Raw genomic sequence first — 57,671 nt, forward strand, 5'->3', positions numbered from 1 at the left:
GAAGGTTTCGTGGAACTTCGGAAGCATCTCGCAGCCGTGCAGGAAGGTTTTGTAGAACTTCGGAAGCGTCTCGCAGCAATGCAGGAAGGTTTCGTGGAACTTCGGAAGCATCTCGCAGCCGTGCAGGAAGGTTTTGTAGAACTTCGGAAGCGTCTCGCAGCCGTGCAGGAAGGTTTCGTGGAACTTCGGAAGCATCTCGCAGCACTGCAGGAAGGTTTCGTAGTACTTCGGAAGCATTTCGAAACACTGCAGGAAGAAGTTTAGGAGCAGCTTTAGGCCTTTTTTATTATAAATGAAGTGAAAAGAAATAGAAATCTTCGAGTTTTATTCAATCAAAATTGAATGTTTCTTTTATTGTTTTAGATGAGAGCAAATTTTTAATAGAAGCTAATTTTTCAGGACTTTGCACAAACGGATGTTCTTGAAATATTTTTTGATATTCAGAAATTACGTCTTTACTGTACGCAGCTATTTTTTTATCAATCATTTTATTAATAGTAGTAATTGTCTTTTTTTGAAAATGAAGGTTTATTGGGTCTACAAATCCCATCTTTATAAATCCAGCAGTTTTTCTTGAACAGCGACAAGGATTATTTTTATTAATGAGCCCGCATTTATTGTTCATAAAGTTATAGAGTTGCTTTTTTGCTCTATGCAATTTGACTCTAAAATTTTCTTTTGAAATTTCCATAATTTCACTACCAATAGCATCTGTAAATTCAAATAGTTCGCCAATTATATAAATCATTCGTTGATCTCTATCAAGACAAAGCAACATTCCTTTCATACAGCTAATTTTGGCTTCCTTTACTAAAAGTTTATCTTCAACCTCATAAGAGTAGTCAGAAAGAGATTCATTTGGTAATTGGTCAAGTCCGTGCCCAAACTCTTCAAATGTTGTTGCATTGGCTTCGTATTTTCCTCTTTTCATATTTAAAAAATGGTTTTTTACAATACGATATACCCAAGTTTTAAAAGCACTCTTTTGTTTAAATGAATCTAACTTTGTCACTATTTTTATTAATACTTCTTGCGTTAAATCAGCAGCTTCATCTTTATCTCCAACAAAAGTTAAAGCGATATTATAGATCCAATCTTGGTACTTTTTAATTAGTGTTTCTAATGCTTTTTTATTTCCAGCAAGAGATTGTTCAATTAAAATTGTATCAGAAGTTTTAAGATCAAACGATTTTTTATCCATTTCATGTGTATTAAAATAAACTAGCTGTCTTAAAATAGTTAAGACAGCTAATTATTGAGTTATTTAGTCATTAAAAATTGTCCATGCGGATTGTCTAAAATCATGAGCCATTCTCCGTTTTCTTGTTTTCTTAAAACGGCTATGGATAATCCACTTTGTTTTATTTCAGTTCCATCTGGAGCCTTCGCAGTCATTTCCCAAGGAGCAATATGAGTTGCAATATTTCCTGTAATAAATACTTCGTGCCCACTATATGTAAATTTAGGATTAATCATTGCCATTTTTGTAAACATTTCTCGTAAAACATTTGCATCAGAGATTGGAGACTCAGGTTCAAATACAATTACGGCGTTGGGTTCATAGCAAGCCATTACTGTATCAATGTCTTTGTTTTCAAAAGCTTTTGTCATTTTTTCAATAGCTTCTAATACGTTTTGTTGTGCTGTTGTCATCTTCTTTTTTATTTGAGCGTTCATAATAATTGAGGTCATACAAAATAGTACGACGGTTACTAATTTGGATTGTGCTTTGTACATCATAAAGTTTAATTTTTGTTAGTAGTTCCTACTTTACGACTTAGACACAACTGAAAAATGACTGTTACAGTTAATGAAGATTATTTTCCATCACAAAACTGATATATCCATCACATTTATTTCTATGTGATTGATTTTTAGTGTATTTTAATAGTGAGCAAAACCATATAACCATGAAAAAAAAGCAACTTAAAAGCCTAAAATTAAAAAGAAAAGTTATTTCAAACTTAGCAAAAGAACAAATTACAGGAGGAACACAATATGTGTGTCCAACTTTTGCTGCAGATCGTTTTACTTGCCCAGGGTATCAAGGAAACCCAACACCATGTCAGTATCCTAAAAGTTATAGACATATAAGATGTCAAGCTCCAGTTGAGTAAAAATTAATAATGAAAGTACGTAACATGCTAGAAGTGGCATGCATTTATTTTAATAGACTTTACAATTCTATACAATCATAGTTTTTCAAGACTTTTAAGGTCCATAAAGTTTGAATGCCTGCCCATTCTAGTTTCATGCCTTCACTTAATCCGTACCAAGTGTCCCATCTGCCATCTTCTTTTTGTTTGGAAATGAGCGTTGTTATGTCTGCTTCAATGGTTTCTTTAGAAAATAAAGATGTAAAGATATGTTCAGGAGTAGTCGCATAGTTTAAACTATGTGGTTTTCCATACAATCCCCAACCTTCATCTTGCGTATCTTTGCAAAGTACGCCAATTGCCAATATCCAATTCTTTAAGTCATTGATTGCTTTTTCCGCTTTTGCAGTATTTTTAGTGTATTGTAAAAATTGTAATCTTCTTGGAGTACATAAATGACAAAAAACATGTTTTTCTTGTATGCGTTGAATTTCATCCCAAACAAATTGTTCTGCTTTTTCCATCCAAGGAATATCAATATGATACTTTTCTAGTATACCCAGTAAAGGAGCTGTTGTACTTACGGCAGCCCATTCTTTCACGGTTTTAAAATGTTCTTCACACGGATAATTATTTTTAGGGCGAAACATCCAGGGAATACCACCTTTTTCAGTAGTAATGCTTTCAAAGTAAGGCATAAAGTCGGATAAAATTAATTCCTTAGTCAGATAGCCAACTTCATCTAGTGTTTCAAGCGCCATGATGCTAAATAGTGGTTGACTTTCAGGAGAAGCAGTATCAGGTTCCATGCCGTGTCCAAAACCTCCATCAGTATTTCGATACGCGTATACCGCGTGAAAAACACCTACCATAGTTCCATTATTAAAATGAAAATCAAACAAACGGCGTTCTATCATTCTGGCATTGGTTATGATAAAATCTCTGGCTTTTAAATATTTATCCTTTGATAGTTTCATAATGTGTTGTTATTTATTCTTCCTCCTCCTCTTCATATTATTTTACTTCATTTTCTACCGATTTTATCTTTTTTAAAGCTTCTTAATTTGTTTTGAATAAAGGTAAGTTTTGGTACAGCTATACGATGTGAATTTTATGTAAATGAAAAAGTAGAATAAAAGTCTTTTAATCTTTTTATTTATTGAATTACTTCAATAAAAACTGCTCAATTTTCTGAATTACTTCTTTATTGCCTAAAATTCTACGGTGTCCTAAGTTTTTCGTAATATAAATACTTCCGTCAGTAAGTTCATTGTAAATTGCATATGCACAATTTACAGAAACATCGACATCATTTTCATCATGAATAATAAATGTTGGAATGTGTACGCTTTTAGCGGCATTGTGGGCAGAAGCATAATCAATATCACGGCCAAATAGTTTATCTAGATTGGCTTTCATTTTTTTTCCAACTTTACCTTTTAAAGTTAACGTATGTGTAAAGTGTTGGATAATATCAGTAATCACATCTGCAGCACCAATAGTAACGAGTCGTTTTACTTTAAAACCTTCACGAACCGCATTGAGTAATGCCATTCCGCCCAGACTATGTCCTATAGCAAATTCAAAAGCACCATAATTTTTTTCAATTTCATGAATAGATTCAATAAACTCAGGCATTGAAGTTGTTCTTCCTGGTGCTTTACCGTGTGCTGGCGCATCAAAACTTATGATTTCATATCCAAGATTTAGAAAATGATCTGCAATTTTTACCAATTGAGTTCCACGTCCGCTCCAACCATGTGCTAATAAAATTCGCTTATCACTTTTACCATATCTATATACAACAACTGTTTTTAAAATTTCGGTTACTTCAAGTTGTGTTTGTTCAGTTTCTTTATCCATATGAAACTCACGCTTTGGCATTTTATGTTTCAAAGGCGTAATAAACAAACGTTGTGCATATTTTGCGGCAAGCGAAGTAGATATAAATTGTAAAAAACGCCCTGTGTGTAAAATTGCTTTTGGAACTTTAATAACAGGTTCGGATTTGATATTTTGTGCAGTTTGACTCATTTTTTGGTAGCATGTCTAAGATGATTCAAAATTGAGATAAATTTTCGAGCTTCGGAAATACATTACGTAGTTTTATCGAACTTATTGAATAATTATTAATTTTGTATTACTTATCCTATTAACTAGAGGATAATTTAATTTAAGACACCTAAAAAATATAAATACATGAAAAAATTAGCATTCCTTTCGGTTTTCTTGTTTTTGTTGTCATGTGCAACAAATCCTTTTACAGGAAAAAAAACATTGGCATTTGTATCAAATGATCAATTATTTCCAACAGCTTTTGCACAATATGATCAGTTTTTGACAGAAAATAAGGTTGTTACAGGAACTTCAAAAGCAGACATGATAAAAAGAGTAGGAGAGCGAATTGCTGTTGCTGCAGAACGTTGGTTAGATGCTAATGGAAAACAAGGATATTTAAAAGATTACAAGTGGGAATATAATTTGGTAGATGATCCGGCAATAAATGCATGGTGTATGCCAGGAGGAAAAATTGTTTTCTACACAGGAATATTAGATGTAGCTCAAAACGAAACGGCAATTGCTGCCATTATGGGACATGAAGTTGCACACGCATTGGCAAACCATGGACAGCAACGTATGAGCGCAGGATATATTCAACAAGGATTAGCTGTAGCTGGAAATATTGCAATAAAAGATGATAAATCGCGTCAGCAGTTTAACCAATATTATGGAGTTGGATCAAACGTATTAGGAATGTTACCATTTAGTAGAGCGCATGAAAATGAATCTGATAAAATTGGAATCTATTTAATGGCAATTGCAGGATACAACCCTGATGAAGCTGCCGAACTATGGAAACGTATGGGCGCAAAAAGTAGTGGAAAAGCACCGCCAGAATTTTTAAGCACACATCCATCTAGTGAAACACGTGTTAAAAACCTTCAAGCTGAAGCAGCACGTGCAAAAACAGAAGCTCAAAAATTTGGCGTGAATTCATATCGCCCATTAGGAAATTTTTAAATTAACATACATTCAAAAATAAATCTGTATTTTAGGAGCTGCTCAATTTAGAGCAGCTTTTTTTATTTAGAATACTATGGGAAAAACGACTGGATTGCAAAAAGGAGATAAAAAGTTAATCAATGCATGGGCATTTTACGATTGGGCAAATTCTGTATACTCACTAGTGATAAGTACGGCAGTTTTTCCAATATACTATGCAGGTGTAACCCAAAACTTTGAAAGTTATGAGTTAGATAAAACAGTTGTGTTTTTAGGAACTGATTGGAATCCAGGAACACTATTGAGCTATACTATCGCATTCTTTATGTTGATAGTTGCAATTATATCACCTGTTTTATCCGGAATAGCTGATTATACAGGAAATAAACTAAAATTCTTAAAATTCTTTTGTCTTTTAGGTTCATTATCAATTATAGGATTGTATTTCTTTCAAGGAGAATCAACATTATGGGTTGGAATTTTACTGACCATCACTTCAGGAATCGGTTTTTGGGGAAGTATTGTTTTTTATAATGCATATTTACCTGAAGTAGCACATCCTGAACAACAAGATGCAGTAAGTGCTAAAGGATTTATTATGGGATATATAGGTTCTATATTGTTATTGATTATTTGTTTAGCAATGATAATGAAACACGATACTTTTGGATTTGATACAGCAGGTGAAGCAACACGAATTACATTTATTATTGTAGGTATTTGGTGGTTAGGTTTTGCTCAAGTAACCTATCGTAGATTGCCTAAAAATGATCAAATAAGAGAAGTGCAAAAAGGATATTTAACGAGTGGTTTTAAAGAATTAGGGAAAGTATGGACAGAACTTAAAAACTATGCGCAATTACGTACTTTTTTAATATCATTCTTCTTTTTTAGTGTGGGCGTACAAACCATTATATATATGGCTGGAATTTTTGGAAGCACAGAGTTAGGTTTACCAGATACAAATCTTATAGGAGCAATTTTATTAGTACAGTTTGTAGCTATTTTTGGGGCATATATTTTCTCTAATGTGTCAAAAAAGTATGGAAACTTAACGGCTTTAAAAATTACTATTGTCATTTGGGGAATTGTTTGTTTTGTTGCATTTTCATTAGACAAAACACAGGAAAACATTGAAATGTACTTTTACGCTTTAGGCGGATTAATAGGTTTAGTGCTTGGCGCAATTCAATCCTTATCACGTTCAACCTATTCTAAATTATTACCAGAAACCGAAGATACAGCAACCTATTTTAGCTTTTATGATGTTACTGAAAAAATAGCAATTGTATTAGGAATGATTGTTTTTGGAGCGTTAAATGCAATTACAGGATCCATGCAATGGTCTGTATTATGCTTGGCTATTTTCTTTTTACTATCATTTATAGTGTTGAGTTTCATTAAGAAAACAAAATATGTACAATAACGAATATTTATGCGTATATAATTTCTAATATATACAAAGTCAGTATTTTTATTACATTTGTAAGAATTAAAACCAAAACCACATGAAAAAAGCATCTCTATTACTACTAATATTTATTTCATTAACCGCATTTACTTGTGAGAATGAAGGTTTAGATCCAGATATAGAAATACAAACTACAAACCCTGTAGATCCTAATAATCCAGGAGATCCGAATAACCCAAATAATCCAACAACTGGAACATTTCAAGTAGATATAAATGGAGAAACATATGTAGCAGATATGGCTGGAGCAGCCTATATAAATGATGTTGTTAATATTACTGCTTTTAGAAATAATAATGAAGAAACTATAACCATTACTTTTAAGGCGAATCAAACTGGGATTTATGAATTAGGTGTAGCAAATCCAGGAGAATTTTTTGTAAATGGAGCAGGATATGTACCTGAAGCTGGTGCCAATGGATTTGTATCTGCATTAGAAGGAAATATGATTCCGCAAGGAGAAATAAATTTGTTAGAAATTGATGAAGTTAATCAAACACTTTCTGGGACGTTTTCTTTTACAGCGTATCGTGAAGAAACAGCCGGGAATGTAGAAGTATTAGAATTCACTAATGGAAATTTTGCAAATATTACATATTCAGGAGATTTTGGAGATATTGATAATCCTAGTAATTCATTTTTTGCAAAAGTAGATGGAGTAGAGTTTGTAGAAGATGCCGTTAATGGAGTTGAAGTTCTTGGTGCTTTTAATACTATAGGGATTACTGCTATTAAAAATAGTTTTGAAACGATTGGACTTACAGTTCCTAATGATATTACACCAGGAGAATATACATTTGGCGATCCTGGAGATGGCACTCCAGTAGGGCAATATAATGTGAGTCAGACAGAAACTTTTATAGCTGAAGGAACATTAATAATAACTGTTCACAATACTGAAAGTAACAGGATAGAAGGAACATTTTCTTTTACTGCAAGACCGTTTTTAGGAGATCCTAATCCAACTTACGATATCACAGAAGGTACCTTTGGAGTATCATATTAATAAAAAAAATGAAGCACAAAAAAAAGCCTGTTAGTGTAAAACTAACAGGCTTTTTTATATAAGTCAAATAAATCTTAAAAGCTTAGTTCATTGAAATACTTCCTGAACCTGATACTTTCGTATCTTCTTTTGAAGGTCTTCCTTTGTATGTAATATCTCCTGAACCTGCAACACGAGCTTTCAAGCTCTCCGCTGCATATAATCTAATATCACCTGACCCAGCTAAGGTTACAACTGCATTTTTAGCTTTCAACTTGTATGCGTGAATATCACCAGAACCAGCTAATTTAATTTCTGTATTATTAGCGTTTCCTCTTGCAGTCATATCTCCAGATCCAGAAACTCTCATGTTTAAATCATCTACATCTACATCTAAAATAACATCTCCAGAACCTGCTAATGCCATATCGAAATCATCACCTTTAATAGTTGCATTCTTAGTATATACATCTCCAGAACCTGCTAATGCTACTTTGTCAAGGTCTTCAAAAGGAACTGTGATCACTAACTTCTTCCCATTACTTACACGTAAATTGTATCCTTTTTTAGTTTTAATTTTTAGCTTTCCATTATCTACTTCAGTCATTACATATTCAAGTAAATTAGATTCTCCTTCTAATGTAATTTTACCTTCTCTTCCAGATACTAATTCTACATCAAAAGAACCTGCTACAGCTACAACATCATAGTCAGACGTTGTTCTAGTAATTGTAGTCATGTTTCCATTTCCTTTAATTTTCTTTTTTCCCCAACCATCTGCATGCGAAACTGTTGTTGCTAAGAATAATGCGATAATAAATACTGTTACTTTTTTCATAATTGTTGTTTTTGTTCGTTGATTAATTGATTTTATTATAGTTTCATGAATCGAATACTTCCGTATTCAGAGTCAATTTTTATACTATTTCCAGTAGAAGAATCACCATGATATCCTTGGTAATAACGTTCTTGTGATTCAATACGTTTTTTGTTCATGGTAAAGTCTTCGTCACCTTTTAGGCTTGTATATTCTAGATTTATTTCAAAATTGAAATGATATTGTGGCTGGTATCCTATTTTAATTCCTGCTAATTCTGAATTAATTTTTATACTTCCTGCATCATCTGTCATTTCAGTAACTTTGATAGAACCATAATCTGCCTGTAAATCTAAATCTCCAGTAATGATACCTAAACGTAAAGACAAATACTCACCGTTTCCTTTTACATTGTTAGCTTGGTCTATTTGTAATAAATTATAATCACAATTGTATTCAATAGTACTAATAGTTCCGAAACGCGATTTTGTATGTTCGGTATTTAAGCGGATATCTTCTGCTTTATTTACTGTAAACGAAGAATAGTCAGCATTGATTCGACCATTTTTCATGTAAGCAATAGTTACATTATTTGTATAATCAAAATTCAGATTATTATCGTTCCCAAGAAGTTCTCCAATTTCCATACGTCCGTAATCACAATTGATATCTACGGTGTTTTCGGCACGATTTAAGAAAATAGAACCATAATCATTGGAAATTTTTAATTCGTTTCCTTTCGGGAATTTAATCGTGTAATTCACCGTTACACTTACTTTATTACGTTTGTTCCATTTCCACCATGATTTTGTTTTGTTCGTGCTAAAGTTTGTACTAGCATTTACCATGGAAGTTGTATTATTAAAATCGACATCAATTTGATTCAGGCGCTCTGTCACTTTATCTTCTGAATTTCCGTTGGTTTTAATCACAACTTCAATTGCAATGGTATTTTTGTCCCAAGCGGTCATGTGAACCGTACCATAACTATTAGAAACTTTTAAAAGTGCATCAGGCGCCACTGAAAACTCTTTCGTAATGGTTTTTTCTTTTGTATACTTTCCTTTAAATTTCTTTCCATTATTGGCAAAAGAGACAACCGGAATTAAAAAAGTAAGTAGTAAAAATTTATATAATTGTGTCTTCATTTTTAAATAATTTAATTTCTTCAATTTGGGCTAATACATTTTGTAATAAATCAATTCGGAGTTGAAAATTAGCAACCATTGCATATAAAATACGCTTATCGTCTCCGTGTTCAATTAATTGATTCTTTAAATTAGTATAATCGTTTTCTAAGCGTTCCAATTGTAACAATGCATCTTGAATAATTTCTTTTGTGTCTTCATTTTCAGCAGCTTTTACTTTAGCTAATTCTTCTTCAATTAAAGAAGCAAAGTACAATTGTGAATTTTCAACTTCTGGCGAAAAAGTAACTTCCTGAGTTCCTTCTCCAAATTGAAAATTAGAACCGATGAAAATTCCTAAGCCTAATAAAATAACACAAGCTGCTGCCATTGGTTTCCACCATTTAAACAGACTCACAGTTTTAGAATCTTCAACAGTTGATTCTGCTAATTTAGGCGTGTTTCCCTGTTTTTCTTGTTGCTGTTTTAACTTGTTTAGAAAGCGATTCTCATGATTTGCATCAGGAGTTTCTACATCAAACGTTCCTTCTAATCGTTCAAACAGTTTTGAAATGTTATCTTCCTCTTTCATACGCATAATTCTAATTTTTTTCGCAAACTTTCCTTTGCTCTAGAAATCATAGTTCTACAATTAGCATAACTAATATCTAAAATGCTGCAAATTTCATCATAATCAAACCCTTCAATCAAATGTAAGGTCAAAGAAACTCTGTAATTTTCCTTCAGTGTTTTCAAAGTCTGCAATACTTTTTGAGCCTGTAAGCTTGTAAACTCTTCATCCGAAGCAATTCCATCATTATCTTCGACCTTATGTAATACATTGTCAAAAGGAATTTCTTCTTTTCGTTGTTGTTTTTTATACAAGTAAATACTTTTGTTCACTACAATTTTCTTTAACCATGCTCCGAATGAAACTTCTTCACTAAAAGAGTCCAATTTCAAAAATGCATTTAAAAATGATTCTTGCATGGCATCTTCCGCTTCTGCGCTATCTTTCAAAATTCGAAATGCAGTATTGTACATCGCTTTGTAATAGCGATTGTAAATCTCCATTTGCGCAGATTGATTTCCTTCTTTGCACAACGTAATGAGTTGTTCAGTATGTAACTTTTGGTGGCTCAAAAAGTTTTAGTTTATTGTAAGGATTACATAAAAATCCATTTGTTACACTTTTCTCTAAAAATATTTAATATTTCTTAAATTTTATTGTTTTCAAAGTAAAAGCTTGGCACAACAATTGACTTAAAACAGTATAGAATGCTAGATGAATAGTGAGTTGCTGTTGATTTCTAGTATTTTAAACGACTTAAAGAAAAAGAAATATAGATTTTCATTCTAGTTATTATGACAGAATGACCTAGAAATATAATATGAGCAAAACAAAGTTTTTAAATATGGACAGTTTGTCATTTCAATCCATTGATGAAGATGCGGAGTTAATTCCATTAATGACGCCAGAAGATGAAGAGGAAATAAATAGAGAAGTATTACCAGCTACCTTGCCAATACTTCCGTTACGAAATACAGTATTGTTTCCAGGAGTTGTTATTCCTATCACAGCTGGAAGAGATAAATCGATTCAGTTGATAAAAGATGCCAATAATGGAGGAAAAGTAATTGGAGTAGTTTCTCAAAAAGACGAAGCTGTTGAAAATCCTACGTTAGAAGATATTAATACATTGGGTACGGTTGCCCGAATTTTACGTGTATTGCAAATGCCTGATGGAAATACAACCATCATCATTCAAGGTAAAAAACGTTTTGCTATTGATGCAATGTTGCAAGAAGAGCCATATATGGAAGCAACTGTGAAAGAAGTTCCTGAAACACGACCAGAAGTTACCGATGAGGAATTTCAAGCAATTTTAGAGTCAATCAAAGACTTAGCATTGCAAATTATTAAGGAAAGTCCAAACATTCCTTCTGAAGCATCATTTGCAATCAAAAACATAGAAAGTTCTTCGTTCTTAATCAATTTCATATCCTCTAATATGAACTTGACAGTGAAAGATAAACAAGAATTGTTAGCCATCACAGATTTGAAACAACGTGCATTAGCGACGTTGAAGTTTATGAATCTGGAAATGCAACAACTAGAACTTAAAAATGATATTCAGTCAAAAGTTCGTCATGATTTAGATCAGCAACAGCGTGAATATTTCTTGCAACAACAAATGAAAACTATTCAGGAAGAGCTTGGTGGTGGCGTTTCATATGAGCAAGAAGTAGAAGAAATGCGCGCCCGAGGAAAAAAGAAAAACTGGGATGATAAGGTAAAGAAGCATTTTGAAAAAGAACTTGCAAAAATGAAGCGTATGAATCCGCAAGTAGCGGAATATTCAATTCAGCGTAATTATTTGGAGTTGTTTTTAGATTTGCCTTGGAATGAATTTAGTAAGGATAAATTCAACCTGAAAAAAGCGCAAGTTATATTAGATCGTGATCATTCAGGATTGGAAGATGTAAAAAAACGTATCATAGAATACTTAGCAGTGTTAAAGCTTCGTAATGATATGAAATCTCCAATATTGTGTTTATACGGACCTCCAGGAGTTGGAAAAACATCCTTAGGAAAATCAATTGCTGAAGCTTTAGGAAGAGAATATGTGCGTATTTCATTAGGTGGATTACGTGATGAAGCAGAAATTCGTGGACATCGTAAAACTTATATTGGAGCTATGCCAGGGCGAATTATTCAAAGCTTGAAAAAGGCAGGAACTTCAAATCCGGTATTTGTATTGGATGAAATTGATAAACTTTCAAGCAGTCATAATGGAGATCCATCTTCGGCAATGTTAGAAGTATTAGATCCTGAACAGAACACAGAATTCTATGATAATTTCTTAGAAATGGGCTACGATTTGTCTAAAGTGATGTTTATCGCTACAGCAAACAGCTTAAGCACCATTCAACCTGCATTGCGCGATCGTATGGAAATTATCAATGTAACAGGATATACGACAGAAGAAAAAGTTGAAATTGGAGGAAAACATCTCTTAGGGAAGCAATTGGAAGAGCATGGGCTTTCCGATAAGGATTTAAAAATAGGGAAGAAGCAACTTGAAAAAATTGTAGAAGGATACACACGTGAAAGTGGTGTGCGTGGTTTAGAAAAGCAAATAGCCAAAATGGTTCGTTACGCAGCTAAATCTATTGCGATGGAAGAAAAATATGAGAAGAAAATCACAAATGATATCATTGTTGATGTATTAGGTCCAGCTCGAATGGAACGTAGTAAGTATGAAAATAATGATGTTGCAGGAGTTGTCACAGGATTAGCTTGGACAAGTGTTGGTGGTGATATTTTATTTATAGAATCAATTCTTTCTAAAGGAAAAGGAAACCTCTCTATTACGGGGAATTTAGGAAAAGTGATGAAAGAATCGGCAACGATTGCAATGGAATACATAAAATCGAATGCTGATGCATTAGGAATTGATCCAGAAGTATTTCCAAAATATAATGTACATATTCACGTGCCAGAAGGTGCAACACCAAAAGATGGACCGAGCGCAGGAATTACAATGTTAACTTCGTTGGTTTCTTTGTTTACACAGAAAAAAGTAAAGAAAGATGTAGCTATGACAGGTGAAATTACATTGCGTGGAAAAGTATTACCAGTTGGTGGAATTAAAGAAAAAATTCTTGCTGCTAAGCGTGCAGGAATTAAAGAAATAATTATGTGTAAGCAAAACGAACGTGATATTTTAGAAATAAAACAGTCATATTTAAAAGGACTTACATTTCACTATGTTACTGAAATGAGTGATGTGATTAAACACGCAATCACAAACGAAAGCGTGAAAAACCACAAGGCACTCTAACAATTAATAAACTGATAAATTAAAAGGATTTAGGATTTTTTGATGTTTCTTGTTTTATACAGGTTGTACACTGAAAAACTCTAGGTCCTTTTTATATGTTTCTTCAATAATAGACATATCGAGCGTGTTTAAATAATCAATGATTTCGTTAGCGTCCATTTTAGAAATAGTTTCATCATACATACTCGGAATCATTTCCATCATTGTATTTTGTATGTGAGACACTAACATAATAATATCTTCACAGTATACTGACGGATTATTAAATCCGTTTTCTTTTTTATAGCGATGTACCAATCGTCCTCCTTTACAAATAGATACAATCGGGCATTCTATACATTTTGTAGCAAGTTTTGTATTACTATCTTGAAAATAAAGTTTTCCCAAAGGAAGTGCTACAAGATCTTCAAAGTTGTGTGTATTGATATTCATATTGGTTTTGGTGAAACTTTCACCACAACCCTTTAAGGAATCAATAGCTTCAATATCGCCATTAGTTTCAATAACAAGCGCATGTGCTTCATTTCTAGCTCTTTTCTTAGAACCTAAAATCGTATTTGTTAATCCATGAAAAAAAGGAATTACAGGTTTCTTTGTGTCGTTAATCCATAAATCATACAAGCCTATCAACCAATTCCCCATTGCTTTTGGCGCATAGGAAAAGCTATCATGTGTAAAATCGGGTAACAAAAAATTGATATAATCAGAAGATATTTTTTTAAGATGATTATATGTTACTTCTGGAGTTTCTTCAATATTCATTACACTAATTACAGAGACAAAACCAAGTTCTTCCTTTAATAAATTAACACCTTTAATAACATCATCATAACTTCCATTGCCTTTATGATCTACTCGATACATATCGTGTGCTTTTTTTGTTCCATCCAAACTAATACCTGGGAAAATCCTAATTTCTTTAAAAAGATCTGTCCATTCTTTTGTTAAGAGAACTCCGTTGGTTTGAACACTATATTCAAATACAGTATTTGGAAATTCTTTATAAAGCTTTGTAGCTTCTGTAGCAAAAGTTCTATAAAAACTTTGATCAATTAGCAAAGGTTCACCTCCATGAAATACAATGGTAAAAAACTCTTGTGGGTGTTTTTTTAGATATACGCTTACTTTATCTATAATAGTAGGAATCATTGATTCTTTCATAAACTTTGGTTGGTTTCGATAAGAAGAATCTCCCAAATTATACATAAAACAATACGAACAATTTAAATTACATCTACTGGCAACTTTTAAAACTAATTGATTGAAATTCATAAGACTACTGTTTTAAAAGCAGTTGCCCAACGTGTTAAACTAAACAATATTTTAAAAAAAATTGTTGATGTTGTTGAACAACTGCAATCATTATTAACTATATATTATCCTAATCTTGCAGGTTGCTTATCAGCTGGTAATTCTGGGTATGTACCATTTTTAAGACATTGGTTAACTCCACTATGCCAATAAAATCCGTCTGGACACATTGGAGCTGCAATTGTTGGGTAATAAATTTCTACAGGTACATCTCTTAATCCTCCAAATATTTGATCTAAATCTTGAACTTGCTTATCTGTTAAAGCACTAACTGTTTTGTGTAAAAAAAACTTTTTTTTCATAATAGTTTAATTGTGATTAATCCATACTCTAATGTTTTAAATGGCTTTTTTGGATCCTCCATTATAGAGTTAACTCATGTCTAATGTAAGTCCAACTTGTCCGTAAAAACAAAGAAACTAGGTGCGGTTTTATAAAATATCATCAAGTATTATTACATGAAGAGTCTATATTTATATGGGATTGTTGAAGAAAAATGTATTTTGAGACTCAAAAAAAATTAGAAAAAGAAATATCTATTAATTTTATTAAAAAGCATAAAATATTTACAATATCTAAACGTTTTGAATAAAGATTTTAGTTACTTTGCACCCATGCACAAAAAGAACCTTTTATACTTTTTTTTGTTTATAACAACGATAGCTTCCGCTCAAATAGGTGGAAGGTATACGTATCAGTTTTTAAACTTAATTTCATCGCCTAGGCAAGCAGCACTTGGAGGAAAGGTAATAACCAATTACGACCAAGATGTAACGCAAGCACTATTCAATCCAGCAAGTATTAACTACAAAATGGATAATCATCTATCATTAAATTATGTAAACTATTTAGGAGATGTAAATTACGGATCAGCTTCATATGCATATACTTGGGATAGAAGAGTACAAACATTTCATGCAGGAGTAACCTATGTAAGTTATGGACAATTTGATGGATATGATCAGCAAGGAAATGAAACAGGATCATTTACAGGTAATGAAGTTGCTTTGTCAATGGGATACGCGTATAATATTCCTTGGACTGACATTCATATCGGTGGAAATGCAAAGTTTATCAATTCAAAACTAGAACAATACAACTCATTTGGAGGTGCTGTAGATCTTGGAATCATGTATATAAATGAAGAATTAGAGTTAAATGTTGCCTTAGCAGCAAGAAACTTAGGTTTTCAATTTACAACATATGCAGGTGTACAAGAACAATTGCCTTTTGAATTAATATTAGGAATTTCTCAAAAACTTGAACACGTTCCAATTCGTTGGCATCTAACATTTGAAAACTTACAACAATGGGAAATTGCGTTTGCTAACCCAAATAGAGCAGAACAATCAATTGAAGGTGGTGTAACAGAAGAAAAAGTAACCTTTCTTAAAAACCTAATTCGTCATACAATTGTAGGAATGGAAGTATTCCCAGACAAAGGATTCAACATTCGATTAGGATATAACTTCAGAAGAGGAGAAGAACTTAAAATAGTAGATCAGCGTAATTTTTCTGGAATTACAGCAGGATTTGGACTTCGCATCAACAAACTAAAATTTGATTATACCTATGCCAGATATTCAGTAGCAGCCAATACAAGTATGTTTGGTGTTACCGTAAATCTGCAATAATCAATTGCGCTTCCAAGCGTATACAAAGTACTACGTTATGAAAAAAATTACCATAGCCATTGATGGCTTTTCATCTACAGGAAAAAGTACAATTGCCAAACAACTCGCTAATGCATTAGAATATATTTATGTAGACACGGGTGCTATGTATAGAGCTGTAACATTATTTGCACTACGTAAAGGGTTTATCAATGAAGATAGTTTTTCAATCAATGATTTAGTAGTGAATCTTGATAAGATTGAATTACAATTTGAATACAACGAAGCTGTCGGTTTTGCCGAAATGTACTTAAACGGTGAAAATGTTGAAAAAGAAATCCGAACGATGAAGGTTTCTAACTATGTGAGTAAAGTTGCTGCAGTTCCTGAAGTTCGCTATCAATTAGTGAAACAACAACAGAAAATGGGCGAAGCAAAAGGAATCGTAATGGACGGAAGAGACATTGGAACGGTTGTTTTTCCAGATGCTGAACTAAAACTATTCATGTCAGCTTCTCCAGAAAAACGAGCAATGCGTCGTTATAAAGAACTCATTGAAAAAGGAGACGATGTTAAGTATGAAGAAGTATTACGGAATGTGCAAAACAGGGATTATATAGATTCGCACCGAGAAGATTCACCTTTGCGACAAGCAGAAGATGCTGTAGCTTTTGATAATAGTGATATGGGACTCAAAGAGCAGTTTGATCGCATCTATAACTTAGCACAACGAACAATAAACGCATAAAAAAAGCTTCCAAACTTGGAAGCTTTTTTAGTATCTATACGATCTATTATAAGTTTGGAATTACCAACTCTTGCCCTGGATGAATTACATCAGGATTCTTTAAAATATCTGTATTGGCTTCAAAAATAGCAGTATATTTTCCTGCTTTTCCATAATATTGCTTAGCAATTTTTCCTAACGTATCTCCACTAGCAACTGTATGACGGTGAAAAACTGAATCATCAGCAACTTTAATATCTGCTTCAATATCAGTTGGGAACTCTCCGCCAGTTTCTTTAATCTTATCCCAAATTAAATTCTTTTCATGCGGTGTTCCTGCAACACCTGAAATTTTTAAAACTCCATTTGCCTCTTCTACATTTCCATTCTGAATCGCTAAAGCCTCACCAAGGTCAAGAACTCCTTGATATTTTAATTTTACACTCATTATTCTTTGTATTTAATTATTAATATTATAAAGATAAATTAAAAAAATAGAATTTAAGTTACGAGTGTGTTATAATCTACTTTTTCGATGAAAATCATGTTTTATAGCTAAATTGAATAAATGCATGCCTATTTATATAGTATTAGTTTGTAAATCAAAATAATAATGGTAATTTCGCACTCCTTTTTAGCATGTTGGAGAATCAAAAAGGGAAAGACAATTTTATATAAATATAACATTCTACTGTTTTTACATGCGAAGAATCTCTAAGAGAGCAGTATACAAATTTTACATCAGCAATGGCTGAAGAAAACACAAACACAGACGTTCAGGACGTTAAAAACCCTGAAGAATTTTTAGCAAACTTTAACTGGCACAATTACGAAGAAGGAATTGACCAAGTTGAGGACGAAAAGCTAGAAGAATTTGAAAAATTAGTAGCGGACAATTTCGTTGATACAGATGATGATGCTGTAGTAGATGGAACTGTAGTAAGAATGACTGACAGAGAAGCGATCATTGATATCAATGCAAAATCTGAAGGTGTAATTTCTTTAAACGAATTTCGTTACAATCCAGACTTAAAAGTAGGAGACAAAGTAGAAGTATTAATTGACGTTCGTGAAGACAGAACAGGACAATTAGTATTATCTCACAGAAAAGCGAGAACAATCAAAGCATGGGATAGAGTAAATGCTGCTCATGACAATGGTGAAATCGTTAACGGTTTTGTAAAATGTAGAACTAAAGGTGGTATGATCGTAGACGTATTCGGTATTGAAGCGTTCTTACCAGGATCTCAAATTGATGTGAAGCCAATTAGAGATTACGATCAATATGTTAACAAAACTATGGAATTCAAAGTGGTTAAAATTAACCATGAATTCAAAAACGTGGTTGTTTCTCATAAAGCGCTTATCGAAGCAGATATCGAAGAGCAGAAGAAAGAAATCATTGGTCAATTAGAAAAAGGTCAAGTACTAGAAGGAGTTGTTAAAAACATTACTTCTTACGGTGTATTTATTGATCTTGGAGGAGTTGATGGATTAATCCACATTACTGATTTATCATGGTCTCGTATCAACCATCCAAATGAGGTTGTTGAATTAGATCAAAAATTAAATGTTGTAATCCTTGACTTTGATGATAACAAGTCAAGAATCCAATTAGGATTAAAGCAATTAAGCGCTCATCCATGGGAAGCTTTAGATTCTGAATTAAAAATCGGAGATAAAGTAAAAGGAAAAGTTGTTGTTATTGCTGATTACGGTGCATTTATTGAAGTAGCTGAAGGTGTTGAAGGATTAATTCACGTATCTGAAATGTCTTGGTCTACACACTTACGTTCGGCGCAAGACTTCGTAAAAGTTGGAGATGAAGTAGAAGCAGTAATCTTAACATTAGATAGAGAAGATCGTAAAATGTCTCTTGGTATCAAGCAAATGACGCCAGATCCATGGACTGATATTACTACTAAATACCCTGTAGGTTCTAAACACACAGGAACTGTACGTAACTTCACTAACTTTGGTGTATTCGTAGAATTAGAAGAAGGAATTGATGGATTAATTTATATCTCTGATTTATCTTGGACTAAGAAAGTGAAGCACCCATCTGAATTTGTTACTGTTGGTGACAAATTAGAAGTACTTGTATTAGAATTAGACGTAGATGGACGTAAATTAAGTTTAGGTCACAAACAAACTACGCCAAATCCTTGGGATAAGTATGAAGGTGAGTTCGGTGTAGGTACATTACATACAGCAGAAATTACTGATACAAATGATAAAGGTGCAACAGTAGCTTTAAACGAAGATGTAGTAGCTTTCATTCCTTCTCGTCACTTAGAAAAAGAAGACGGAAAGAAATTGAAGAAAGGTGAAACAGCTGAGTTCAAAGTAATTGAGTTCAACAAAGAATTCAAAAGAGTTGTAGCTTCTCATACAGCAATCTTTAGAGAAGAAGAGCAAAGAAACGTTCAGGCAGCAGCTAAGAAATCAGCAGCTTCTGAAAAAACTACGCTTGGAGATTTAGATGCTTTACAAGAGTTGAAAGACAAAATGGAAGGAAAATAATTCCAAACATTTTATCATATATAAGAAAGCCGTTTCAATTTGAAACGGCTTTTTTTATGAGTATTTTTATAAATTATCTCCTTATTGAAAGATGTAACGACATTGTGTATTTTGCTTTAACCTTTTTTCCGCCTGCTTTTCCAGCTTGTAACTTTGGGAGCAATTTAATAATGCGTTTTAGTTCCATGCTAATATATTTGTTAGAAGATCTAGTGCTAATATTTGTAACAATTCCATTAGTATCAATTGTAAAAGTGAAATTTGCTTTTTCGTCTTTTGTACGATTCAATCTGTAAAAGATCTCCATCTTGAAATTCTCTTTGATAAATGATTGAATTTTTTCTTCTGTACATCTTCTTCGATCGGCTTCTAATGTGAAATTTTCACAACCAGGGTATACCGCTGAATTTTCTACTATTCTAAAAGAAGTAGATGCGTTTTCTGAGCTAATGGAATCAAAAGATGAATCTGGTATTAGAGTTAATGGAGGTTCTAATTCTATTGTTGTAATGCATGGAAACACTAATGGTGTTAGTTCTCTTTTTAATTGTATAATTTCACGATACTTTTTTACTTTAGTTTTGTTCTCTCGTTTAAATATTTGATATGAAATTTCAGTTTCTAAAGAACTACTTTCAGTATTTAACGTTGATAATTGCTTACGTAAAGCTTCGGTTGTAGTTTTACTAAGTGTCAGCTCATCAGAAGTACTTTCTATCGTTTTGTCAATGTAATATGGAACATCATTCAAATAAGCTATACAATACACGCGATAACTCAAAAGGTCATTTAGTTTATACGTAAAACGATTATTTTTAGCATCAAGTTTTATATAACTATCGAATTCATTTGGAATTAAATACACAAATAAATGATCAAATATTTCGGTATTTTCAATCGAAACTTCATAGTTTGAAAATGTAATTGTTGTCTGCTTCGTTTTATTCTTGATAGTTACGTTTGTTCTATTTTTTAAACTAGCGATTATTTGATCATTAATAATACGATCAATATTTTTCCAACCTGTTGTTCGTACAGAAGCTCTATAACGACGTTTTCTTTTTTCTTTTTTGATACTACTTGCTACAGAAGTAACTTCATTTGAAAGAGAATTGGTTTCTGCGTACGTTTGATTATTTTGTGTGCGGGTTCTTTGTATTCTATTAAAAACACGTGGTAACTTTACATCAATATTTTTCGCTACGTTCTTTGTGTTCACAGCCAATTCATTTGAATAATAATTTTGTAATTGCTGTCTTGAAAATGCTTTATATCTCTCATCAACATCCATTAAGGAATCTATTTTATATTGTGTTTTTTCTAAAGCCAAACGATACACTTTTTGTTGCTTTATATAGTAATCGTTGAGTTTAGAAACTTCTGAATTGATATTGGTAACATTCGTTAATCGTTGCGCAGCAAATGATTCAAACTGTGTACGAAATGAAGAGTTTCTTAATTTAGTAACAATCATTTCATCAATTTCATGTAAATTCCGATCAATATTTTTTACATACATATCAAAAATACTATTAGCTGATTCACAATTTTGATGAATTACACGTAAACGTTCTTCAAAGGCTTTGGTTGCGATAAATGTATTCTCATACTTTTCATTCCAAATCGTTTTTACTTTTATAGGATCTAAGCCTTTAGTTGATGTAAATAATACAGAGTCTTTTTTAGGGGTAACGACATCTCTAATAACAGTGTCAACAGCGACATCTAGAGTTCTCCTTCTTTCTTTGAAAATATATCCAAGTATTTTATCAATTTTTTTCTTTTCTTGTATATTTTCAAAAGAATAATACAAACTATCGGTAAATTTCTTATCATTACTATCATAACCTTTCTCGGTAAGTGTTTCTAAATAACTAGGAGGATAAAAATTCAAACTAAAAATATCTTGAGGAATCAATGCTTTATCTAATGGTTTCGGATTTGTCCAATTAATAATTCCATCATTTTTAATTTCACCATCAAACAATTGCATACCTTGTTTATAGTTTTGAGTTGGAATATCTACGGTAATTTCTTTTTCAGGATGAATTGCTAATTTCTTTCCATCTTTTTTAGCTTCAATAAAGAACATACCACCAGTTTCCAAAGGCTTATCATTAAAAAATGTAGACAATCCAGAAGTCATAATTGTATGAGAATCGATGGCTTCCTTAACTTCAAGTTGTACGTTTCCACTAACAATATTTTGACTTGAATCCACAAAAGTATTTGAAGGAATCAAAAACACGATGCCGTTTTTAGTTTCAACAATCGTATCTTTTTCAGTAGCAATAGAAAAAATATCTGATTGTATTTTTTCTAAAGGAGTTATAACAATATTCTCTGCGTATACTGTTGTTTTAGCGTTAGTTATAATAGAAGTTTTCTTTTTAGAAGTCGTATCGGGATTAGCTGTAATTTTTTCTAAAATGGTTTTCTTTTCCTGTGTTTTTTGTTCAACTTTCGTTGGAATCGTCTCAGATTCCATACTGGTTTCTGTAGAAGCATTCAAAATATACCAAGTTGTCAATGTCAATAAAATTGGAATTGCAATAGTTCCAATAAGCTTCCATAATTTCCAGAAACGATACGTTTGTTCTGCACTCTGAATCGTTTGTTGTAGCGAAATACGTTCCAAACTATGAACTAATTGTTCTTGTAGCTCTACTTCGGTTTTGAAATCGGGATCGGTTGCCATACGTTTTTCAAATACTTGTTGTTCGGCATTAGTAAGTACATTTAATAAGTACTTTTCTATATATGCAATAGTTTCTAATTCAGTTCTCATCGGTTTGCTTTTAAGGTTTGTAATTCTCTTTTAGCACGTTCCAAACACTTATACTTTTGTGTTTTGGCAGATGATTCTGAAGTAAATCCTAACAAGTTGGCAATCTCCTGCATCTTCTTTTTATTGATATAGAAAAATGAAAGCAGTTTTAGGCATTTATCTCCGATAGATTTTAGGGCCTTTTCAGCCAATTGATACTTTTCTTCTTCTTGCTGATGAATTTCTACAGGAATGGAGTTGTCGTTTAAGAATGTTTCTTCTAATGAATCGGTTTGTTTATTCTTTTGTTTTAATTGATCTTTCCAGAGGTATTTACAAATACTAAATACATACGTTTCAATACTTGATGTCAATGTAAAACTAGGAGTTTTTGCTTTTCGGTAAAAAATTAGCAAAGCTTCTTGAAACACATCTTGAGCTTCTTCTTTTGTTCCTCCATACTTGCATATAAAGCGCGATACCTTTGGAAAGTACCTGTAAATCTTTACAAAGGCTCTTTCCTTTTGTTCGGAAGTCAGCAATTGTAATAGTGATTGATCTTTCATAATAATACGTTTATATACTTAATGGGATAAGAGCAAAAAGGTAACCATTCTTTTCTGAAAAAGATTTTTCTTCAAAATGTAATATAATAACTTTATAAGAAAAATGAACGATTATAAAACGTTCATCTTTTAATATCATTCATATCGTTGAACTATCTTTATTCTACGATTTTAAACAACTCTTTTGAGGTATGAAAATCAAAATCAATTATCTTTTGGTTCTGATCAAAAATTATTTTTGTCGGATATGATGTAATCCGATACGTTGGAATTATGTTTGAATCATTCCCAGCGTACAAATTAATCCACTCAATTTGGTCTTTTGTACTACTTCTTTCCCAGTTAGCTCTTTCTCTATCAACATTAATTGCTACTATTTCAATTCCTTTTTCTTTTAGTTTACGATAATATGGTTTTGTTTCTACATTGAACGCTCTACATGGGCTACATCCAGACCACCAAAAATCAATAACGGTAAAATTATTTTTTGCAATAACATCAGAAAGGGTGATCTTGTTTCCATCACGATCTGTTAATATAAAATCTTTAAAAGTTAATTTTGATGAATGATTCTTTAGGTTTGAAATATAACTTTTAACAATTTCATAGTCAGGGGTTTTACTTAAAGAGGTATCGATTTTAGTGAATAAATTATGAAGTTGTTTTCTCTCCAAATCATTTAAATACATCGTATTGAAGATTGTGTTCTCCTCAAGAATCATTCTTAAATAATAAAGCTTTATTGGTGCGTATTTCTTTCTATTTAAATCATTTTTGAGGAATTTTAAAGTTTCCAATTTAATAGTTGGATACACATTCTCATGCATACTATCATTTTTTAAACTATCGCTAAAAACCCAGGCATTACTATTAATATTCCAATATTTTCTATCTATTTTTTTTGCGTAAATATTGATGACATTTTTTAAAATAGTATCAGAAGTAAATGTAAACTCATCATGTTTTTTACCAATTTCAACATCAAAATATATGGTGTCTTTTGTCAAAAAAAGATTTTTAGGCAATCGCTTGTTAGCTGTATTGTTTACAACTGATATACCAGCTCTTTCAGAAGCATTTAATTTGCCTTTAAATAGATACGTTCCATTTTTTACTTTTGAAGTTAAAATTTCATTGGGATATTTACTTGGAATCATTAATTTTAGTAGTTTTCCTTCCCCATTTTTCACATTTCCTGTTACGACAAATTCAAATTCTGAACGATTTAAAATTTCTTTATTTTTATCAGTATCACAAGAAAGTAAAATGATAACAAAAAGTATAAGTATAATTCCAACTATTTTTTTCATAATTAAGGTATATATAATAAGTTCATACACTTAATGGTAACACAGCAAAAAGGTAACCATTCTTTCTTTTGAAACTATTTTTTGGGATATATCAAATTTTAAAAATATACTTTACTATCGTGATGTCATATCGAACGCAGTCGAGATACATACAACATCTAAGATCAATCAAGAAAATCATAACTAGAAAATTTCTTAATTTAGAATAGAAGTGATATAATCAAAAAAATCTGTACTTTTGTTTTCCAAATACCATTTGGACTAAAACTATGAGTCAAAAAATCTTATTGAACTCAAAAGAGATAGGAATTATTCTGCATCGATTGGCGTGTCAGCTGATCGAAAATCACCTTGATTTTTCAAATACTGTACTTATTGGAATTCAACCAAGAGGGATTTATTTAGCAGAACGTTTAACAAGTATTTTGCGTGATGAATATGATGTAAAAGGAATAGAATTGGGCTACCTTGATATTACTTTTTATAGAGACGATTTCCGCCGCAGCGAAAAAATACTAGAGGCTAATAAAACAAATATCAACTTTGTTGTTGAAAATAAAAAAGTTGTTTTTATTGACGATGTATTGTATACTGGAAGAAGTATTCGTGCAGCATTAACAGCAATTCAGTCATTTGGAAGACCAGAAGAAATTGAATTATTAGTACTAATCGATAGACGTTTTAGTAGACATTTGCCAATTCAACCAAACTATCGTGGACGACAAGTAGATGCCATCAATAAAGAAAAAGTAAAAGTGAATTGGGCAGAAAATGATGGTGAAGACATGATATATCTTATTAATCAAGAAAAAGACAACTAGAAATGAGTGAATTAAGTGTAAACCACTTGCTTGGAATAAAATATCTCAAAGAAGAAGATATACAACTCATTTTTGAAACGGCTGATCAATTTAAAGAAGTGATCAATCGTCCTATAAAAAAAGTACCTTCTTTACGCGATATTACGATTGCAAACCTGTTTTTTGAAAATAGTACGCGTACAAAGCTTTCATTTGAGTTGGCAGAAAAGCGTCTGTCAGCAGATGTAATTAACTTTTCAGCTTCACAATCTTCCGTGAAAAAAGGGGAAACGTTGATTGATACAGTAAATAATATTTTGTCTATGAAAGTAGATATGGTAGTGATGCGACATCCAAACCCTGGAGCTGGTGTATTTTTATCAAAAAACGTAAGTGCAAGTATTGTAAATGCGGGTGATGGCGCACACGAACATCCAACTCAAGCATTGCTGGATTCGTATTCTATTCGAGAAAAACTTGGCGATGTAGCTGGGAAAAATGTAGTAATTGTAGGTGATATTTTACATAGTAGAGTAGCGTTGTCAAATATTTTTGCACTCAAACTTCAAGGAGCTAATGTAAAAGTATGTGGGCCAAAAACACTTTTGCCAAAATACATAGAAAGTTTAGGTGTTGAAGTCGAAACAAATCTGCGTAAAGCCTTAGAATGGTGTGATGTAGCAAATATGCTTCGTGTTCAGAACGAACGTATGGATATTAGTTATTTTCCATCTACACGTGAATATGCACAACAATACGGAGTTACAAAAGCATTATTAGACTCTCTTGATAAAGAAATTGTAATCATGCATCCAGGACCAATCAACAGAGGTGTTGAAATTACAAGTGATGTTGCGGATTCTAAACAATCGATCATTTTAAACCAAGTTGAAAACGGTGTGGCAGTTCGTATGGCAGTAATCTATTTATTAGCTTCTAAAATAAAACAATAACACAAAATTTAGATTTTTAAGCATTTATACTAAAATGACGTTAAACGTATTTTAAGGATAGAAATATGCTGTAAATTTTGTAAATTGTAGATAGTTCTTGAAAATATAGCCTAAAAACCCTCAAAACTATTACTTATGATTTTAGACAAGCAAGAAAATATCCTAATCATAACGCAAGAATCTGCGGATACTGTGGAACTTGTAAAAAAAATTGATGCACGTTACGACGAAATTGAAAATGACAATATCATAGTAAACTTGTTTTCATTTGGCAACTTAAAAAAAAGTGATTTGGTAGAATTTTTACAACTATCCAAAAAACATCGTCAAGCAAAACACTCTTTTGTCATTGTAACCAATAAAATAAGTACCGATGATTTGCCAGAAGCTATTATGACAGTTCCAACGCTGCAAGAAGCTTTTGATATCATTGAAATGGAAGAAATAGAACGTGATTTAGGATTCTAGCTTTCAAAGTATTAATATTACTAAATGAAATTAAGCATATTGGGCTGTTATGCAGCTACACCAACAAAACATACAAATCCAACAGCGCAAGTACTCGAAATACGTAACCATATCTTCTTAATAGATTGTGGTGAAGGAACACAAGTGCAACTTAGGCGTAGCAAAGTGAAATTTGCGCGTATCAAACATATATTCATCTCACATTTACATGGCGATCATTTCTATGGACTTATAGGGTTGATCTCTACGTTTATGTTATTAGGTAGAGATGCCGATTTACATATTTATGGTCCAAAAGGATTGAAAGAATTAACGTTACTTCAATTAAAATTGACCAAGTCATGGACGAGTTACAAGCTTTGTTTTCATGAATTAGAAAGCGATCAACCAGAAGTTTTATTTGAAGATGATAAAGTAACGGTGACGACAATTCCTCTAGAACATCGTATCTATGCGAATGGTTTTCTGTTTAAAGAAAAAGAAAAAGAACGCAAACTCAATATCAATGCAGTGCTCAACTATGAAATAGAACGCTGCTACTATCAAAACATAAAAAACGGTAGAGATATTACGCTCGATTCTGGCGAAGTAATTCCAAACGAGAAACTTACCTTTGACCCTCCAAAATCAAAAGGGTATGCATTTTGCAGTGATACGATATATTTTCCCCAAATAATTGATCAAATTAGAGATGTAGATGTCTTATATCATGAAGCTACGTTTTTAGACAAACACGATCATTTAGCCTTAAAAACTAAGCATACAACAGCAAAACAGGCAGCAATGATTGCCAAAGAAGCCAATGTAGGACAATTAATTTTAGGACATTTTTCAACACGTTATGACGGTTTTGATGAATTCAAAGAAGAAGCCAAAACCGTATTTGAAAATGTACTATTAGCTGATGACGGAAAAGTGTTTGAATTTAAATAATGTAAAATAATATGACGTATAGATTGATGATCAAATCTTCCATTTTATGTTGTGGAATACTATTGATGTGCCTTTTTTTTAGTTGTGAAAAAGGGGAAAAAGAATTACTAAAACTCGTTAAAAAATATTCAAGGACAGATCCAAATCTGGCAATAAAATATTCAGATGAGCTCATAGGTAAAAGTGTTGAAAATAATGATACGGAAATGCTTTTCAATGCATATTTATATAGAGGCGTCATACTTACAGATAAAGGAGATCACAAAGAAGCAATTGAAATTTTAAATAAATGGCACAATTTATTGATTGATTTAGGAGAGGTTGATGAAATACCACATTATACGCCAGAAGACTTAAAAGTAAAAGTAGATCTTTTTGATGAAGAAACATACATAAATCTAAAGCTGAATTATCGGTTACGTATTGGGAATGCTTATGTTTTATATGGAGACGATGACAAAGCTTTGGAATATTACTCATCAGTTCATGAAGAAGCTACCATGAAGAAACTACTAGGAAAACAGTTAATAGCTAGAATCAACATTGCGAAAGTAACTCGAAATATAGGAAAATGTAAAGAAGCTCTACAGATTTACAAAGAAACATTACAACAAAGTAAAAACATAGAGACTTCGGAAAGGAACAAATACCTCATTCTTATGGGGTTGGGAGGAACATATTTAACACTGCATCAACCAGATTCTGCTTTGTATTACAGTAAAAAAGGATTGAAGTTAAGTATTGCCAATGAAGATGATAATGTGGCAAGTAGCTATTTTTATCATGATATTGGAATTGCGCACAATCAAAAAGGAGAATATGATAAAGCACTTACTAATCTTAATAAAGCCAAAGATTTTATAGAATCTATCAATAATGATGAACGCTTAGGAGAATCTTATTTTCACATAGGGAAAAGTTATTATGGACTTAAAGAATATGATACTTCAATAGAAAAACTAACAATAGCAATTCAATTATTTAATCAATCAGAAAAAATAAATAACGAAGACTTTAGACCACAAGAATTGGTGAAAACATATGAGTTACTATCAGAAAATTTTAAAATAATCAATGATAAAGAAAAATCTATTTTATACAAAAAAATTGGTCAAGATTTAAGCTCAATTATAGATACAAAGACACGAAAAATAAACGAAAAGCTATACATTACAAGAATTCGGCAAAAGGACATACTGTTAATGCAGAATGAAGCTTCAAAAAAAATGTATTTATATGCTATAGGAATCATTTCATTACTCTGTGCTATAATTTTTGGAACTTTATTATATTATAAAAAGAAAGCTAAAAATAATAAAAGGCTGTTTGAAAAATTAATCTCTGATAGTGCTCAAAAGGAAAAAGAGACTAATGCAACTCAAAAAGAAATTATAATTAACGGTTCAAAAGTAACAGAAATACTTAAACGTCTTGAAAAAATAGAAGGGCAAGAATATTTTCTAGAATCTTCATGTTCATTAGCTAATATGGCTAAAAAAGCAAAAACAAATGCTACATATCTTACCAAAGTATTAAAGCAATATAAGGAAAAGACATTCTATCAATACCTAAATGAATTACGAATCAATTATGCGATTGAAAGATTAAAGACTGACAAATTATTCAGGCAATATACAGTAAAACATATTGCTTTGGAAGTCGGCTATAAAAGTCCAGAATCATTTACCAAACACTTCAAGAAGGAAACAGGAATCAATCCTTCTTATTATATAAAAGAATTAGAAAAACGAAATAATGTAAGTATAGAAACTGTATAAAAAATATAAAAATGAGTAAATCATAAATAACCATAAAAATTAAACAACCATGAAAAACAGAACCACAAAAAAGTTACAATTAGTAAAAAAAACAATCACAAGAATTGAGCAACTCACACAGGTGAAAATCAAAGGAGGAACACTTCCTGCATCGGCTCCAGTAGGACTTTCAGCTCATGGATCACAATGTGGAAATCAAATGTGTTATTAGTACATTTATGAACCTTAAATCATCTAATTTAAGGAATCAAGCTTTTTTAAGTTCTTATTTCTTCAATAGCTTGCGGTATCAATTTTTAAAATATTGATAAGGTATCGCCGAAAACCTTTGTCAAGCGTAGGCATTATTTAACTTATAACCATGAAAAAATCAAGAACTTTAAAACTTAACCTAAACAAAAAGAAAGTATCAACATTAGACGCAAATGAAGTAAAAGGAGGACATTACTCTTGTACGCCAACATGTACACAAACAGCTTTATATAGCAGATGTGGAAACATGCAGTGTCACTAAAATATAGACTAAATGTGTAAAAGGAGCAATTATTGCTCCTTTTTTTTATGCTCATAATTTTAAAAACATTTACATATTAAAGTTCTTGTTATTAGTGTGTTGTGGGTTTTTTTCAATTCCTTAAATTAGATAATTTAAGCTTGGTTATAATAAATTAACAAATCATAATTAATAGATTTAATCACTTAATAATTCAACTTAAACTTTATATCATGAAGAACAAAAAAAAGAAAACCCTAACACTATCTAAAGTCGCAATAGCAAAGATAAATCTTCAAGAAAAAGGATTTTTAAAAGGCGGTACTTTGCCAACTTCAGAAGGATTCAATAGTACTGGGTTTCATTCACAATGCGAACACGAAATGTGTCGTTAATTTTATTTAAAAAAATTGATAATTTGATTGGAAAAGAATTTTGAGTAAAAACCATTTAAAACTTTATACTTATGAAAACTAAACAAAAACGTAACTTAAAATTATCAAAAATAGCAATTGCAAAAATGAGCCTGCATCAAAAAGAAATCATCAAAGGCGGTACTTTACCAACATCTGATATCCATGGATATCAAATGAGCGAAGATCCGGATGAAGAAACTATTTGTTATGCCCTAAAATAATTATATGTTTTACTGACACCTTAAATCATCCAATTTACGGGAGATACTTTTTTAAAAGTATAAAATCCTTTCTAATTTGGTTATAATAATCAATATAAAAAGGTGTTGCTGAAAACCTATAAAAATAGAGGCATATTTAAAATTTTAAAATCATGAAAAAATTAAGAATTAAAAGTTTGAGCCTTAACAAAAAAGTAGTTTCAAAATTTAATGCAACTAAAGTTAAGGGTGGTTTCATTACTGGAAAAACCGGATGCATTGACCAATGTGATATCAAATAAATTAGTTGCTAATTATATCAAAACTTCAAACCATGAAAAAAAATAAAAAATTAAAATTACCTTTAAACAAGAGTAAAATTTCTAGAGTAAAAGGAAATACAATTTATGGAGGAGGCGAAACATATCCATGCCCGCATACAATTGGAGGAACATGCACATCTACATTACCAGGTTCTATTTTAGGTTGCGGAACTGCGCCAAGTGTATTTGGTGGCGGATGTACACATGAGCAAGAAAAGTAAGAATATTCTTTAACACTTATTTGCAAAGGAACAGCGTTAGTTGTTCCTTTTTTTGTGCTAAAAAACGAATCAAAATAACTTGATGAAAACTTAATATAAATCCCTTTTGTTTTACTTCACAATACAAATGAAAAGCTGTAAATTGCAGTCACTATAAAATGTTTTTAAAATGCATTAATGTAGACGAATGAAACAAGATTTAAGCAATTACAGAAAATCATACGAAAAAAGCGAATTACTAGAAGAAAACTGTGTTGAAAATCCAATAGAGATGTTCAGAAATTGGTTTTTAGAAGTAGAGAAGTCAGAATCGGTGGCGGAAGTCAATGCGATGACAATAAGTACGCTTGGAAAAGATGGTTTTCCGAAAAGTAGAGTAGTACTACTTAAAAAATACACCTATGAAGGATTTATCTTTTACACCAACTACGAAAGTGAAAAAGGCTTGGCTATAACGGAAAATCCAAATGTATGCCTTTCGTTTTTCTGGCCAGCAATGGAACGACAAATTATTATCAAAGGAAAGGCTGAAAAAATTGCAGAAAACTTATCTGACGGATACTTTGAATCGCGTCCACGTGGAAGTCAACTTGGAGCGATAATATCTAAACAAAGTGAAGTCGTTGTTTCACGAACTGTTTTAGAACAAAAATTAAAAGAAATAGAAGCTTCATACGAAGGAAAAGAAATAGAAAGACCTTCACATTGGGGTGGATATATCATAAAACCACAAGAAATAGAATTCTGGCAAGGTAGAGCTAATCGTTTACACGATCGTATACGATACCAATTGCAAGAAGATTATTCATGGAAAATTGAGCGTTTATCGCCATAAACAAAAAGGAAATTGAAAACATTACTCATTGTTCGACATGCTAAATCGTCTTGGGAACATCCTGTAGACGACAAAGATCGTCCATTAAAATTGCGCGGAATTCAAGATGCACATTTAGTGGCAACGCATATTGCAGATAAAATTGAAATGCCAGAAGTTGTATATTCAAGTGTTGCTAATAGGGCACTGCATACCTGTGCGATTTTTTGTAGAACATTGAATTATCCTTTGGAGAAAATAACAATCAAAGAAGGTATGTATGATTTTGGTGGTTCAAACTTGTTAGAAACCATCAAATCTTGTGATGATACTGTAGATAGTTTGCTGGTTTTTGGGCACAATCACGCCATTACAGCAGTTGTAAACACGTATGGAGACAAGTTCTTTGATAATGTGCCAACCAGTGGTTTTGTGATGATTCAATTTAATACAATTTCTTGGAGTACCTTAGAAGATGGAAAAACAATACTAAAAGTATTCCCTAAAGATTTAAAATAACAATGCAACAACACAAAAATAAATACATCAACAGAGAAATTAGTTGGCTGCAATTCAACGGACGAGTGTTGCAAGAAGCAGCAGATAAAACAGTTCCGTTAATAGAACGATTACGCTTCATAGGAATCTTTTCAAACAATTTAGATGAGTTTTTCAAAGTACGTTATGCAACAGTAAAACGTATTGCGCAAGCAGGAAAAGGAGGAAGAAGTGTGTTAGGTGGTGAAAAAGCGAAAGACTTATTAGAACAAATCACTAAAATTGTAATAAAGCAACAAGCAGAAAGTTTACGGATTCTAAATGAAGTACAAATAGCATTAGAAAAAGAAAATATTTTCATCATTAATGAACAAAAAGCATCTAGAAGTCAAAGTGAATACATAGAAAAGTATTTCATTGAAAAAGTAAGTCCTGCTTTAGTGACAATAATTTTAGATGATATTGACGAAATGCCTAGCTTAAAAGACAAAGCGGCATACTTAGCTGTGAAAATGGTATTAAAGACGCAAGTTAAAAATACCAGTAAAGTTACGCGTTTCTTCAAGCCAAAAGTAAAAGAAGTTCGTCACGCATTAATTGAAATTCCAAAAACAATTGATCGTTTCATTGTGTTGCCAAGTGAAGGAGATAAGCAATATATTATCATTTTGGATGATTTAATTCGTCATTGTATGGCAAGCATCTTCAGTATTTTTGAATACGAAAGTTTGTCGGCGCATATGATTAAAATTACACGAGATGCAGAATTAGACATTGATAACGATTTGTCAAAAAGTTTCATTCAGAAAATATCTTCAAGTGTAAAAGGCCGTAAAAGTGGTGAACCTGTTCGTTTTGTATATGATAAAACTATAGGGAAGGATACATTTGAGTATTTAATTGATAAAATGAACATTGATGATATTGATAGTTTAATTCCTGGAGGAAGGTATCACAATCGTAAAGACTATATGTCGTTTCCGAGTTTGGGACGAAAAGACTTATTGTATAAATCATATCCACCATTACCAATCAAAGGATTGAGTATGGAAGGAAGTATTTTTGAAAAAATTGCCGAAAAGGACTATTTGCAATATGCTCCGTATCATACATTTTCATATGTAGTGCGCTTTTTGCGTGAAGCTGCGTTAGATCCGAAAGTAAAAAACATAAAAATTACCATTTATCGTTTGGCAAAAATATCGCATGTTGCAAGTTCGTTGGTAAATGCAGTGAAAAATGGAAAAAGTGTAACGGTTCAAATTGAATTACAAGCGCGTTTTGATGAAGCTGCGAACATAAAATATGCAGAACAATTACAAAGTGAAGGAATCAATCTCATTTTTGGAGTACCAGGATTAAAAGTTCACAGTAAAACCTGTGTGGTAGAACGTATAGAAGACAGTAAAATAGTTCGTTATGGATTTGTAAGTACTGGAAATGTAAACGAATCTACAGCGAAAATTTATACAGATTATACATTATTTACGGCTGATCAAGACATTCTAAAGGAAGTTGGAAAAGTATTTGATTTCTTTGAAACCAATTATAAAGTAACAAAATATAAGCATTTAATAGTTTCACCACATTACACGCGAAATGCTTTCAATAAATTGATTAATAGTGAAATAAAAAATGCGCAAGAAGGAAATGAAGCGTACATCAAAATAAAAGTAAATAGCTTATCAGATTATAAAATTATAGATAAATTGTACAACGCAAGTAGAGCTGGTGTAAAAGTGCAGCTTATTGTTCGTGGAATTTGCTGTTTAATTCCTGGTGTAAATGGAATGAGCGAAAATATTGAAGCCATAAGTATTGTTGACAAATTTTTAGAACATCCAAGAATGTTTATCTTTGGAAATAACGGAGATCCAAAAGTGTATATTTCTTCTGCAGATTGGATGACACGAAATATTGACAAACGTGTTGAGGTTTCATGTCCAATTTATGATGAAGATATCAAACAAGAACTTTTGGATACCTTTAATATTGGTTGGCGCGATAATGTAAAAGCACGTGTGTTTTCACCAAAACAAGACAATGCTTACCGTAGTAATGAGCTTGCAAAAGTACGTTCGCAATTTGCAACGTATGACTATTATTTACAAAAAATGTCAAATTAACACATAAAAAAATAAGTCCATTTTGAAGATTAGAAAATTTGCTGCCATTGATATTGGATCAAATGCTATACGATTGTTAGTTGCAAATGTGATTGAGGAAGAAAATAAAAAACCAAAATTTAAAAAAAGTTCATTGGTACGTGTGCCAATTCGTTTAGGACAAGATGTTTTTACGGACGGAATGATTTCTCCAAAAAATATTGAACGAATGACAAATGCTATGAAATCATATCGTTTATTGATGGATATTCATGGTGTAGAAACATATATGGCTTGCGCAACTTCTGCCATGCGTGAAGCTAAAAACAGAGAAGCTATTGTAGAAAAAATAAAGAAAAAAGCAGGTATTGATATCGATATCATTGATGGAAAACGTGAAGCAGAAATCATTGCTTTTACAGATTTGCACAATGTTATAGAAAAAGAAAAAGACTATCTATATGTAGATGTTGGTGGTGGAAGTACTGAATTTACGATCTTCTCTAACGGAAAAATAAAAACATCTCGATCATTCAAAATAGGAACAGTTCGTTTGCTAAATAAAATGGTAAACGATAGTTTTTGGAAAGAAATTGAAAAATGGGTTAAGAAAAATACGAAAGACTTAAAGCGTTTATCGTTAATTGGTTCTGGTGGAAACATCAACAAGCTCTACAAAATGTCAGGAACGACCATTGGAGAACCGCTATCATATATTTTCTTAAATGCGCAATATCAATTCTTACAGAGTTTAAGCTACGAAGAGCGAATTTCTGAATTAGGATTAAATCCAGATAGAGCAGATGTTATTATTCCTGCAACCCGAATTTACCTTTCTGCATGTAAATGGAGTGGTGCTAGAAAGATATATGTGCCAAAAATTGGACTTGCAGATGGTATTATAAAGACATTATTCTTCGAAACATCGAAAAATGGCAAAAATGCATCGAATATTTTAAGTTTTTGAAGAAGCAATACTTACATTTAATTCAAATAACGAAATAATTCACATCACTGAATCTTGTTAAATTAATGGTCAGTTAATAAGTATGTGATTCGATACCAAAAAAATAAAAACCCAACGGATGAAAAAATTACTATTACTTTCATTTTTGATGTGTAGTTTCATAGCATTTTCACAAGAATCTGAAAAAGAAAAAGCTACTGAAGAAGAAGTCTCATATGTAGAAGATGAAGATACAGATACAGAAACTAGATATGGTTTTAAAGCAGGAATCAATCTTTCAAATTATAGTGGATCAAATCTTGATGACATTCAAGATGGATTAAATGATTCTAGAATTGGAGCTGTATTTGGCTTTTTAGTAGACATGCATGTTGCTGGAAAATTACGTTTTCAGCCTGAATTTCTATATTCTGCACAAGGATCAAAAGAAAAAGCATTACGTGCCGATTATTTGCAAATTCCATTAATGCTAAAATATGAATTAACAGACTTTCTAAACATTCAAGCAGGTCCGCAAGTTGGTTTTAAAATACACGAATTTGAAGATAGTTTCAAAAACTTTGACTATGCAGCTAATATAGGTTTTGGTTTAACAATTCTTGAAAATGTAGCAGTAGAAGCACGTTACAGCCTTGGCTTAGCAGATATGTTTGACGAAGATAGAGCGCCAAATTTTGAAGGAAAAAATGCTGTAATTCAAATAGGACTTACATATAGGTTGTAATATAGCGATAGCTCATAAAGTAATTATAAAATATAAAAAACGTCAAGCTAAAAATTTTAGTTTGACGTTTTTTATGCTTAAAAATCTATATTTTAATAAACTTCTTCATAGAAATCTTATTGTTTTGAGTCACTTTTAAAAAGTAAACTCCAGCTTTTAACGCATTAACATTTATGTGATTTTCTATTAATTTTTTCTCAGAAATGATACTATTTCCAGTTAGATTGTAAATTGTATAGGATGTATTAGTGCTTATAGGGAAATCAGTAATAAATAGTTCTTTTTTTACTGGATTAGGATACAATTTTAAAGAGTTTAAAGAAGATGTGTGTTTTTCTGTTGATAAAACTTGCCTTCCATATACAAGTTTTTTACCTGACAAATCAATCATTGTTAAAGATTCCTCAGGAATATCGACTGTATAATCGAAAACATTAGTAGTAGTATTTGTTAAAATTGATATATATGTTGGTTCAAAAGTATCTCCCATGCACAATGTTAACGTTGGTATTACAGAAGTTAAATTAACAGAAGTATTTGTGTTATTTACTTCATATTCAGCTATAAAATGATTGCAAGAGCTATCTCCTTGAGAAGTAGGAAGCCCAGAACTTGCATTATTGTTAAAAGTTATAAATACAGTAGGATTATGTGTAAATGGAGGAACATAGGTTCTAGTACCATTAATTTCCATATAGTGTAAATACCATTGCCCTAACAAATCAGGATCGGTTTGTCCATATGTAGAATAGCTTAGAAATAGTACTAAAATAGAAGTGTAGATTTTTTTCATAATTGCTAATAATGTAATACAAAAGTATAATAGTTAAAAACTATCCTACACTAAAACTAGTAATAATTAGTGAATTACTAGGCATAATTTATAAATCACGAGGCTTTAACTAAAGAAGAATAGGTAGTAATTCAAAAGATTTAAAAACAATAGTGTGTTCAAAAATCTAGAAGCAAACATCGTTAAATTATCCGTGCATTGTTTCTTTAGTACCTAAATTTTTCATGATTTCAGCTTCAAAATCTAATAAAGCTTGCCATTTTTCATCAACTTCAGTTCGATCTCCATATTGTCTGGCAAAACCTAAAAACATTGTATAATGATTGGCTTCACTTACCATTAAATTCTTGTAGAAAGTAGCCAACTCTTGATCGCTGATGTTTTCCGAAAGTAATTTAAAACGTTCGCAGCTTCTTGCTTCAATTAACGCAGCATATAATAGTCTGTGTACTAATTGTGTCGTTCTGCTTCCGCCTTTAGGGAAAAATTGCAATAATTTAGAAACATATTCATCCTTACGATCACGACCTAATTTCCAACCTCTGGCAAGAATTCGATCATGCACCATTTTAAAATGACTGATTTCTTCTTTCACCAACGCAATCATAGCTTCTACTAACTCAGAATATTCTGGGAAACTTACAATTAATGAAATAGCTGTACTTGTAGCTTTCTGTTCACAAAAAGCATGATCCGTTAAAATTTCTTCAATATTTTTTTCTGCAATATTTACCCAACGTGGATCAGTTGGTAGCTTTAAGCCTAACATCATGTTACTTTCAATATTAAATTTCTAAATCAAATTCTTTGCGTAAACGTTCAACCAATGGATTGATTTCCTTTAATTTTTCATACTTATCACGAGTTGTAAACGCATATTTCTTCTCTGTCAATTCGTTTACATCAATGGTAAGTGTTACATCGTAATTGTTCAATTCTTTTCGAACAAATTCTAACAATGGATATTGCGCACGTTCTATCTCAATGCGCATCGTGTCATTTGGAAGTTCAATCGTAATTGTAGTCGTATCTTTTAACTTAGGAATATCAGTTGATAATAAAGAAGACATAATTTTTTCTCCTTTTCTATCCAATTTATCCACATACGCATTCCAAACTTCTAACATACGTTCTTCCGTAAAAGCGTCACTTGGTAAATCCTTTTTATCAACAACTCTATCTTGTTGCTTTTTTAAGTGTTCTTGCTTTGCTTTGATACTTGATAGTGACAAACCAGAAACTTTATTTCGCATAGCGGAAATATTAATTTTTGGCTTTTCAGAAGGAACAACTACTGGTTTTTGCGCTATTGGCTGAGTCGTTTCGGTAGTATTTTCTGTACCTTGGGTTATTGTAGAAACTTGCGTTGATGGATTTGGCTTTGAAACTGTTGAAATAGGATCAATTTCTTTACCATTTATCAAGAAAAAGGTAGCAGGAATTATGAACCGTTTGCTATTTTTTTTTTCTCCATCATAATTGATAGAGGCAAGTTGCATTAAGCATAATTCAACTAAGAGTCGTTGATTTCTACTCGTTTTATACTTTAAATCACAATCATTTGCCAACTCAATTCCTTTCATTAAAAATTGTTGTGACGTTTTTTGTGATTGTTCTAAATATTTCTGTTTTGTTTGATCACCAACTTCTAACAATGCAATTGTGGCTTGATTTTTACAGACTAATAGATCTCTGAAATGAGAAGCAATTCCGGCAACAAAATGATGTCCATCAAAACCTTTAGATAAAGTGTTGTTGAAATCAATTAATAATTGCGGAATATTATTTTCTAACATTAAATCAGTTGCCGTAAAATACGTTTCGTAGTCTAGTACGTTCAAGTTTTCTGTAACTGCTTGTCGTGTAAGCTGTTTTCCAGAAAAACTAACGACTCTGTCAAAAATAGACAATGCATCACGCATAGCTCCATCAGCTTTTTGAGCAATAATATGTAGTGCATCATCATCAGCTTCTACTCCTTGACTTTCAGCAATATATTTTAAATATTCTTTGGCATCTTTTACACCAATTCTTTTAAAATCAAAAATTTGACATCTTGATAAAATCGTTGGAATAATTTTATGTTTTTCGGTCGTAGCCAGAATAAAAATAGCGTGTTTTGGCGGTTCTTCTAATGTTTTTAGAAATGCATTAAATGCAGCTTGTGATAACATATGAACCTCATCAATAATATACACTTTGTATTTTCCTACTTGTGGAGGAATACGAACTTGCTCAATCAAACTTCTGATATCATCTACAGAGTTGTTTGAAGCGGCATCCAATTCAAAAATATTAAAAGCAAAATCTTCATCAGGATTTTCAGTTCCATCCTGATTAATCTTCTTTGCCAAAATACGTGCACAGGTAGTTTTCCCAACACCTCTTGGTCCACAAAATAATAATGCTTGTGCTAAATGACTGCGTTCTATGGCGTTTTCCAAAGTATTGGTAATCGCTTGTTGACCAACAACATCTTTAAATGTTTGCGGTCTGTATTTACGAGCTGATACAATGAAATGTTCCATAGAATTCGGGTGATCTTATGGCAACAAATATAACAATAGAAATCTAATGAAACATAGCAAAAACGTAGATAGTTCTGCTTTTTTATTAACAGTTTATGGTGAAAAATAGAATCCATTGGGAATCTTCATTTTTTATGATTACATCATAACAATCTCAAACATTTATGTACTTTTGTCGGCAAGCAGGCTACCTTATCGCTGCTTCTTTCGAGAAGGAGAGGAAAGTCCGGACACCATAGTGCATTGTAGCGGATAACATCCGTCCGTCGTGAGACGAGGACAAGTGCAGCAGAAAGAATGTACAGGTAATGCTGTAGTGAAATCAGGTAAACTCTACGAGGTGCAATGCCATGTATATGAACGCTTAAGAGCGGCACGCTCAATGTTCAAGGGTAGGCAGATAAAAGTTACTGGTAACGGTAATTTTAGATAAATGATAAGGCTTAGACAGGATTCGGCTTATGGCCTGCTTTTTTAATGAACTTCAGTATTGATAAGGTTGAAAGGAACAAACAATACTATTAGTTGAATTAATCCCGTTGTATAGCGGATTCTTCATTTTTTATATTCTACTTTATGATTTTGTATTGAGGAGTTAAAAGATCAGTTTTCTTTAAAAAAGCGGAAGTTTTTACATTGAGCTTTTTTGTTGGCATAAAAAAGAAGAGAAATACGCTTTAATCAAAATTTGAAGAAAACTTAGTATTAACTTAATAATTCACATATGAAAAAATGATACAAATTTTTTTAGCGAATTCTCTCCTTATTCTCTATTTATGCACTAACACTCAAATTCATTTTTGAAATAACTTTAAAATAAACTAATTCTATTTGATGTAAATGTACTTTAGGTTTTTGAGTACGCTGTGTAAGAAACGTATATTATTTGTAAGGTAAAACCGTATTTAATAATTTAAAAAAAGCCTTCTTCGGAAGACTTTTTTTGTTATTGATTATTTTAATCGCAATTGAATGAGCATAAATCTGTAGGGCATGCTATTGACCAACAAGCAAAGTTAAAAGTACATCCAAATGTTTGCAGCATGTCATCATCTTGTCTGGTTAAATTTCCTCCATGGAAATGATTTGCTTGTAATTTAGAAACTGATTTTTTGTTTAGTTGAAGTGATTTTAATTGTCTTTTTTTCATGATGAAATAAGTTGAGTTAATATGTTTAAAGTTAGTGAATTACTGAGGTTTTTAAGTACGGTAAAACCATCGTTATTGTTTAATTGCAAGGCATAAAAAAAGTCGCTCCCTTTTGGTAAACGACTTGGTATTTTTATGTGAATAAATATTGCTATTCAGCCATTGTGTGATATACATTTTGTACATCATCATCTTCTTCAAGCTTTTCTAAAAGCTTTTCAATATCGGCAGTTTGTTCTTCGTTTAGTGGTTTTGTAACCTGTGGAATACGTTCGAAACCAGAAGATAAGATTTCAATTTCTCTGTTTTCCAGTTCTTTTTGAATGTTTCCAAAACTTTCAAATGGTCCGTAAAGTAAGATTCCATCTTCGTCAGCAAATACTTCTTCTACACCAAAATCAATAAACTCTAATTCCAATTCTTCAGGATCTTGCCCTTCAGACGGAATTCTAAAATTACAGGTATGATCAAACATAAACTCTACAGAGCCTTGCGTTCCTAAATTCCCGTTACATTTATTAAAGTAACTACGAACATTTGCCACTGTTCTGTTATTATTATCCGTTGCAGTTTCAACCAAAACGGCAATTCCATGCGGTCCGTACCCTTCAAAAAGTACTTCTTTATAGTTATCCGTATCTTTATCAGAAGCTTTCTTTATAGCGCGTTCAACATTGTCTTTTGGCATGTTGGCAGCTTTCGCATTCTGAATTACAGCACGTAATCTTGAGTTTGTTTCCGGATTAGGACCTCCTTCTTTTACAGCCATTACAATGTCTTTACCAATACGCGTAAAGGTTTTTGCCATTGCAGACCAACGTTTCATTTTTCGTGCCTTTCTAAATTCAAATGCTCTTCCCATGTGCTAGTTCTTTTTTAATTTTTACAAATATAGATTTTGTATTATTCTTTTGGAATATGTCGGCTTAAAAATTTTGCAGAAGCTTCATTCCATTGATTAATTACTTTTGTGCGTTCTTTATTTAATTTTGCATTGGTTTTGTTGAAATCTTCCACTGCTTTGTTGATTTCATTCACCATATTGTTATATGTGTCAATTTCTTTTTTTGTTCTGTCTTTGGATGCTTTTTTGTCAATTGCAGTTTTGATAGTTTCAAATTTTTCATTCAATAAGAAAAATTCTAAAAGTTTTGGAACTGTATTTTCTGTTTCATCTATGTAAAATTGTAAAGCAGTTTTCGTAGCTTTTATCAATGCAGTATCTTCTTTATACAAGTCAATTGTATCTACTGCCATCATTCCTTCTTTGGCTATTGTTAGCAACGCGTTTGCATTTTGCTGAATAGCACTGATATCTTGGGAAGATAATGCGTTTATCATAAATCGTTCTTGAATATTACTTTTAAAGAACACTAAATACACATCATTTTTATGATCAAAGACTTCATTGGAAATTTTCATTTTCTTCCCTAATTCCGTTTCCTTATCAATTAATCGAATGTTATTTCGTTCAGCATATTCTTTTTGCGCATTTGCATACGTTTGTTGCGCTTCCTGCATGCGTTTGTCTGCCAATTCTTGCGCTAAAATATATGCTTCCATGAAGTCGTACGATTGCTCAGCAACTTCTTTCATGTCTACAATTTTTGCATAATCATTTTTTAATAAGCTCGAATACAAATCCATATATTCTAACACTTTCTTCTTGTAATCATCTTCCCCTTCATATGGTTTAGCTCTATTTATTTTAATCATTGCACGTTCCAACGATTTTAGCAAACGTTTACGATCTCCTTCAACCTTACGTGCGCTTTTACTATGTGCTAATGACTTTGTGTATTTCCACATGCTCTTACTAATTTTACCATTTTCTTTTCCGATAAAGCTTAGATAGTCATTGGCATTTTTGAATTTTTGTGCTGATGAAGTTTGAAATGCAAGCACACAAAGTAAAAGAATAATAACGCGAAGGTAGTTTGATTTCATATGAATTGTTAATTGGCAAGTTGTTTTATATAGTCCGAAATAATTTGATAAGTCTCTTCTATTTCATGATCTGTTTGAATGTTTTTGATCATGTATGAATTAAGCGATGCTTTATTTTTATTATAGGCTAAAATTTCTTTATAATCTTCTAAATTCAACACTTCAAATGTGCTGTGTTTCATTTTTAAATCATCACTTTTTTCGAAAATAGCGTCAAAAATATCACTATCTTTTTTAATTCCTTCTACAGATAATACAAGTTTACGTTCCTTACTTAGATATGAAAGTAATCTCGAATTGATTTCTTTAATGCTTTTTATAGATGAATTTTGCTGCATGCGTACCATACTTTTTGCACGAATGTTTTCATAATCAATAGCTCTTGGCATCTTGAAATAAACATCTTTTAAAATCGTGTCATTTTTGATAAAGTTTGAATTTCCACTTTCACCATCTTCAATGCCTACATATAAACTTGGGAATTCAATATCTGGCGAAATTCCAGAGGCTTGATGTGTGTTTCCTCTGAAACCATACATTTTATCAATAGTTATTTTAATAAAACCAATTTCATTCTTTAACGGAAGTATACTTTGTATTGTTCCTTTTCCGTAAGTTTTACTACCAACAATAATAGCTCTATAATGATCGCGCAAAGCGGCTGCAATGAATTCAGATGCCGATGCACTTCCTTGATTTACCAAAATCACCATTGGTTTTGTGAATAAAGTCCCACGATTAAAATCCTTGATAATTTCTCTATTGTTGTTTGCGTCACGATAAATTCCTAACGGACCTTTGTCAATAAACATACCTGCTAAATCAATGGCTTGTTTCATAGAACCACCGCCATTATCACGTAAATCCAAAATTAAACCATCAATATTTACAGCATTTAACTTAAATAATTGCTTTGCAATATCATTGGCACTTCCAAAACCAAAATCCATATTAGTATAAAAACTTGGCAGAGCGATGTATCCAATAGTATATTCTCCTTTTAAGATGAATGTATTGATTGCATTTTGTTCAATTTTTAGATTTTCTTTTTTTAGTGTAACGGTTTTATGAGTATTATTTTTAGTTAATATATTAATCGCAATTGTTGTATTTTCCTCATCATTAATGAAATCATACAAACTTAAAAGTGAAAGACAAGTTGTCTTTAAAACGGTATTTTTAGCGCTTAATGAAAGTACTAAATCGCCTGCATTGATTTCTTTTTCTTTCCAGGCAGTGCTTCCTGTTTGTAAACCTGCTACTACAATTTTTCCATCACTGTTTTTAGAAAACCAAACACCAATAGAATTGGTTTCAGTTCCAATAGAGTTTAAAAAATTATCATTGTCAGTTGGATCAAAATAATTACTATGTGGATCAAAATATGAACAAATTATATCTAAAAAAGTGGTTTCAATATACGATTGAATTCCGTTAACAGTATTCAGTTTATCTTGAATATAACATGCATTCTCATCAATAATTTTCGATTTGATTTGATCTTTTACTTTTTTGAAATTTGAAGGATTGGAAAGTGATAAGAAGTCACGGATAATTTCAATTCGAATCTTCTTGGTCCAACGATTTTGAAGTGTTTTTCTATTTTTAGAAAATTGTGATTCATCTTTAATGCTTCCGTAAGTAATATGATCTTTTCCAGAAAAATCTAGTTTACTACCTTGAACGATAGCAATACTTTTTTGAGCTGCTAATAACTGCTTTTCATAGGATTTACTTAACTCTTGTATAAAACCACATTCTTTCCCTAACAAGAAATCATCAAGTTTCGTTTCAAGATTTCCAAAAGCATCAATATCACTTTTAGCAAATAGCATGCGTTTAGGATCTATACGTTTAAAAAATGTTTTAAATATATAGGTTGAAAAATCATCATCAATCGTTTTTGGTTGGTAATGATTGCTTTCTAATGTTTCCAATACTAAAGTCGCTTTTTTACAAAATGTAGTATCTGTCTGTGCAACCACATTTGCAGCTACGAATAGCAATATGAAACCTATGATTTTGTGCATGAATGCGAATAAGAGTATTTGTAGTGTACGAAAGTTACGAATTTAACAAAACTTTTGATTTTTACGTAGGAAAGAGAGTTGAAATATTTGAAATCTTAAATTAGGAGACTTTAACTGATTCCTATCATAAAACCATGTGTTCCTTTCCAATGGTTATCTTCTTTTTTATAAATCATGAGAATACTGAATACGGGAATACCCATGAAATAAGCATTGTTTATTATTCGAGTTACTCTACCTTTTTCCTCTTTAGGTTTTGGTTGTAGTTCATGAGAAATTACATAGTTCTCGATAGCTTTTAAGTTTTGATTACCAGTAAGTTGTTTTTTGTAATTTTCTATTTCTTTTTCATTAAATAATAGATCAAGAATAATAGAATCTTTGACTACATGTTTTATTTTTTCATTGTTATTAAGAAAGTATTTAAAATTTTTATTTTGAAATATTTTAACATATATATACTTGTCTTTTCTATTTCTTATATGATCTAAATTGCATTTCAAAATTGAGTTTTGCAAGTTGTTTGATATCATCAAGTGTTTTTTGTTCCTGGGCAGAAGCAATTGAAGTGATATATAAAATAAATAAAAGTATATAATATTTCATGTTAGCTAAATCCAATTAAAAAATAATGTTCTATATCCCATTTTTTTTTATGTTTTTTATATACAATTATACTTACATAATTGGCTTGAACTCCAGCAAGAAATATAGCGCGAGTCTTATCAATATTGAATACAGGAGTATTCATGAAGTAAATTTTTTTTAAAATTGTTTCTCTAATTTCCTCGGTTATAGGTTTGGGTTTTAACTTGTCAGAAGTCACATATTCTCTTATACTTTCAAGATCGTATTTCTCTGCTTGATTTCTATAATTTATTAATTCTTTTTCATTGAATAACTTTTTATAAACACCAGAATCTTTAATGTACTGTTTGATTTTGTCTTCTTCAAAAAAAGTTTTAAAATTATCCTCTTGATTAATTGAAAAATAAATGAATGTATCATTTTTTCCTCTCTTTGAGTTTTTATTTATTTGGAACTGATTTTCAAAATGAATCTTTGCAATTTGCTTTATATCATCAAGCGTTTTTTGTTCTTGCGATTTTAATAAACTACATGAAACAAAAAGGAATATAATATTGACTACTACTATTTTTTTTAAATATTCAATTACAGGGTTCATTGGTATTGGGTTTGGTTCCTGAAGTTTGTATGGTAACTTCATCGTATTGGTTAATTAAATAAGTTTGTGTTGTTGCAGTACTTTCTGCCTTTCCTATGGCAATGACTTCTTGTTGTTCAAAATACGAAAATTCTGTTTGAAAGTTTGGTGTATTAATCATAGAACCAGAACCCCAGATCATTTTTTTATAATAACTAAAGGGTAAATTATATCCTTTGCTTACTCCATAGTCTTTTAGCGCTAATGCCATGTCATCAATCAATTCAGTCATAAATTCATGTTGTAAGTCATTTAAATTATTTCCTAAATTATTTATTTCGTTTGCTGTAGTTGCCGCTTGAAGCGTAGTAAAAGCAACCAAAAGCTCTGAAAAGTCAGGATCAGTACTTAGCGTTTGTAAAGCTCCAATTTTATACATATAACCTAAAACCGCATGAATACTTTCATGAATTGCAGTCTTTGCTATAGATAAATCACTGGCTGAATCTAAGTAGGTAGTATTGAAAGTCGTTTCCATTACACAATCTCCTTGATCACAGGACACCAAAGGATTTGTTCCTGCATTTATATGAGCAAGATTTGCTAAGAATGTTTCTGCTCTCAAGTTATAACTAAACTTAGTATTCTCATTGAAAGCTGCTTTTACTAATTGTATTACGGGTGCAGTGCTTTCAAATGTAGCTTTAATTACTTTGGCATGGCAAGGTTTTAGTTTTAAAGTAGCGTCAATAATTATTTTGTGTTTAAAGTCAACTTCGCTATCATTTTGTAATGCTTCTACAGCTTTTTTCACAAAGTCTTTAGTATTTTCATCACAACCATTTTCAGCTAAAAAATCAAAAATGGCAGTTGCATGTACAGCGCCAGTTTTACTTTGTAGCCAAGTTATATCATTATTAGAAAGTGGTAATTCTGAAATGTTGCTAGGTGAGGCAATAACACCATTATTTACACAAGATACAACTCGTTGCCAATATGGAATAAATGGTACTACAGGAACTTCTCCTGTAGTTGGATTATTGGGGTTTGGTTGATTATTAGTACTGCCACCACCATTTAATGTACCGTCATCTGCGGGTGTGGTGCTTCCTCCATAGACAACACAACCTGTTACAACCCAACCTGAAAGACATATTTTTTGAGGTTGCTGACTTTCCGAGCCTCTACAACTTTGACCATAGCTATGATTTCCGCCTGCAGTACAGTCAAAATAATAACAAGTAGCTTCCTCGCTCCAACTCATAATTTCTTCTGTCGGACTTGTACAAGGAGAAGAATCCGCACCAGTAAGTAACATTGCATCATTGATATATGTTACAGTAGCATTAGTAATGTCAGGTGTTAACGTTCCTGCACTCTCAAAAAGCGGATAATTGATCAGTAATTGCATATAACTGCCATCTTCAAAAACTGTCAATACATAATTTTCGGTGTTGTCAATAGTTGGTATTCCTCTATGGGTAGTAAAAATATAATTTGTATAAGTGTCTGCCGAAAGTTGAAGAATTTTTTCCGTATCAATAGCAAATCCGTAACTGTTGAAGGAACTATTTTCGTCTGTGAATTTATCTTCCTGCGGAAAACGTGTTCGTAAAAACAGATCTAATTCTTTGTTTGTATTTCTAATGGAGTCGCCTTTTACAAAATGACTGTTGATTAATTTTTGTATGGATTCCTCATAGGGTTCAGGAACAATTTGTTCTTTTTCACAATTAGCTAATAAGAGTATTATGAAAGTAATAGAGGAAAATACACTAAAAATTCGTTTCATTTATATGTTTATTATTGATCAACAATATGTTTTAGGAAAATTCCTCTGTAATATTATTGTATTTTCTTTTAAAATCAATCTTATTAATCAAAATTAAATGATAAGTATTGTGTTTATTTGGTGTTTTACGAAGTTTTCTTCCCCGAAATATATTCTAATGTTTCTTGATTTGTTGTAGACAAATGTTTTGGAAGTTTGTTGTCTTTAGGTAAAACAGCTAAAAAACGATCAAAATTTGAAGTATATACGTTTTTGAATAATGGCTTTTTTACGTTCATACTCTTTAAAATCTCACTGAAAAATTCATCATGATGAATTAAATCTTCTGCACCTAAATGAAAGATTCCATTTTTACGCCTGTTAATCATGTAATGAATTTGTTGCGTCAACTTTTTATCAGAAATCGTATTCATGACTAAATTCGGAAAAACTTCTACAGGGACTTTTTCTTTCAGACAGTCTTTTATTTCTTGAATTCTAGGCGATTTGTTGCCAAAAACCATTGGTAAACGTACGATTGCATATTTTTTCTGAGGCAAACGCATTAACATGTTTTCAATTCGAATTTTTAGCTTTCCATAAATGCTTTCCGAAAGTGTTTTATCGTATTCATACGAAGGATAACTACTATATGCATCAAATACATTGGCAGAAGACAAGAAGATTAACCTGCATGGTTTTGTCTTTACATATTCCGTTAAAAATGTATGTACTTCAATTTGTGCAGCAAAATCACCACGTAACGCAGAAATTATAATGGTTGGTTGTACTTGTAAGACAACTTCGTCGATGCCATCATAATCTAAATCGTATCGTATAAAATGTGCATTTTTAGCAAACGATTTGTTGCTATAAAATGTTCCGTATACATCAAAATAGGAGCAAAGCTCTTTATATAGTGCCTGACCAATAAAACCGCTCGCTCCTAGTATTAATATTCTATTCAAATGTATTGTTATTTCTTATAAAAAGGTAGTTTCACTACTTTTGCAGCAACTCTGTTTTTACGAATTTGGATGTAAATATTGCTTCCGACATCTGTAAAAACGGTTGGTACATATCCTAGCCCAATTCCGATTCCCATAGAAGGAGACATCGTACCAGAAGTAACATTTCCAATTTTATTTCCGTTTCCATCTACAATATCATATCCTTGTCTAGGAATTCCGCGTTCTTGCATTTCAAATGCAATTAATTTACGTTCGACTCCTGTTCTTTTTTGTGCTTGAAGTGCCTCTGAATTTGTAAATTCTTTCGTGAACTTAGTAATCCAACCTAAACCAGCTTCAATTGGAGAAGTGGTGTCGTCAATATCATTTCCATATAAACAATATCCCATTTCTAAACGAAGTGTATCTCTTGCCGCCAAACCAATTGGCTTGATTCCGAAATCAGCTCCAGCTTCAAAAACTTTATTCCATACTTCTTCTACTACGTCATTTGTACAATAAATTTCAAATCCACCAGAACCTGTATAACCTGTAGCAGAAATGATTACATTCTCAACACCAGCAAACGTGTCAATCTGGAATGTGTAGTATTTTATAGTAGATAAATCAACTGTTGTTAATGATTGCATTGCTTCAACCGCTTTTGGACCTTGAATCGCTAATAAAGAATAGTTTTCAGAAACATCTTTCATCTCAGCACCAACATCATTATGACTAGAAATCCAGTTCCAATCTTTTTCAATGTTTGAAGCATTCACTACTAAGATATATTTTTCTTCATTGACTCTGTAAATAATCAAATCATCTACAATTCCTCCATCATTATTAGGCATACAACTGTATTGTGCTTTTCCATCAACTAATTTAGAAGCGTCATTTGTTGCAATTTTCTGAATTAACGCTAATGCATTTGGTCCGGAAATTACAAATTCTCCCATATGACTTACGTCAAAAACACCAACGCCATTACGAACGGTTTCGTGTTCAACCTTAACGCCTTCGTATTGTACAGGCATATTATATCCTGCAAAAGGAACCATTTTTGCACCTAATGCTTCGTGAATTTTTGATAGAGCTGTATCCTTCATGTTTAGTTTTTCTTAAATTGATTGCGAATTTATGAAAAATAGGCATAAAAAAATGATGAATTTTTACTTGATTCTTAATTTAACATGACTTTTTTAGATTTTTGTAAATCGAATAGATTGAATGATTAAAAATTAACTATTTAAAAATCGTTTCAAATCATCATAATCTGTAGCTTGAATCGCATGTTTTTCTTTATGCATAATTTCTTGAATTTGTGTCGGAATGTCTAATTTTAGACCCAAAGTTGATTCAACAGTTGGTAAAAACTTTACAGGATGTGCCGTTTCTAAAAATACACCATAGGCGTCTTTTAAATCGTGATTCTTTAAGCCTAAATAGCCAACGGCACCATGCGGATCGGCAATATAATTGTATTGATCATAGATAGATTTCATTGCGGTTTTTGTTTCATCATCTGTAAAACTATATGATGAAAAGTGTTTTTTGATCGTTGCTAAATCGTTATTATACAATTCTTGAATTCGAATAAAATTACTCGGGTTTCCTACATCCATTGCGTTAGAAATTGTTGCTATTGATTTTTGTGGGACATATTCTCCGTTTTGTAAATAGTTTGAAACCGTATCATTTACATTCGTAGCCGCAATAAAGTGTTGAATTGGTAAGCCTAATTTTTGAGCCATAATTCCTGCGCAAATGTTTCCGAAATTTCCGCTAGGAACAGAGAATACAATGTTTTTATGTTTTTGATGTAATGCTTTATACGCAAAGAAAAAATAGAACATTTGCGGTAGCCAACGCGCAATATTTATTGAGTTTGCAGATGTTAGTGTGCGTTCAATTTCTGAGTCTAAAAAAGCAGTTTTGACCATTTCCTGACAATCGTCAAAAACACCATCTACTTCCAACGCAGTAATGTTTTGACCAAGTGTTGTTAATTGCTTTTCTTGAATTTTGCTTACTTTTCCACTTGGATATAAAATCACAACATCAACACCTTTTACGCCTAAAAAACCATTGGCAACAGCGCCACCAGTATCACCAGAAGTTGCTACTAAAACGGTTACATTATTATCATTATTACGATTGAAGTAACCCAAACAACGCGCCATAAATCGTGCGCCAACATCTTTAAATGCCATCGTTGGTCCGTGAAATAATTCCAACGTTCCAATATTATCTTCAATAGGAACTATTGGGAAATCAAAGCTTAAAGTTTCTGAAATAATTTCTTTTAGAATGTCTGTTGGAATTTCGTGTCCGACAAATTGTTTTATAGCTTCAAATGCAATTTCTTCATGTGAATAGTCGCTTATATTTTGAATAAATTCTTCGGGTAGTGGTGTAATGTTTTCAGGGAAATAAATTCCTCTATCGGGCGCTAATCCTTTGATGACAGCTTCTTTAAAAGAAACTTTTGGAGCGTTATGATGTAAACTGTAGTAATTCATTTTTTCTTTAGCTATTTGCTTTTGGCTGTTAATCTTTAGTGTTATATTTTGATAATGCTTGCTATGACATCAAATCACTTGAAGTGACATTTGTTTAATAGTTTTGATCCAAAGAGTCAAGACTAAGTTACCCAATTATGCGGCAACCTTTACTATTTATTTTTGAAACATGTACATCGTAATCAATGTTCAATGTTTTGTATGTCTCTGTCATAGTTTTTGCTACTTTTTCTGCCATTTCTTTTCCTTTGCTTAACGCGAATATGGAAGGTCCAGAACCTGAAATTCCTGCGCCTAAGGCGCCACAAGCAATTGCACTTTCTTTTACTTCTTTGAATCCTGGAATCAGTATTGAACGCAAAGGTTCAACAATTTCATCATGCAATGATCTGCCAATTAAATCGTAATCTGATGTGTATAATCCGCTTATTAAACCACCTAAGTTTCCAATTTGTATGATTGATTCTTTCAACGAAATATTCTGCTTTAATACTGAACGAGAATCAGAGGTTTTTACTTCAATTTGTGGATGAATCACTGTTGCATATAATTTACTTGGAGCAGGAATTTTGATAATGTCTAGTGGTGTGTAACTTCTGATAAGAGTAAAATCTCCCAAAAGGGCAGGAGCTACATTATCAGCATGTGCAGTTCCACTGGCTAACTTTTCGCCTTCCATAGCAAAAGAGACTAATTCCTTTGCTGTGAATGGTTTTCCTAGTAATTCATTCATAGCCCAAACTGTACCAGCTGAACTTGCTGCGCTACTTCCAATTCCGCTTCCAGCTTTGATGTTTTTATAGATTTCGATTTCAAAACCGTGATTTAAATCTAGTTTTTCTAGCATTGTCAATCCTGCAACACCAGCAACATTTTTGTCGGTTTCCATTGGTAAATCTTGCCCAACAAGTTTTGTGATTTTGATTCCTTTTTCAGCGATTTTTCGAATAATCATTTCGTCGCCAACCGTATCTAAGCAAAGCCCAAGGACATCAAATCCACAAGATACATTTGCTATAGTTGCTGGCGCGAATATTTTGAGTTCGTTCATTGTTTTTAGTATTGAGATGTTAGTATTGAGAATTCAGAAAATTTCAATACTAACATCTATAATTTCTTAAAATTTTCCAATTCTAATTACATCAGCAAAGATTCCCGAAGCTGTTACTTCTGCACCAGCACCAGCACCTTTTACTTGTAAAGGCTGTGCCACATAACGATCTGTATAGAATAATACAATGTTGTCACTTCCTTCTAAATTGTAGAAAGGATGGTCTGATGGAATGTGTTGTAACCCAACTTTTGCCTTTCCATCTTCAAAAGTAGCAACATATTTTAAACGACAATTTTTGTCATTTGCTTCTTTGTATATTTTCTGAAAATGTGCTTCATGCTTCTCTAAAGAAGCATAGAAAGCGTCATTTGTGTTAGTAGCTAAGCTTTCTTCCGGAAGGAAAGAGTTATTCTGAATATCTTCTAATTCCATTACATAACCACTTTCACGAGCCAGAATTAATATTTTACGAGCCACATCAACCCCACTTAAATCAATTTTAGGATCTGGTTCAGTGTATCCTTCTGCTTGTGCTTGCGTTACCACTTCTTTGAATGTGTTGTCATTGCTAAAATTATTAAACACAAAATTTAAACTACCTGATAAAACTGCTTGAATTTTATGAACTCTGTCCCCTGAAGCAATCAAGTTTTTGAGTGTGTCAATGATTGGTAACCCTGCGCCGACATTTGTTTCAAATAAAAATGGCGCATTGTATTTTCTAGAAATACGTTTTAGATTTTGATAGTTTTCATATTGAGAAGCACATGCAATTTTGTTACATGTAACCACAGCAATATTGTTTCGTAAATAATGTTCATACATTTTTGAAACCGTTTCACTTGCAGTAATATCTATGAAAATACTATTGCGAAGGTTCAGCGATTTTGCGGTGTCATGAAATTCATCTAAACTTGCTTTTGAGCCTTTTGCTAACTTATCGTTCCAAGTGTTTAAATCGAATCCTTCCGAATTGAAAGCCATCGTTCTAGAATTTGATACACCAATGACTCTTATATTTAATTTTAGTTGTTCTAACAAGAATTTATTTTGTTTATGAAGTTGTGCTATGAAACGTTCTCCTACATTTCCAACTCCAACTACAAACAGATTGAGTTGTTTTATCTTTTCTTCAAAAAACTCTTCATGAAGCGCATTTAATGCTTTTTTTGCATCGTCACTATTGATTACCGCAGAGATATTTTTTTCAGAAGCACCTTGTGCAATTGCTCTAATATTTACATTATTCTTTCCGAGCGTACTGAACATTTTACCACTTAAACCTTGATGGTTTTTCATGTTTTCACCAACAAGTGCTAAAACTGCTAATTGCTGTTCTACTAAAATTGAGTTTACTTTTCCAGAGCTAATTTCGTATGCAAATGTTTCATCAATTGCCATTTTAGCTTTCGATGCTTCTTTATCATTAATTCCAATACATATAGAGTGTTCAGACGAAGCTTGAGTGATTAAAACAATATTTATTTTTTGTGCGAGTAAGGTTTCGAATAGTCGTTTTGAGAATCCAGGAATTCCAATCATTCCACTTCCTTCCAGAGTTAATAATGAAATGTTTTCAATATAACTGATTCCTTTAACGGCTTGTTGTTTTCCTGTTGGGTTTTTTGTAATGAGTGTTCCTTCAGCTTCTGGTTTGAACGTATTTTTGATCAGAATTGGTATCTCTTTTTCTAACACAGGTTGAATTGTAGGTGGATAAATTACTTTCGCACCAAAGTGTGACAATTCCATAGCTTCCTGATATGAAATATGTGGAATAGGAGTCGCTTGTTTTACAATTCGCGGATTAGACGTATACATTCCACTTACATCTGTCCAAATTTGTAATTGAGAAGCATTAACAGCTGCGGCAATTATTGCTGCTGTATAATCAGATCCTCCACGACCTAAAGTAGTTGTTTCTCCATTTTCAGTAGCAGCAATAAATCCAGGTAAAATAACAACTTGATGTTTATTTTCTTTAAAGAAATCTACACAATTTTTAGCAGTTGTACGTATTTCTACTTGTGCATTTTCATAGCTTTCTGAAGTGATGATTAATTCGCGACTGTCTTTATAGATACTATCCAATTCACGAAATCTCATTACTTCTGAAATGATATATGAAGATAGTAATTCTCCAAAACTAGCAATTGTAGCCAATGTTTTTGGAGTTAATTCACGAAGTAAAAAACACCCTTCATATAACGTCTCTAGGTAATTTAAAAGTCGTTTTGTGTGACTTATAATTCCGCTTTGTGCTGTAACAGGAATTAAGTCTTTTACTACTTGCATGTGCCTGTTTTCAATTTCTTGTAACAGTGATTTGTAGTGTTCATCTTTTACAGCGGCGAGTTCGGCTGTTTTGAGTAGCATATTTGTTGTGTTACCAAAAGCGGAGACGACAACGGCTATTTTTTTATCTGTGGAAGCTTTCGATATAATATCGATTACTTGACTTATGTTTTGAGCATTGGCGACAGAAGTACCACCAAATTTTAGTACGTTCATTGTATTGAATTGATATGGTTATTGGGTAATAATTGTAGAATCTATAAATAAGATTCTTATTTAAAATATGTGTAAGAACACCTAGTGGTAATATATTATCAGACCCCAAAAGGGGTTGTAGTAGAAATTGTAACAGTTGTAATAGTAACTGTAATGCAATTAGAAAAAGTGATAATGTTTGCTACTAAGCACATATTTTATGCGTATGATGTTATTCAAATGTATTACTTTTATGACCATAAACAAACTATAAAATTATTTTTCACGGATGTGTAGTGAAAATGCCTTTTTATTATAAATGCACTAAAAAAGTATAGTAAATTGCAAGTGATTTCATCAAAAGTGTAATCTTTGCTTTAATAAACCTAATACATGAAGATATATTCAGCAGCTCAAATCTACGAAGCTATTAATACAACTATTGAAAAAAACAATATTACCTCTAATGACTTGATGGAATTTGCAGGAACTCAAATTTTTAATTGGTTTCATATGCGAATGCAAGGTGCGCAAGTTCCTATCCATATTTATAGTGGAATTGGAAATAATGGAGGTTTAGGATTAGTGTTGGGAAGGCAGTTATTGCATCACGGATATAATGTACATGTATATGTTGTAAATTTTAGCGATAAGCGCACCAAAGATTTTTTAACTAATTATGATCGAATTAAAGAATTTAAAGTGTGGCCACGTTTGTTGAGTTCAGGAGAAGATTTTCCTGAAATGCAAAAAGAAGATATTATTGTAGATGCCATTTTTGGGATTGGTTTGAATCGTGAAACCTCTGACTGGGTAAAAACGTTGATTAAATATATTAATGCTTCTGAAGCGTATACTGTTTCGTTAGATGTTCCATCTGGTTTGTATCCAAATCATGCACCAGAAGATAAAGAAGCTGTTATTAAAAGTAATTATACCTTGACTGGTCAGGCGCCAAAATTGAGCTTCTTTTTGCCCGAAACAGGCATTTATATGCAACAATGGGAAGCTATTGATGTTGGATTAGACCAAGAATATCTACAAACTACAGACACAGAAGTACAGCTTATTGATAAACATGAAGTACTGCCATTGTATATTCCAAGAGAAAAATACGCGCATAAAGGAACATACGGACATAGTATGATAATGGGTGGAAGTTTTGGTAAAATGGGAGCTGTAACCTTGGCTAGTTCTGCATGTTTACGTGTTGGAACAGGATTGATTACAGCATATATTCCTGAATGTGGATATAACATTTTACAAACTTCGTTGCCAGAAGCGATGGTGATTTGTGATGAAGGTGAAAAGCATATTTCTAAAATAAAGCATGCTATAGATCCTATAATTATAGGTATGGGTGTTGGTATGGGAACAGATGCGATAACTGTAAAAGCATTGAAAGCCTTTTTGAAAACGAATAAGAATCCGTTAATTATTGATGCGGATGCTTTGAATATTTTGGCAACTAATAAAATCATGCTAAAATCGGTTCCTGCTAAATCAATTTTGACACCACATCCAAAAGAGTTGGAACGTTTAATAGGTAAATGGTCTGATGATTTTGATAAGTTAGAAAAAGCAAAAGTATTTGCTAAGGAGTATGATATTGTTTTAATCATAAAAGGAGCAAATACCATTACGATTTATGACAATTCTTTGTATTTAAATAATACAGGAAACCCTGGAATGGCAACTGCAGGAAGTGGAGATGTGTTAACAGGAATGTTGACAGGATTGTTAGCACAAGGATACGATCCGATTACTGGATCAATTTTTGGGGTGTATTTGCATGGAAAAGCGGGTGATATTGCCTTGACAGGATTAGGGTATCAAGCACTAACAGCAAGTGATATTGTAGCTCATATTGGAGATGCGTATTTAGATTTGTTTAAACAGCCGGAAGAACCACAACAAGAAGAAGCTTAGATATAAAATATAAAAAAAGCGCTTTGAAACTATTCAAAGCGCTTTTTTTATATTCATAGACGAATGAATTTATATTTTCAGTTCGTTGAATAATTCAACTAATTTTGGATCAGATGGTCTTGGCGCATCAGCATTTACAATATTTCCTTCAGGATCAATTAAGATAAACCTAGGAATACCTTCAATGGCATAGTCTGTTACAAACTTAGATTTCCAAGCATTATCAGCAATTACTTGTACACCACCTAATTGTTTTTCAGTTACCATTTCTTTCCAAGTTTTATATGCTTTTTTCGTATCAATAGATACTGAAACAAACTCTATGTTTTTGTCATGATATTCTGCTTCAACTTTCTTTAATGAAGGAATTTCACCAAGACAAGGTCCACACCAAGTTGCCCAAACATCAATGTATACATACTTTCCTTGTAAATCGTCCAATTTAGTTTTTCCGCCTTTATGGTTTTCATAATCAAATTTTGGAGATATTTTTCCAGCCACTAAGTTTTTTACTTTGTCATACTTCTTAGTCAATTCATTTTTAAACTTTTCGTTGTCAGAAATAGCTATTAACTCATCGTATAATTTTTTAGCATCTTTGTTTGAAGGCGACACGAAGTACGTTAATTGGGAAGCCAATTCATTTTTCATGCTTTGCGACTTTAAGTTTTTAAGTGCACTTACATTGTCAATGATTAATGAATCTGTATAGATTTTTGCCATATGATGACTTGATGCGATTTCTTTATACGATTGATATAAAACGAAATCTTTTTCATTATCGAAATCAACATCTTTTAAAGGATTTAATAAATCTTTAGAAGGCTCAAAGTTTTCTTTCTTTGCAAAATATGGATGATAGTTTGGGTATCTTGAAAGATTCGCTAAGTATTCGTAGTTAATGTTTGCTTTTTCGGTTGCAATGAAATCGGCACTTAATCCTTTAGTGTTTATTAACGCTTCTTCCATTTTGGTTTTGGCGTCACCAATAGTTTTTAAGAAATCAGCTTCTTCTTCAGCATATACTTTTTGGAAGTCAAAATCTTCATTTGCTAAAAACTTAGCTGCGATGTAATTATTTTTTTTGGCTCCTTTTCCTTCATATTTGATTGTTTCATCAAATTTAGCAGCGTCTAAAGTTACTTTTAAGTCATCACCAGCTTGTGTGTATAATGAGGTACGTTCTCTTCCGAGATTTAGAGAGTAATATCCAGCATTTTCAATGTGAAGTGTATCAGCAAATGAACCATCTTCATTTACTTTAATTTCATGTTTGAAATCATTTCCAGAGATATTTATTTTTCCTCCTTTTGAGTTTTCAATTTTCCCAGAAAGTAGCACATAGTCTACTTTTGGTTCTGTTTTGCACGAGAATATTGCTAGTGCAGTAGTTAGTAATACAAATTTTTTCATTGTTTATTTAGTTTGGGCGGTTATATCTTTAGTTCATTAAATAGCTTAATTAACTCAGGACTAGAAGGTCTTGGT

General features: G+C 32.0%; 57 protein-coding genes and 1 other RNA gene (1 of these 58 running past the window's edge). 27 read left to right on the top strand and 31 right to left on the bottom strand.

What is annotated here, in order from left to right; genetic code table 11:
• On the top strand, positions 1-296 hold a 296-nt coding region (locus tag Q0828_RS08385; protein WP_298419542.1), incomplete at its 5' end, for a hypothetical protein.
• A 32-nt stretch (positions 297-328) separates the two neighbouring features.
• On the opposite strand, the gene Q0828_RS08390 is transcribed toward Q0828_RS08385, so the two are convergent.
• The gene (locus Q0828_RS08390) at positions 329-1,201 is read right to left on the bottom strand and encodes an RNA polymerase sigma factor (protein ID WP_298419544.1); all 873 of its coding nucleotides are present in this window, start codon (positions 1,199-1,201) and stop codon (positions 329-331) included.
• A 59-nt stretch (positions 1,202-1,260) separates the two neighbouring features.
• Complete coding sequence (locus Q0828_RS08395) at positions 1,261-1,740, bottom strand: DUF4440 domain-containing protein (RefSeq protein ID WP_298419546.1); 480 nt, start codon at positions 1,738-1,740, stop codon at positions 1,261-1,263.
• A 170-nt stretch (positions 1,741-1,910) separates the two neighbouring features.
• On the opposite strand from Q0828_RS08395, the gene Q0828_RS08400 reads away from it, so the two are divergent.
• Positions 1,911-2,117: a hypothetical protein gene (locus Q0828_RS08400; RefSeq protein ID WP_298419549.1), complete on the top strand. Its 207-nt coding sequence runs from the start codon at positions 1,911-1,913 to the stop codon at positions 2,115-2,117.
• Positions 2,118-2,176: 59 nt separating this feature from the next.
• Here the strand turns inward: Q0828_RS08400 and Q0828_RS08405 are convergent, their stop codons facing one another.
• Positions 2,177-3,073 carry a hypothetical protein gene (locus Q0828_RS08405; protein WP_298419551.1) on the bottom strand — a complete coding sequence of 299 codons (897 nt, stop codon included), beginning with the start codon at positions 3,071-3,073 and terminating at the stop codon, positions 2,177-2,179.
• A 187-nt stretch (positions 3,074-3,260) separates the two neighbouring features.
• Positions 3,261-4,130, bottom strand: a complete 870-nt coding sequence (locus tag Q0828_RS08410; RefSeq protein WP_298419553.1) for an alpha/beta hydrolase — start codon at positions 4,128-4,130, stop codon at positions 3,261-3,263.
• 165 nt (positions 4,131-4,295) lie between these two features.
• Between Q0828_RS08410 and Q0828_RS08415 the strand changes: the two genes are divergently transcribed.
• The 3 genes from Q0828_RS08415 (at position 4,296) to Q0828_RS08425 (ending at position 7,576) form a co-directional block, all read left to right on the top strand.
• A complete protein-coding gene (locus Q0828_RS08415; protein WP_298419555.1) occupies positions 4,296-5,117 on the top strand; it encodes a M48 family metallopeptidase in 822 nt (273 codons plus the stop codon).
• 76 nt (positions 5,118-5,193) lie between these two features.
• Complete coding sequence (locus tag Q0828_RS08420; protein ID WP_298419557.1) at positions 5,194-6,525, top strand: MFS transporter; 1,332 nt, start codon at positions 5,194-5,196, stop codon at positions 6,523-6,525.
• 82 nt (positions 6,526-6,607) lie between these two features.
• Positions 6,608-7,576: a DUF6252 family protein gene (locus tag Q0828_RS08425; RefSeq protein WP_298419559.1), complete on the top strand. Its 969-nt coding sequence runs from the start codon at positions 6,608-6,610 to the stop codon at positions 7,574-7,576.
• Positions 7,577-7,658: 82 nt separating this feature from the next.
• On the opposite strand, the gene Q0828_RS08430 is transcribed toward Q0828_RS08425, so the two are convergent.
• Genes Q0828_RS08430 through Q0828_RS08445 form a run of 4 tightly spaced genes read right to left on the bottom strand, consistent with a single transcriptional unit; the run spans position 7,659 to position 10,642 of the window.
• On the bottom strand, positions 7,659-8,393 hold the full coding sequence (locus Q0828_RS08430) for a head GIN domain-containing protein (RefSeq protein ID WP_298419561.1): 735 nt from the start codon (positions 8,391-8,393) through the stop codon (positions 7,659-7,661).
• Between the two features lie 35 nt (positions 8,394-8,428).
• The gene (locus Q0828_RS08435) at positions 8,429-9,520 is read right to left on the bottom strand and encodes a hypothetical protein (RefSeq protein ID WP_298419563.1); all 1,092 of its coding nucleotides are present in this window, start codon (positions 9,518-9,520) and stop codon (positions 8,429-8,431) included.
• Complete coding sequence (locus tag Q0828_RS08440) at positions 9,501-10,091, bottom strand: hypothetical protein (RefSeq protein WP_298419565.1); 591 nt, start codon at positions 10,089-10,091, stop codon at positions 9,501-9,503. Before Q0828_RS08440 ends, Q0828_RS08435 begins: the two co-directional genes overlap by 20 nt.
• A complete protein-coding gene (locus tag Q0828_RS08445; protein ID WP_298419567.1) occupies positions 10,088-10,642 on the bottom strand; it encodes an RNA polymerase sigma factor in 555 nt (184 codons plus the stop codon). The genes Q0828_RS08440 and Q0828_RS08445 overlap by 4 nt, the downstream gene beginning before the upstream one ends.
• A gap of 248 nt (positions 10,643-10,890) precedes the next feature.
• Between Q0828_RS08445 and lon the strand changes: the two genes are divergently transcribed.
• Positions 10,891-13,344, top strand: coding sequence for an endopeptidase La (gene lon, locus Q0828_RS08450; RefSeq protein ID WP_298419569.1), 2,454 nt, complete (start codon positions 10,891-10,893; stop codon positions 13,342-13,344).
• A 54-nt stretch (positions 13,345-13,398) separates the two neighbouring features.
• Here lon and Q0828_RS08455 read toward each other — a convergent pair whose 3' ends face one another.
• Both Q0828_RS08455 and Q0828_RS08460 read right to left on the bottom strand, forming a co-directional pair.
• The gene (locus Q0828_RS08455) at positions 13,399-14,616 is read right to left on the bottom strand and encodes a radical SAM protein (RefSeq protein WP_298419571.1); all 1,218 of its coding nucleotides are present in this window, start codon (positions 14,614-14,616) and stop codon (positions 13,399-13,401) included.
• Between the two features lie 104 nt (positions 14,617-14,720).
• Positions 14,721-14,957 (bottom strand): hypothetical protein, encoded by a 237-nt coding sequence (locus tag Q0828_RS08460; RefSeq protein ID WP_298419573.1) that lies wholly within the window; start codon positions 14,955-14,957, stop codon positions 14,721-14,723.
• A 312-nt stretch (positions 14,958-15,269) separates the two neighbouring features.
• Here Q0828_RS08460 and porQ point away from each other — a divergent pair, with 312 nt between their 5' ends.
• Together porQ and cmk are read left to right on the top strand one after the other, a co-directional pair.
• Positions 15,270-16,289, top strand: a complete 1,020-nt coding sequence (gene porQ / locus Q0828_RS08465) for a type IX secretion system protein PorQ (protein ID WP_298419574.1) — start codon at positions 15,270-15,272, stop codon at positions 16,287-16,289.
• Positions 16,290-16,326: 37 nt separating this feature from the next.
• Positions 16,327-17,016, top strand: coding sequence for a (d)CMP kinase (gene cmk, locus Q0828_RS08470; protein WP_298419576.1), 690 nt, complete (start codon positions 16,327-16,329; stop codon positions 17,014-17,016).
• A gap of 46 nt (positions 17,017-17,062) precedes the next feature.
• Here cmk and Q0828_RS08475 read toward each other — a convergent pair whose 3' ends face one another.
• Positions 17,063-17,443, bottom strand: a complete 381-nt coding sequence (locus Q0828_RS08475; protein WP_298419578.1) for a LysM peptidoglycan-binding domain-containing protein — start codon at positions 17,441-17,443, stop codon at positions 17,063-17,065.
• A gap of 299 nt (positions 17,444-17,742) precedes the next feature.
• Between Q0828_RS08475 and rpsA the strand changes: the two genes are divergently transcribed.
• Positions 17,743-19,518, top strand: coding sequence for a 30S ribosomal protein S1 (rpsA, locus tag Q0828_RS08480; RefSeq protein ID WP_298419580.1), 1,776 nt, complete (start codon positions 17,743-17,745; stop codon positions 19,516-19,518).
• 73 nt (positions 19,519-19,591) lie between these two features.
• Here the strand turns inward: rpsA and Q0828_RS08485 are convergent, their stop codons facing one another.
• From Q0828_RS08485 to Q0828_RS08495, 3 genes are all read right to left on the bottom strand, one after another.
• The gene (locus tag Q0828_RS08485; protein ID WP_298419582.1) at positions 19,592-22,306 is read right to left on the bottom strand and encodes a hypothetical protein; all 2,715 of its coding nucleotides are present in this window, start codon (positions 22,304-22,306) and stop codon (positions 19,592-19,594) included.
• The gene (locus tag Q0828_RS08490; protein ID WP_298419584.1) at positions 22,303-22,851 is read right to left on the bottom strand and encodes a sigma-70 family RNA polymerase sigma factor; all 549 of its coding nucleotides are present in this window, start codon (positions 22,849-22,851) and stop codon (positions 22,303-22,305) included. The genes Q0828_RS08485 and Q0828_RS08490 overlap by 4 nt, the downstream gene beginning before the upstream one ends.
• A 158-nt stretch (positions 22,852-23,009) precedes the next feature.
• The gene (locus Q0828_RS08495) at positions 23,010-24,161 is read right to left on the bottom strand and encodes a TlpA disulfide reductase family protein (RefSeq protein WP_298419586.1); all 1,152 of its coding nucleotides are present in this window, start codon (positions 24,159-24,161) and stop codon (positions 23,010-23,012) included.
• Between the two features lie 269 nt (positions 24,162-24,430).
• On the opposite strand from Q0828_RS08495, the gene pyrR reads away from it, so the two are divergent.
• From pyrR to Q0828_RS08575, 16 genes are all read left to right on the top strand, one after another.
• Positions 24,431-24,982, top strand: coding sequence for a bifunctional pyr operon transcriptional regulator/uracil phosphoribosyltransferase PyrR (pyrR, locus tag Q0828_RS08500; protein WP_298419588.1), 552 nt, complete (start codon positions 24,431-24,433; stop codon positions 24,980-24,982).
• Between the two features lie 2 nt (positions 24,983-24,984).
• Positions 24,985-25,914: an aspartate carbamoyltransferase catalytic subunit gene (locus tag Q0828_RS08505; protein ID WP_298419589.1), complete on the top strand. Its 930-nt coding sequence runs from the start codon at positions 24,985-24,987 to the stop codon at positions 25,912-25,914.
• 135 nt (positions 25,915-26,049) lie between these two features.
• The gene (locus Q0828_RS08510) at positions 26,050-26,382 is read left to right on the top strand and encodes a ribonuclease Z (protein ID WP_298419590.1); all 333 of its coding nucleotides are present in this window, start codon (positions 26,050-26,052) and stop codon (positions 26,380-26,382) included.
• A 24-nt stretch (positions 26,383-26,406) separates the two neighbouring features.
• Positions 26,407-27,315, top strand: coding sequence for a ribonuclease Z (locus tag Q0828_RS08515; RefSeq protein WP_298419591.1), 909 nt, complete (start codon positions 26,407-26,409; stop codon positions 27,313-27,315).
• Between the two features lie 65 nt (positions 27,316-27,380).
• Positions 27,381-29,093, top strand: coding sequence for a helix-turn-helix domain-containing protein (locus Q0828_RS08520; protein ID WP_298419592.1), 1,713 nt, complete (start codon positions 27,381-27,383; stop codon positions 29,091-29,093).
• Positions 29,094-29,142: 49 nt separating this feature from the next.
• Entirely contained in the window at positions 29,143-29,304 is a 162-nt protein-coding gene (locus Q0828_RS08525) for a hypothetical protein (RefSeq protein WP_298419593.1), read from the top strand.
• A gap of 150 nt (positions 29,305-29,454) precedes the next feature.
• Entirely contained in the window at positions 29,455-29,607 is a 153-nt protein-coding gene (locus tag Q0828_RS08530; protein ID WP_298419594.1) for a hypothetical protein, read from the top strand.
• Between the two features lie 212 nt (positions 29,608-29,819).
• A complete protein-coding gene (locus tag Q0828_RS08535) occupies positions 29,820-29,981 on the top strand; it encodes a hypothetical protein (protein ID WP_298419596.1) in 162 nt (53 codons plus the stop codon).
• Positions 29,982-30,052: 71 nt separating this feature from the next.
• The gene (locus Q0828_RS08540; protein WP_298419598.1) at positions 30,053-30,223 is read left to right on the top strand and encodes a hypothetical protein; all 171 of its coding nucleotides are present in this window, start codon (positions 30,053-30,055) and stop codon (positions 30,221-30,223) included.
• A gap of 152 nt (positions 30,224-30,375) precedes the next feature.
• On the top strand, positions 30,376-30,504 hold the full coding sequence (locus tag Q0828_RS08545) for a hypothetical protein (protein ID WP_298419600.1): 129 nt from the start codon (positions 30,376-30,378) through the stop codon (positions 30,502-30,504).
• Positions 30,505-30,536: 32 nt separating this feature from the next.
• The gene (locus tag Q0828_RS08550; RefSeq protein ID WP_298419602.1) at positions 30,537-30,746 is read left to right on the top strand and encodes a hypothetical protein; all 210 of its coding nucleotides are present in this window, start codon (positions 30,537-30,539) and stop codon (positions 30,744-30,746) included.
• A gap of 187 nt (positions 30,747-30,933) precedes the next feature.
• The gene (pdxH, locus tag Q0828_RS08555; RefSeq protein WP_298419604.1) at positions 30,934-31,581 is read left to right on the top strand and encodes a pyridoxamine 5'-phosphate oxidase; all 648 of its coding nucleotides are present in this window, start codon (positions 30,934-30,936) and stop codon (positions 31,579-31,581) included.
• 12 nt (positions 31,582-31,593) lie between these two features.
• Positions 31,594-32,079 carry a histidine phosphatase family protein gene (locus tag Q0828_RS08560; RefSeq protein WP_298419606.1) on the top strand — a complete coding sequence of 162 codons (486 nt, stop codon included), beginning with the start codon at positions 31,594-31,596 and terminating at the stop codon, positions 32,077-32,079.
• Between the two features lie 2 nt (positions 32,080-32,081).
• Positions 32,082-34,184: a polyphosphate kinase 1 gene (gene ppk1, locus Q0828_RS08565; RefSeq protein WP_298419608.1), complete on the top strand. Its 2,103-nt coding sequence runs from the start codon at positions 32,082-32,084 to the stop codon at positions 34,182-34,184.
• Between the two features lie 19 nt (positions 34,185-34,203).
• On the top strand, positions 34,204-35,130 hold the full coding sequence (locus tag Q0828_RS08570) for a rod shape-determining protein (protein WP_298420584.1): 927 nt from the start codon (positions 34,204-34,206) through the stop codon (positions 35,128-35,130).
• Between the two features lie 118 nt (positions 35,131-35,248).
• On the top strand, positions 35,249-35,854 hold the full coding sequence (locus Q0828_RS08575; RefSeq protein WP_298419611.1) for a porin family protein: 606 nt from the start codon (positions 35,249-35,251) through the stop codon (positions 35,852-35,854).
• An 85-nt stretch (positions 35,855-35,939) separates the two neighbouring features.
• On the opposite strand, the gene Q0828_RS08580 is transcribed toward Q0828_RS08575, so the two are convergent.
• The 3 genes from Q0828_RS08580 to Q0828_RS08590 form a co-directional block, all read right to left on the bottom strand.
• Positions 35,940-36,647 carry a T9SS type A sorting domain-containing protein gene (locus tag Q0828_RS08580; RefSeq protein WP_298419613.1) on the bottom strand — a complete coding sequence of 236 codons (708 nt, stop codon included), beginning with the start codon at positions 36,645-36,647 and terminating at the stop codon, positions 35,940-35,942.
• Between the two features lie 187 nt (positions 36,648-36,834).
• Positions 36,835-37,416 carry a tRNA-(ms[2]io[6]A)-hydroxylase gene (locus Q0828_RS08585; protein ID WP_298420585.1) on the bottom strand — a complete coding sequence of 194 codons (582 nt, stop codon included), beginning with the start codon at positions 37,414-37,416 and terminating at the stop codon, positions 36,835-36,837.
• A 16-nt stretch (positions 37,417-37,432) separates the two neighbouring features.
• Positions 37,433-39,175: a DNA polymerase III subunit gamma/tau gene (locus Q0828_RS08590; protein ID WP_298419616.1), complete on the bottom strand. Its 1,743-nt coding sequence runs from the start codon at positions 39,173-39,175 to the stop codon at positions 37,433-37,435.
• A gap of 179 nt (positions 39,176-39,354) precedes the next feature.
• On the opposite strand from Q0828_RS08590, the gene rnpB reads away from it, so the two are divergent.
• Positions 39,355-39,652: RNase P RNA component class A (gene rnpB / locus Q0828_RS08595), an RNA gene on the top strand.
• Between the two features lie 481 nt (positions 39,653-40,133).
• Here rnpB and Q0828_RS08600 read toward each other — a convergent pair.
• The 12 genes from Q0828_RS08600 to thrA form a co-directional block, all read right to left on the bottom strand.
• Positions 40,134-40,325, bottom strand: coding sequence for a hypothetical protein (locus tag Q0828_RS08600; protein ID WP_298419618.1), 192 nt, complete (start codon positions 40,323-40,325; stop codon positions 40,134-40,136).
• A 151-nt stretch (positions 40,326-40,476) separates the two neighbouring features.
• On the bottom strand, positions 40,477-41,187 hold the full coding sequence (locus Q0828_RS08605) for a YebC/PmpR family DNA-binding transcriptional regulator (RefSeq protein WP_298419620.1): 711 nt from the start codon (positions 41,185-41,187) through the stop codon (positions 40,477-40,479).
• A gap of 41 nt (positions 41,188-41,228) precedes the next feature.
• Positions 41,229-42,272, bottom strand: a complete 1,044-nt coding sequence (locus tag Q0828_RS08610; protein WP_298419622.1) for a hypothetical protein — start codon at positions 42,270-42,272, stop codon at positions 41,229-41,231.
• 8 nt (positions 42,273-42,280) lie between these two features.
• Positions 42,281-44,302 (bottom strand): S41 family peptidase, encoded by a 2,022-nt coding sequence (locus tag Q0828_RS08615; RefSeq protein ID WP_298419624.1) that lies wholly within the window; start codon positions 44,300-44,302, stop codon positions 42,281-42,283.
• 110 nt (positions 44,303-44,412) lie between these two features.
• Entirely contained in the window at positions 44,413-44,835 is a 423-nt protein-coding gene (locus Q0828_RS08620) for a hypothetical protein (RefSeq protein ID WP_298419626.1), read from the bottom strand.
• A gap of 74 nt (positions 44,836-44,909) precedes the next feature.
• The gene (locus Q0828_RS08625) at positions 44,910-45,488 is read right to left on the bottom strand and encodes a hypothetical protein (RefSeq protein WP_298419627.1); all 579 of its coding nucleotides are present in this window, start codon (positions 45,486-45,488) and stop codon (positions 44,910-44,912) included.
• Entirely contained in the window at positions 45,472-47,259 is a 1,788-nt protein-coding gene (locus Q0828_RS08630; RefSeq protein ID WP_298419629.1) for a hypothetical protein, read from the bottom strand. Before Q0828_RS08630 ends, Q0828_RS08625 begins: the two co-directional genes overlap by 17 nt.
• Positions 47,260-47,384: 125 nt before the next feature.
• Positions 47,385-48,206 carry a sugar nucleotide-binding protein gene (locus Q0828_RS08635; protein WP_298419631.1) on the bottom strand — a complete coding sequence of 274 codons (822 nt, stop codon included), beginning with the start codon at positions 48,204-48,206 and terminating at the stop codon, positions 47,385-47,387.
• Between the two features lie 8 nt (positions 48,207-48,214).
• Positions 48,215-49,297 (bottom strand): glycine cleavage system aminomethyltransferase GcvT, encoded by a 1,083-nt coding sequence (gene gcvT / locus Q0828_RS08640; protein ID WP_298419633.1) that lies wholly within the window; start codon positions 49,295-49,297, stop codon positions 48,215-48,217.
• Between the two features lie 132 nt (positions 49,298-49,429).
• On the bottom strand, positions 49,430-50,710 hold the full coding sequence (gene thrC / locus Q0828_RS08645; RefSeq protein WP_298419635.1) for a threonine synthase: 1,281 nt from the start codon (positions 50,708-50,710) through the stop codon (positions 49,430-49,432).
• Between the two features lie 127 nt (positions 50,711-50,837).
• Complete coding sequence (locus Q0828_RS08650; protein WP_298419637.1) at positions 50,838-51,761, bottom strand: homoserine kinase; 924 nt, start codon at positions 51,759-51,761, stop codon at positions 50,838-50,840.
• A 66-nt stretch (positions 51,762-51,827) separates the two neighbouring features.
• Complete coding sequence (gene thrA, locus Q0828_RS08655) at positions 51,828-54,275, bottom strand: bifunctional aspartate kinase/homoserine dehydrogenase I (RefSeq protein ID WP_298419639.1); 2,448 nt, start codon at positions 54,273-54,275, stop codon at positions 51,828-51,830.
• 372 nt (positions 54,276-54,647) lie between these two features.
• Between thrA and Q0828_RS08660 the strand changes: the two genes are divergently transcribed.
• A complete protein-coding gene (locus Q0828_RS08660; RefSeq protein ID WP_298419641.1) occupies positions 54,648-56,183 on the top strand; it encodes an NAD(P)H-hydrate dehydratase in 1,536 nt (511 codons plus the stop codon).
• Positions 56,184-56,252: 69 nt separating this feature from the next.
• Here Q0828_RS08660 and Q0828_RS08665 read toward each other — a convergent pair whose 3' ends face one another.
• Entirely contained in the window at positions 56,253-57,596 is a 1,344-nt protein-coding gene (locus Q0828_RS08665; protein ID WP_298419643.1) for a TlpA disulfide reductase family protein, read from the bottom strand.
• Between the two features lie 20 nt (positions 57,597-57,616).
• A protein-coding gene (locus Q0828_RS08670) for a TlpA disulfide reductase family protein (protein ID WP_298419645.1) crosses the window boundary here: on the bottom strand, positions 57,617-57,671 show its end. Its footprint extends 962 nt past the window's final position; only the last 55 of its 1,017 coding nucleotides appear in the window; its start codon lies beyond the right edge, outside the window; it ends in the stop codon at positions 57,617-57,619.

It is taken from the genome of uncultured Kordia sp. (assembly GCF_947496985.1).
Classification (GTDB): domain Bacteria; phylum Bacteroidota; class Bacteroidia; order Flavobacteriales; family Flavobacteriaceae; genus Kordia.

Excerpts from the sequence above, each read along its gene's own strand:
- Q0828_RS08390 (WP_298419544.1), bottom strand. The coding sequence starts at position 1,201 with ATGGATAAAAAATCGTTTGATCTTAAAACTTCTGATACAATTTTAATT.
- Q0828_RS08395 (WP_298419546.1), bottom strand. The coding sequence starts at position 1,740 with ATGATGTACAAAGCACAATCCAAATTAGTAACCGTCGTACTATTTTGT.
- Q0828_RS08400 (WP_298419549.1), top strand. The coding sequence starts at position 1,911 with ATGAAAAAAAAGCAACTTAAAAGCCTAAAATTAAAAAGAAAAGTTATT.
- Q0828_RS08405 (WP_298419551.1), bottom strand. The coding sequence starts at position 3,073 with ATGAAACTATCAAAGGATAAATATTTAAAAGCCAGAGATTTTATCATA.
- Q0828_RS08410 (WP_298419553.1), bottom strand. The coding sequence starts at position 4,130 with ATGAGTCAAACTGCACAAAATATCAAATCCGAACCTGTTATTAAAGTT.
- Q0828_RS08415 (WP_298419555.1), top strand. The coding sequence starts at position 4,296 with ATGAAAAAATTAGCATTCCTTTCGGTTTTCTTGTTTTTGTTGTCATGT.
- Q0828_RS08420 (WP_298419557.1), top strand. The coding sequence starts at position 5,194 with ATGGGAAAAACGACTGGATTGCAAAAAGGAGATAAAAAGTTAATCAAT.
- Q0828_RS08425 (WP_298419559.1), top strand. The coding sequence starts at position 6,608 with ATGAAAAAAGCATCTCTATTACTACTAATATTTATTTCATTAACCGCA.
- Q0828_RS08430 (WP_298419561.1), bottom strand. The coding sequence starts at position 8,393 with ATGAAAAAAGTAACAGTATTTATTATCGCATTATTCTTAGCAACAACA.
- Q0828_RS08435 (WP_298419563.1), bottom strand. The coding sequence starts at position 9,520 with ATGAAGACACAATTATATAAATTTTTACTACTTACTTTTTTAATTCCG.
- Q0828_RS08440 (WP_298419565.1), bottom strand. The coding sequence starts at position 10,091 with ATGAAAGAGGAAGATAACATTTCAAAACTGTTTGAACGATTAGAAGGA.
- lon (WP_298419569.1), top strand. The coding sequence starts at position 10,891 with ATGAGCAAAACAAAGTTTTTAAATATGGACAGTTTGTCATTTCAATCC.
- Q0828_RS08455 (WP_298419571.1), bottom strand. The coding sequence starts at position 14,616 with ATGAATTTCAATCAATTAGTTTTAAAAGTTGCCAGTAGATGTAATTTA.
- Q0828_RS08460 (WP_298419573.1), bottom strand. The coding sequence starts at position 14,957 with ATGAAAAAAAAGTTTTTTTTACACAAAACAGTTAGTGCTTTAACAGAT.
- porQ (WP_298419574.1), top strand. The coding sequence starts at position 15,270 with ATGCACAAAAAGAACCTTTTATACTTTTTTTTGTTTATAACAACGATA.
- cmk (WP_298419576.1), top strand. The coding sequence starts at position 16,327 with ATGAAAAAAATTACCATAGCCATTGATGGCTTTTCATCTACAGGAAAA.
- Q0828_RS08475 (WP_298419578.1), bottom strand. The coding sequence starts at position 17,443 with ATGAGTGTAAAATTAAAATATCAAGGAGTTCTTGACCTTGGTGAGGCT.
- rpsA (WP_298419580.1), top strand. The coding sequence starts at position 17,743 with ATGGCTGAAGAAAACACAAACACAGACGTTCAGGACGTTAAAAACCCT.
- Q0828_RS08485 (WP_298419582.1), bottom strand. The coding sequence starts at position 22,306 with ATGAGAACTGAATTAGAAACTATTGCATATATAGAAAAGTACTTATTA.
- Q0828_RS08490 (WP_298419584.1), bottom strand. The coding sequence starts at position 22,851 with ATGAAAGATCAATCACTATTACAATTGCTGACTTCCGAACAAAAGGAA.
- Q0828_RS08495 (WP_298419586.1), bottom strand. The coding sequence starts at position 24,161 with ATGAAAAAAATAGTTGGAATTATACTTATACTTTTTGTTATCATTTTA.
- pyrR (WP_298419588.1), top strand. The coding sequence starts at position 24,431 with ATGAGTCAAAAAATCTTATTGAACTCAAAAGAGATAGGAATTATTCTG.
- Q0828_RS08505 (WP_298419589.1), top strand. The coding sequence starts at position 24,985 with ATGAGTGAATTAAGTGTAAACCACTTGCTTGGAATAAAATATCTCAAA.
- Q0828_RS08510 (WP_298419590.1), top strand. The coding sequence starts at position 26,050 with ATGATTTTAGACAAGCAAGAAAATATCCTAATCATAACGCAAGAATCT.
- Q0828_RS08515 (WP_298419591.1), top strand. The coding sequence starts at position 26,407 with ATGAAATTAAGCATATTGGGCTGTTATGCAGCTACACCAACAAAACAT.
- Q0828_RS08520 (WP_298419592.1), top strand. The coding sequence starts at position 27,381 with ATGTGCCTTTTTTTTAGTTGTGAAAAAGGGGAAAAAGAATTACTAAAA.
- Q0828_RS08525 (WP_298419593.1), top strand. The coding sequence starts at position 29,143 with ATGAAAAACAGAACCACAAAAAAGTTACAATTAGTAAAAAAAACAATC.
- Q0828_RS08530 (WP_298419594.1), top strand. The coding sequence starts at position 29,455 with ATGAAAAAATCAAGAACTTTAAAACTTAACCTAAACAAAAAGAAAGTA.
- Q0828_RS08535 (WP_298419596.1), top strand. The coding sequence starts at position 29,820 with ATGAAGAACAAAAAAAAGAAAACCCTAACACTATCTAAAGTCGCAATA.
- Q0828_RS08540 (WP_298419598.1), top strand. The coding sequence starts at position 30,053 with ATGAAAACTAAACAAAAACGTAACTTAAAATTATCAAAAATAGCAATT.
- Q0828_RS08545 (WP_298419600.1), top strand. The coding sequence starts at position 30,376 with ATGAAAAAATTAAGAATTAAAAGTTTGAGCCTTAACAAAAAAGTAGTT.
- Q0828_RS08550 (WP_298419602.1), top strand. The coding sequence starts at position 30,537 with ATGAAAAAAAATAAAAAATTAAAATTACCTTTAAACAAGAGTAAAATT.
- pdxH (WP_298419604.1), top strand. The coding sequence starts at position 30,934 with ATGAAACAAGATTTAAGCAATTACAGAAAATCATACGAAAAAAGCGAA.
- ppk1 (WP_298419608.1), top strand. The coding sequence starts at position 32,082 with ATGCAACAACACAAAAATAAATACATCAACAGAGAAATTAGTTGGCTG.
- Q0828_RS08575 (WP_298419611.1), top strand. The coding sequence starts at position 35,249 with ATGAAAAAATTACTATTACTTTCATTTTTGATGTGTAGTTTCATAGCA.
- Q0828_RS08580 (WP_298419613.1), bottom strand. The coding sequence starts at position 36,647 with ATGAAAAAAATCTACACTTCTATTTTAGTACTATTTCTAAGCTATTCT.
- Q0828_RS08585 (WP_298420585.1), bottom strand. The coding sequence starts at position 37,416 with ATGTTAGGCTTAAAGCTACCAACTGATCCACGTTGGGTAAATATTGCA.
- Q0828_RS08590 (WP_298419616.1), bottom strand. The coding sequence starts at position 39,175 with ATGGAACATTTCATTGTATCAGCTCGTAAATACAGACCGCAAACATTT.
- Q0828_RS08600 (WP_298419618.1), bottom strand. The coding sequence starts at position 40,325 with ATGAAAAAAAGACAATTAAAATCACTTCAACTAAACAAAAAATCAGTT.
- Q0828_RS08605 (WP_298419620.1), bottom strand. The coding sequence starts at position 41,187 with ATGGGAAGAGCATTTGAATTTAGAAAGGCACGAAAAATGAAACGTTGG.
- Q0828_RS08610 (WP_298419622.1), bottom strand. The coding sequence starts at position 42,272 with ATGAAATCAAACTACCTTCGCGTTATTATTCTTTTACTTTGTGTGCTT.
- Q0828_RS08615 (WP_298419624.1), bottom strand. The coding sequence starts at position 44,302 with ATGCACAAAATCATAGGTTTCATATTGCTATTCGTAGCTGCAAATGTG.
- Q0828_RS08620 (WP_298419626.1), bottom strand. The coding sequence starts at position 44,835 with ATGATATCAAACAACTTGCAAAACTCAATTTTGAAATGCAATTTAGAT.
- Q0828_RS08625 (WP_298419627.1), bottom strand. The coding sequence starts at position 45,488 with ATGAACCCTGTAATTGAATATTTAAAAAAAATAGTAGTAGTCAATATT.
- Q0828_RS08630 (WP_298419629.1), bottom strand. The coding sequence starts at position 47,259 with ATGAAACGAATTTTTAGTGTATTTTCCTCTATTACTTTCATAATACTC.
- gcvT (WP_298419633.1), bottom strand. The coding sequence starts at position 49,297 with ATGAAGGATACAGCTCTATCAAAAATTCACGAAGCATTAGGTGCAAAA.
- thrC (WP_298419635.1), bottom strand. The coding sequence starts at position 50,710 with ATGAATTACTACAGTTTACATCATAACGCTCCAAAAGTTTCTTTTAAA.
- Q0828_RS08650 (WP_298419637.1), bottom strand. The coding sequence starts at position 51,761 with ATGAACGAACTCAAAATATTCGCGCCAGCAACTATAGCAAATGTATCT.
- thrA (WP_298419639.1), bottom strand. The coding sequence starts at position 54,275 with ATGAACGTACTAAAATTTGGTGGTACTTCTGTCGCCAATGCTCAAAAC.
- Q0828_RS08660 (WP_298419641.1), top strand. The coding sequence starts at position 54,648 with ATGAAGATATATTCAGCAGCTCAAATCTACGAAGCTATTAATACAACT.
- Q0828_RS08665 (WP_298419643.1), bottom strand. The coding sequence starts at position 57,596 with ATGAAAAAATTTGTATTACTAACTACTGCACTAGCAATATTCTCGTGC.